This window comes from Pseudomonas artemisiae, assembly GCF_057128685.1.
In genome coordinates this window covers 1-56434 of record NZ_JBSKHS010000015.1, presented here as the reverse complement: position 1 = coordinate 56434, position 56434 = coordinate 1, and the positions used below count along the sequence as shown (strand labels likewise).

General features: G+C 59.9%; 55 protein-coding genes and 1 pseudogene (1 of these 56 cut by a window edge). 23 read left to right on the top strand and 33 right to left on the bottom strand.

Annotated elements, in window-relative coordinates; genetic code table 11:
- The 4 genes in view from ACWKV4_RS16710 to ACWKV4_RS16695 are tightly spaced (at most 10 nt apart) and all read right to left on the bottom strand, a layout consistent with a single transcriptional unit that may run on beyond the window.
- On the bottom strand, positions 1-48 hold the beginning of the coding sequence (locus ACWKV4_RS16710) for a hotdog fold thioesterase (RefSeq protein ID WP_483833203.1). It extends 399 nt beyond the left edge of the window; the window shows 48 of its 447 coding nt (coding positions 1-48); its start codon is at positions 46-48; its stop codon lies off the left edge, out of view.
- A 10-nt stretch (positions 49-58) separates the two neighbouring features.
- Positions 59-529 (bottom strand): phosphohistidine phosphatase SixA, encoded by a 471-nt coding sequence (gene sixA / locus ACWKV4_RS16705; protein ID WP_483833204.1) that lies wholly within the window; start codon positions 527-529, stop codon positions 59-61.
- Complete coding sequence (locus ACWKV4_RS16700) at positions 529-903, bottom strand: DUF4389 domain-containing protein (protein ID WP_483833205.1); 375 nt, start codon at positions 901-903, stop codon at positions 529-531. Before ACWKV4_RS16700 ends, sixA begins: the two co-directional genes overlap by 1 nt.
- Before the next feature lie 9 nt (positions 904-912).
- Positions 913-1938: an NAD(P)H-dependent glycerol-3-phosphate dehydrogenase gene (locus ACWKV4_RS16695; protein ID WP_483833206.1), complete on the bottom strand. Its 1026-nt coding sequence runs from the start codon at positions 1936-1938 to the stop codon at positions 913-915.
- A gap of 210 nt (positions 1939-2148) precedes the next feature.
- Between ACWKV4_RS16695 and ACWKV4_RS16690 the strand changes: the two genes are divergently transcribed.
- From ACWKV4_RS16690 to ACWKV4_RS16675, 4 genes are all read left to right on the top strand, one after another.
- Entirely contained in the window at positions 2149-4056 is a 1908-nt protein-coding gene (locus ACWKV4_RS16690; protein ID WP_483833207.1) for an ATP-binding protein, read from the top strand.
- A gap of 243 nt (positions 4057-4299) precedes the next feature.
- Positions 4300-4815, top strand: coding sequence for a 3-hydroxyacyl-[acyl-carrier-protein] dehydratase FabA (gene fabA / locus ACWKV4_RS16685; protein WP_483833208.1), 516 nt, complete (start codon positions 4300-4302; stop codon positions 4813-4815).
- An 11-nt stretch (positions 4816-4826) separates the two neighbouring features.
- Positions 4827-6047: a beta-ketoacyl-ACP synthase I gene (gene fabB, locus ACWKV4_RS16680; RefSeq protein ID WP_483833209.1), complete on the top strand. Its 1221-nt coding sequence runs from the start codon at positions 4827-4829 to the stop codon at positions 6045-6047.
- A 183-nt stretch (positions 6048-6230) separates the two neighbouring features.
- On the top strand, positions 6231-7112 hold the full coding sequence (locus ACWKV4_RS16675; protein ID WP_483833210.1) for a pirin family protein: 882 nt from the start codon (positions 6231-6233) through the stop codon (positions 7110-7112).
- Here ACWKV4_RS16675 and ACWKV4_RS16670 read toward each other — a convergent pair.
- Together ACWKV4_RS16670 and htpG are read right to left on the bottom strand one after the other, a co-directional pair.
- Positions 7109-7843 (bottom strand): dienelactone hydrolase family protein, encoded by a 735-nt coding sequence (locus ACWKV4_RS16670; protein ID WP_483833211.1) that lies wholly within the window; start codon positions 7841-7843, stop codon positions 7109-7111. The genes ACWKV4_RS16675 and ACWKV4_RS16670 overlap by 4 nt on opposite strands.
- Positions 7844-7909: 66 nt before the next feature.
- A complete protein-coding gene (gene htpG / locus ACWKV4_RS16665; protein ID WP_483833212.1) occupies positions 7910-9814 on the bottom strand; it encodes a molecular chaperone HtpG in 1905 nt (634 codons plus the stop codon).
- A gap of 204 nt (positions 9815-10018) precedes the next feature.
- Between htpG and ACWKV4_RS16660 the strand changes: the two genes are divergently transcribed.
- Positions 10019-10285 carry a hypothetical protein gene (locus tag ACWKV4_RS16660; protein WP_483833213.1) on the top strand — a complete coding sequence of 89 codons (267 nt, stop codon included), beginning with the start codon at positions 10019-10021 and terminating at the stop codon, positions 10283-10285.
- 139 nt (positions 10286-10424) lie between these two features.
- On the opposite strand, the gene ACWKV4_RS16655 is transcribed toward ACWKV4_RS16660, so the two are convergent.
- Positions 10425-11324, bottom strand: coding sequence for a LysR family transcriptional regulator (locus tag ACWKV4_RS16655; protein WP_483833260.1), 900 nt, complete (start codon positions 11322-11324; stop codon positions 10425-10427).
- Positions 11325-11495: 171 nt separating this feature from the next.
- Here ACWKV4_RS16655 and ACWKV4_RS16650 point away from each other — a divergent pair, with 171 nt between their 5' ends.
- Positions 11496-12506 (top strand): zinc-dependent alcohol dehydrogenase family protein, encoded by a 1011-nt coding sequence (locus ACWKV4_RS16650; protein WP_483833214.1) that lies wholly within the window; start codon positions 11496-11498, stop codon positions 12504-12506.
- Between the two features lie 64 nt (positions 12507-12570).
- Here ACWKV4_RS16650 and brnQ read toward each other — a convergent pair whose 3' ends face one another.
- Complete coding sequence (brnQ, locus tag ACWKV4_RS16645) at positions 12571-13887, bottom strand: branched-chain amino acid transport system II carrier protein (RefSeq protein ID WP_483833215.1); 1317 nt, start codon at positions 13885-13887, stop codon at positions 12571-12573.
- Between the two features lie 291 nt (positions 13888-14178).
- On the opposite strand from brnQ, the gene ACWKV4_RS16640 reads away from it, so the two are divergent.
- Complete coding sequence (locus ACWKV4_RS16640; RefSeq protein WP_483833216.1) at positions 14179-14433, top strand: hypothetical protein; 255 nt, start codon at positions 14179-14181, stop codon at positions 14431-14433.
- Positions 14434-14598: 165 nt separating this feature from the next.
- On the opposite strand, the gene dnaQ is transcribed toward ACWKV4_RS16640, so the two are convergent.
- The 3 genes from dnaQ to ACWKV4_RS16625 form a co-directional block, all read right to left on the bottom strand.
- On the bottom strand, positions 14599-15336 hold the full coding sequence (gene dnaQ, locus ACWKV4_RS16635) for a DNA polymerase III subunit epsilon (RefSeq protein ID WP_483833217.1): 738 nt from the start codon (positions 15334-15336) through the stop codon (positions 14599-14601).
- On the bottom strand, positions 15333-15794 hold the full coding sequence (gene rnhA / locus ACWKV4_RS16630; RefSeq protein WP_483833218.1) for a ribonuclease HI: 462 nt from the start codon (positions 15792-15794) through the stop codon (positions 15333-15335). The genes dnaQ and rnhA overlap by 4 nt, the downstream gene beginning before the upstream one ends.
- 81 nt (positions 15795-15875) lie before the next feature.
- Complete coding sequence (locus tag ACWKV4_RS16625) at positions 15876-16634, bottom strand: methyltransferase domain-containing protein (RefSeq protein ID WP_483833219.1); 759 nt, start codon at positions 16632-16634, stop codon at positions 15876-15878.
- Between the two features lie 76 nt (positions 16635-16710).
- Here ACWKV4_RS16625 and gloB point away from each other — a divergent pair, with 76 nt between their 5' ends.
- From gloB to ACWKV4_RS16555, 14 genes are all read left to right on the top strand, one after another.
- Positions 16711-17490: a hydroxyacylglutathione hydrolase gene (gloB, locus tag ACWKV4_RS16620; RefSeq protein WP_483833220.1), complete on the top strand. Its 780-nt coding sequence runs from the start codon at positions 16711-16713 to the stop codon at positions 17488-17490.
- Between the two features lie 98 nt (positions 17491-17588).
- Positions 17589-19013 carry a transglycosylase SLT domain-containing protein gene (locus ACWKV4_RS16615; protein ID WP_483833221.1) on the top strand — a complete coding sequence of 475 codons (1425 nt, stop codon included), beginning with the start codon at positions 17589-17591 and terminating at the stop codon, positions 19011-19013.
- 86 nt (positions 19014-19099) lie between these two features.
- Positions 19100-20929, top strand: coding sequence for an extracellular solute-binding protein (locus ACWKV4_RS16610; RefSeq protein WP_483833222.1), 1830 nt, complete (start codon positions 19100-19102; stop codon positions 20927-20929).
- Entirely contained in the window at positions 20926-22731 is a 1806-nt protein-coding gene (locus ACWKV4_RS16605; RefSeq protein ID WP_483833223.1) for an extracellular solute-binding protein, read from the top strand. Before ACWKV4_RS16610 ends, ACWKV4_RS16605 begins: the two co-directional genes overlap by 4 nt.
- Positions 22731-23804, top strand: coding sequence for a microcin C ABC transporter permease YejB (locus tag ACWKV4_RS16600; RefSeq protein ID WP_483833224.1), 1074 nt, complete (start codon positions 22731-22733; stop codon positions 23802-23804). The genes ACWKV4_RS16605 and ACWKV4_RS16600 overlap by 1 nt, the downstream gene beginning before the upstream one ends.
- A complete protein-coding gene (locus ACWKV4_RS16595; RefSeq protein ID WP_483833225.1) occupies positions 23804-24823 on the top strand; it encodes an ABC transporter permease in 1020 nt (339 codons plus the stop codon). Before ACWKV4_RS16600 ends, ACWKV4_RS16595 begins: the two co-directional genes overlap by 1 nt.
- Position 24824: 1 nt before the next feature.
- Entirely contained in the window at positions 24825-26435 is a 1611-nt protein-coding gene (locus ACWKV4_RS16590; protein ID WP_483833226.1) for an ABC transporter ATP-binding protein, read from the top strand.
- Between the two features lie 19 nt (positions 26436-26454).
- The gene (gene fabI, locus ACWKV4_RS16585; RefSeq protein WP_483833227.1) at positions 26455-27249 is read left to right on the top strand and encodes an enoyl-ACP reductase FabI; all 795 of its coding nucleotides are present in this window, start codon (positions 26455-26457) and stop codon (positions 27247-27249) included.
- A gap of 237 nt (positions 27250-27486) precedes the next feature.
- Positions 27487-28491 carry a substrate-binding domain-containing protein gene (locus ACWKV4_RS16580; RefSeq protein WP_483833228.1) on the top strand — a complete coding sequence of 335 codons (1005 nt, stop codon included), beginning with the start codon at positions 27487-27489 and terminating at the stop codon, positions 28489-28491.
- Positions 28491-29495, top strand: coding sequence for an ABC transporter substrate-binding protein (locus ACWKV4_RS16575; RefSeq protein WP_483833229.1), 1005 nt, complete (start codon positions 28491-28493; stop codon positions 29493-29495). Before ACWKV4_RS16580 ends, ACWKV4_RS16575 begins: the two co-directional genes overlap by 1 nt.
- A complete protein-coding gene (locus ACWKV4_RS16570) occupies positions 29495-30355 on the top strand; it encodes an ABC transporter permease (RefSeq protein ID WP_483833230.1) in 861 nt (286 codons plus the stop codon). The genes ACWKV4_RS16575 and ACWKV4_RS16570 overlap by 1 nt, the downstream gene beginning before the upstream one ends.
- Positions 30352-31149, top strand: coding sequence for an ABC transporter permease (locus tag ACWKV4_RS16565; RefSeq protein WP_483833231.1), 798 nt, complete (start codon positions 30352-30354; stop codon positions 31147-31149). Before ACWKV4_RS16570 ends, ACWKV4_RS16565 begins: the two co-directional genes overlap by 4 nt.
- Positions 31146-32204 carry an ABC transporter ATP-binding protein gene (locus ACWKV4_RS16560; RefSeq protein WP_483833232.1) on the top strand — a complete coding sequence of 353 codons (1059 nt, stop codon included), beginning with the start codon at positions 31146-31148 and terminating at the stop codon, positions 32202-32204. Before ACWKV4_RS16565 ends, ACWKV4_RS16560 begins: the two co-directional genes overlap by 4 nt.
- Positions 32201-33037, top strand: coding sequence for a phosphodiesterase (locus ACWKV4_RS16555; protein WP_483833233.1), 837 nt, complete (start codon positions 32201-32203; stop codon positions 33035-33037). The genes ACWKV4_RS16560 and ACWKV4_RS16555 overlap by 4 nt, the downstream gene beginning before the upstream one ends.
- Before the next feature lie 81 nt (positions 33038-33118).
- On the opposite strand, the gene ACWKV4_RS16550 is transcribed toward ACWKV4_RS16555, so the two are convergent.
- From ACWKV4_RS16550 to tig, 6 genes are all read right to left on the bottom strand, one after another.
- On the bottom strand, positions 33119-34993 hold the full coding sequence (locus ACWKV4_RS16550; RefSeq protein WP_483833234.1) for a SurA N-terminal domain-containing protein: 1875 nt from the start codon (positions 34991-34993) through the stop codon (positions 33119-33121).
- Positions 34994-35143: 150 nt separating this feature from the next.
- Positions 35144-35416, bottom strand: coding sequence for an HU family DNA-binding protein (locus tag ACWKV4_RS16545; protein ID WP_483833235.1), 273 nt, complete (start codon positions 35414-35416; stop codon positions 35144-35146).
- Positions 35417-35560: 144 nt separating this feature from the next.
- The gene (gene lon / locus ACWKV4_RS16540; RefSeq protein ID WP_483833236.1) at positions 35561-37957 is read right to left on the bottom strand and encodes an endopeptidase La; all 2397 of its coding nucleotides are present in this window, start codon (positions 37955-37957) and stop codon (positions 35561-35563) included.
- A 161-nt stretch (positions 37958-38118) separates the two neighbouring features.
- On the bottom strand, positions 38119-39402 hold the full coding sequence (gene clpX / locus ACWKV4_RS16535; RefSeq protein ID WP_483833237.1) for an ATP-dependent Clp protease ATP-binding subunit ClpX: 1284 nt from the start codon (positions 39400-39402) through the stop codon (positions 38119-38121).
- 97 nt (positions 39403-39499) lie between these two features.
- The gene (gene clpP, locus ACWKV4_RS16530; RefSeq protein ID WP_483833238.1) at positions 39500-40147 is read right to left on the bottom strand and encodes an ATP-dependent Clp endopeptidase proteolytic subunit ClpP; all 648 of its coding nucleotides are present in this window, start codon (positions 40145-40147) and stop codon (positions 39500-39502) included.
- Between the two features lie 90 nt (positions 40148-40237).
- The gene (gene tig, locus ACWKV4_RS16525) at positions 40238-41551 is read right to left on the bottom strand and encodes a trigger factor (RefSeq protein WP_483833239.1); all 1314 of its coding nucleotides are present in this window, start codon (positions 41549-41551) and stop codon (positions 40238-40240) included.
- Positions 41552-41770: 219 nt separating this feature from the next.
- On the opposite strand from tig, the gene ACWKV4_RS16520 reads away from it, so the two are divergent.
- Complete coding sequence (locus ACWKV4_RS16520; protein WP_483833240.1) at positions 41771-42376, top strand: biliverdin-producing heme oxygenase; 606 nt, start codon at positions 41771-41773, stop codon at positions 42374-42376.
- A gap of 4 nt (positions 42377-42380) precedes the next feature.
- Here the strand turns inward: ACWKV4_RS16520 and hepT are convergent, their stop codons facing one another.
- The 5 genes and pseudogenes from hepT to ACWKV4_RS16495 form a co-directional block, all read right to left on the bottom strand.
- Complete coding sequence (gene hepT / locus ACWKV4_RS16515) at positions 42381-42836, bottom strand: type VII toxin-antitoxin system HepT family RNase toxin (protein ID WP_483833241.1); 456 nt, start codon at positions 42834-42836, stop codon at positions 42381-42383.
- Complete coding sequence (gene mntA, locus ACWKV4_RS16510; protein ID WP_483833242.1) at positions 42826-43221, bottom strand: type VII toxin-antitoxin system MntA family adenylyltransferase antitoxin; 396 nt, start codon at positions 43219-43221, stop codon at positions 42826-42828. Before mntA ends, hepT begins: the two co-directional genes overlap by 11 nt.
- 507 nt (positions 43222-43728) lie before the next feature.
- Complete coding sequence (locus tag ACWKV4_RS16505) at positions 43729-44676, bottom strand: DMT family transporter (RefSeq protein WP_483833243.1); 948 nt, start codon at positions 44674-44676, stop codon at positions 43729-43731.
- Positions 44673-45257 carry a TetR/AcrR family transcriptional regulator gene (locus ACWKV4_RS16500; RefSeq protein ID WP_483833244.1) on the bottom strand — a complete coding sequence of 195 codons (585 nt, stop codon included), beginning with the start codon at positions 45255-45257 and terminating at the stop codon, positions 44673-44675. Before ACWKV4_RS16500 ends, ACWKV4_RS16505 begins: the two co-directional genes overlap by 4 nt.
- 397 nt (positions 45258-45654) lie before the next feature.
- Positions 45655-46421: pseudogene (locus tag ACWKV4_RS16495) on the bottom strand (DNA adenine methylase).
- 176 nt (positions 46422-46597) lie between these two features.
- Between ACWKV4_RS16495 and ACWKV4_RS16490 the strand changes: the two are divergent.
- Positions 46598-47020, top strand: coding sequence for a hypothetical protein (locus ACWKV4_RS16490; protein WP_483833245.1), 423 nt, complete (start codon positions 46598-46600; stop codon positions 47018-47020).
- Between the two features lie 277 nt (positions 47021-47297).
- Here the strand turns inward: ACWKV4_RS16490 and ACWKV4_RS16485 are convergent, their stop codons facing one another.
- The 11 genes from ACWKV4_RS16485 to ACWKV4_RS16435 form a co-directional block, all read right to left on the bottom strand.
- Positions 47298-47666 (bottom strand): response regulator, encoded by a 369-nt coding sequence (locus tag ACWKV4_RS16485; RefSeq protein ID WP_483833246.1) that lies wholly within the window; start codon positions 47664-47666, stop codon positions 47298-47300.
- A gap of 157 nt (positions 47667-47823) precedes the next feature.
- Positions 47824-49071, bottom strand: a complete 1248-nt coding sequence (locus tag ACWKV4_RS16480) for an SGNH/GDSL hydrolase family protein (protein WP_483833247.1) — start codon at positions 49069-49071, stop codon at positions 47824-47826.
- A complete protein-coding gene (locus tag ACWKV4_RS16475) occupies positions 49068-49283 on the bottom strand; it encodes a hypothetical protein (RefSeq protein ID WP_483833248.1) in 216 nt (71 codons plus the stop codon). Before ACWKV4_RS16475 ends, ACWKV4_RS16480 begins: the two co-directional genes overlap by 4 nt.
- A gap of 50 nt (positions 49284-49333) precedes the next feature.
- Entirely contained in the window at positions 49334-49924 is a 591-nt protein-coding gene (locus ACWKV4_RS16470) for a hypothetical protein (RefSeq protein ID WP_483833249.1), read from the bottom strand.
- Positions 49921-50439, bottom strand: coding sequence for a glycoside hydrolase family 108 protein (locus ACWKV4_RS16465; RefSeq protein ID WP_483833250.1), 519 nt, complete (start codon positions 50437-50439; stop codon positions 49921-49923). The genes ACWKV4_RS16470 and ACWKV4_RS16465 overlap by 4 nt, the downstream gene beginning before the upstream one ends.
- A 59-nt stretch (positions 50440-50498) precedes the next feature.
- A complete protein-coding gene (locus ACWKV4_RS16460; RefSeq protein WP_483833251.1) occupies positions 50499-50981 on the bottom strand; it encodes a DUF1353 domain-containing protein in 483 nt (160 codons plus the stop codon).
- A complete protein-coding gene (locus tag ACWKV4_RS16455) occupies positions 50972-51352 on the bottom strand; it encodes a DUF4376 domain-containing protein (RefSeq protein ID WP_483833252.1) in 381 nt (126 codons plus the stop codon). Before ACWKV4_RS16455 ends, ACWKV4_RS16460 begins: the two co-directional genes overlap by 10 nt.
- A gap of 336 nt (positions 51353-51688) precedes the next feature.
- Positions 51689-52795: a hypothetical protein gene (locus ACWKV4_RS16450; RefSeq protein ID WP_483833253.1), complete on the bottom strand. Its 1107-nt coding sequence runs from the start codon at positions 52793-52795 to the stop codon at positions 51689-51691.
- Between the two features lie 23 nt (positions 52796-52818).
- Complete coding sequence (locus ACWKV4_RS16445) at positions 52819-53445, bottom strand: hypothetical protein (protein WP_483833254.1); 627 nt, start codon at positions 53443-53445, stop codon at positions 52819-52821.
- A gap of 63 nt (positions 53446-53508) precedes the next feature.
- Positions 53509-53778, bottom strand: coding sequence for a hypothetical protein (locus ACWKV4_RS16440; protein ID WP_483833255.1), 270 nt, complete (start codon positions 53776-53778; stop codon positions 53509-53511).
- Between the two features lie 3 nt (positions 53779-53781).
- The coding region (locus ACWKV4_RS16435; protein ID WP_483833256.1) for a TipJ family phage tail tip protein at positions 53782-56434 on the bottom strand (2653 nt) is incomplete at its 5' end.

The window sequence follows — 56434 nt, the reverse complement described above, 5'->3', positions numbered from 1 at the left end:
TCGCGCATTAAGCGCGTCCAGGTCTGGAGGGGTTTGCCATAGGTTCATCGTGAGCCCTTCAACTGGGGGTATGGCACAAACTGCGTAAGGTCATCAAGCCCGCCAAGGGCGCCGGGCCTTCGAGCCGCGCCAGGCTGGCGGTACCCATGGCGTAGGGGCTGGACCGCTCGCCCCGGTCCAGCAAACCTACCAACGCGCCCACCAGCGGCTGGTGGCTTACCACCAGCAGGTGCTCGGCATCGAGGTTGTCCAGCTCTGCAAGGGCGGTATCCGGGTCGCTGTCGGGGGTCAGCCAAGGCACGGTACGCATCTCCACGGCCTGGCTCAACGTGGCTAGCACGATCTGCGCGGTTTGCTGTGCCCGTACGTAAGGGCTTACCAGCATCAGGCTAAGCGGCTGATCAAGCAGTTGGCCAGCGCTACGCCGCACTTGCTCACGTCCTTGGGGGGTAAGCGCGCGGCTGGCATCGGTAGACGCCATATTGACTGCCTCGCCATGGCGAAGCACCCACAGCGTTCGGGTGGCCATCACAGCTTCGGCTCCTGGGGCGGCAGGGGCGGCTCGAGAGGCGTTGGCGCAACCGGCGTCACAGGTGTAACTGGCGTGATGACTGCCTCACCCTCGGCTGGCCGGGGTTCGGGCCAAGGCGCGAACGGCCAGGGTTTTTCTTCGGTATGGAAGCTGCCGAAGCGGCCAATCTGCGCCAAGTAGCGGCTGAGGCTGTCGCCAAAACTCATCAGCCCGGTGTTGGGCGTGGCATAGGCCAGGCGGTGGATCAGTTGTAACAGCACCAGCGCACCCAGCACGAACTGGGCGACCTGCCATACCAGCAGGAAAAGCGCCATCCACAGGATGCGCAGGGCGAGGGATTCTTGTTCCGGGCGATAACGCGGTGAAGTCATGATCAATCCTCAATCGAAACCACTGGCAGGGATGAAGTCCACATCGGTTTTGGGGTCGCCTCGCATCAACAGCTCGATGACCTGCTCCAGGGTACGCCCCTCGAACAAAATGGCATGTAACCCGGCTACCAATGGCATGTATACCTGCAATTGGTCAGCCCGGGCCTTGAGTACTTTAAGGGTATTGACCCCCTCGGCCACCTCGCCCAGGCGCGCGACCGCGACATCCAGGGTCAGCCCCTCGCCGAGCGCAAAGCCTACCTGGTAGTTGCGGCTTTTGGGGGAGGAACAAGTCACGATCAAGTCCCCTACCCCCGCCAGGCCCAGAAAGGTCATAGGGTTTGCGCCTTGACTGACGGCGAAGCGGGTCATTTCCGCCAGGGCACGGGTAATCAGCATGCTGCGAGTGTTTTCGCCCATATTCAGGGCAGCGGCTAGCCCGGCAATAATGGCGTAGACGTTTTTCAACGCGCCACCGAGTTCTACGCCAAAGCGATCGCTGCTGGCGTACACCCGGAACCTGCGCCCGTGTAGCGCGGCCTGCACCGCCTGGCACAGGCCTTCATCGACGCTGGCCACCACCGTGGCGGTCAGCGCGTGCTCAGCGATCTCCCGCGCCAGGTTGGGGCCTGACAGCACGCCCAGGCGCGCCCGCGGTGCAATTTCTTCAAGGATTTCGCTCATCAGCTTGAAGGTGTCGGCTTCGATGCCTTTGGTCAGGCTGACTAGCATCTTGCCCGCCAACACGTTTGCGTAGGGGGCCAGCACTGAGCGTAGCGCGCTTGAAGGCAGCGCCACGAACAACAACTCGCTATGGGCCAGTACCTGAGCCAGGGCGGTGGTCGGTTCCACGGCCGGGTGCAGCGCGATGCCTTTAAGGTAACGCGGGTTCTCCCGGCGGGTGCGCATGGCTTCGGCCTGATCAGGGTCGCGCATCCATTGCCGAACCTGGTGGCCGTTCTCGCCAAGCAGGTTCGCCACCGCGGTGCCAAAGCTACCCCCGCCAAGTACCGCGATCGGTTGCTGTGCAGACATAGAAACTTCCCTTCAACCTTAATAGGCGGACCGTCATTATACGGAGCGATACTTGCAGAGCCAGCCCTGCCATGGCCCCAGAGGGCGACAAGAGGTGCGCCGAAGGTCTGGAATTGTTGGGCATCCCGAGTAAGATGCCCGCTTCCTTTATCAATGCCATTAAACAGCGATCAGTATGCCGTACCCTTCTCAGCGTCGAGCCTTCGCCTCTTGAACCTTAGATGGAGCGGAGATATCCATGCCCGCACTCAGATCATCAGCCTGGGCCCTGCCCTGCTGCTGACCCTGCTGCTGATTTGCTTCTTCACCTTCGTGAGGATTCAAGACCTACGCCAGGAAATGACCCACACCGGCCAACTGATCGCGAACCAACTGGCTCCAGCGGCTGAATATGGGGTATTGGCCAACAACACCGAGGTGCTTGATGGGCTGCTGCGCGCCACCCTTAGCATTCCCCATGTGCGCTTCCTCGAAGTGCAAAACCGGGACGACGATATCGTCATCTACCTGGAGCAGCCGGCGGGCGGGAGCGCCTCGGTCACGCCCGCGCAGGTATTCCAGGCCCCGATACGGCTGCAGCGCTTCAGTAATGGCGGCAAGCTCGAACCCAGCGCTCAGACCAAGACGCACCCAGACGATTACCTCGGGCGGGTGGTGGTGGGTATGTCCGATGATGCCTTTAACCAGCGTCAGCAGGAAATTCTGATCAAGGCCGGCGTATTGGCCTTGTTTACCCTGGCGGTTACCTTTCTGATGGCACGGCGCTTGTCACGAGGGCTGTCGCAGCCGATTCGCAACATGGGCGCGGCGGTCAAGGCCATTCGCCGTGGGGATTTCAAAGCCACGTTGCCGGTTGAGAACGACAGCGAACTCGGCGCCCTGGCTCAGCACATCAACGACCTGGCCCAAGGGCTGGAGCAGGCCAGCCGGGAGCAACGGGACGCAATGCAGCAGTTGATCCAGACCCGTGAAGAGGCCGAGCGCGCCAACAGCGCCAAGACCGAGTTCCTGGCGATGATGAGCCACGAGCTGCGTACCCCCATGAACGGCGTGCTAGGCATGCTGCAGTTGCTCGAAACCACCCCTCTCACTGAAGAACAGCACGAATATGCGGTGCTGGCGACACAGTCCACCGAGCATCTGCTCAAAGTGATCAACGACATTCTGGACTTCTCTCGCATCGAGCGCACCGGGCTTGAGCTCGAGCATATTCCCTTCAGCCTGGGGGACCTGTTCGCCGAGTGCGCGCACTCCTTCCAGCACAGCGCCCAGCAGCGTGGGCTGGGCCTGGCACTTGAGCAACCGGAAGGTTTCCAGCGCTGGGAGGTGCTTGGCGACCCTACCCGCATCCGCCAGATTTTAGTGAACCTGATCGGCAATGCGCTTAAATTCACGGAACGAGGCGGGGTGCGTATCGAGCCTGCCTGCCAGGTGCTGGACGACCGGCTGATCTGGTTGACCTGCACCGTGGCCGACACCGGCATTGGCATTGCCCCCGACGAACTCGAACGCATGTTCGTAGCCTTCCAGCAAGCGGATAGCTCCATCTCCAGGCGCTATGGTGGCACCGGCCTGGGCCTGCCGATCGCCCGCAACCTGGCTGAGCGCATGGGCGGCACCTTGCGTGCACATAGCCAGGAAGGGAAAGGCTCTGTGTTCACCCTGGAAATGCCCTTGGCGCTGAGCCAAAGCCCAGTAGCGATCAAGGTAAAAGGCACTCCGGCACCGCGAACCAACGTGCCGACCGATGGTCAGAATCACCACGTATTATTGGTCGAAGACAATCCCGTCAACCAGACGGTCATTGAGGCCATGCTACGCAGCTTGGGCTATGAGGTGAGCGTGGTCGGTGATGGTGCGCAGGCAGTGGACCGGGTGCGCGAACAGGGTTTCGCCGCGGTGCTGATGGACTGCCGCTTGCCCATCGTCGATGGCTATGAAAGTACCCGGCGGATTCGCCGACTGGGCGGTTGCGACAGCCTGCCCATTATTGCGTTGACGGCCAATGCACTGCTCGGTGATCGTGAGGCCTGCCTGGAAGCGGGCATGAACGACTACTTGGCCAAGCCGTTCAAGCGTGCCGACCTTCAACAGTTGCTACAGCACTGGCTGGCGTAAGCACGCATGCATCGCCCTGCAAACCCGCACGTATCGGTGGTACAGTGCTGCGGCTTCGCGGGGGCTGAGGCCCGGCGCGGGCGCATATTCGAACAGGACAGGTACCGAAGGGGGCCATTCCTGTGACTTTAACCACGACACCATAGTCTATGACTAGGCTGCCGGCCTGGGGAAAGTTGCCCCTATTTTTGCCGGCCGGGATGATTTGCCCCCTGCCCTGCAGGGACCCATTGAGGAGCTCGCATGACCAAACAACACGCCTTTACTCGGGAAGACCTGCTGCGCTGCGGTCGCGGCGAGCTGTTCGGCCCAGGTAACGCGCAATTGCCCGCCCCGAATATGCTGATGGTAGATCGCATTACTCATATCAGCGAGGAAGGCGGCAAATTCGGCAAGGGTGAGTTGGTCGCCGAGCTGGACATCAACCCAGACCTCTGGTTCTTCGCCTGCCATTTCGAAGGGGACCCTGTCATGCCCGGCTGCCTGGGCCTTGATGCCATGTGGCAGCTGGTCGGCTTCTTCCTCGGTTGGCAAGGCCTGCCAGGGCGCGGGCGCGCACTGGGTTCAGGCGAGGTCAAATTCTTCGGCCAGGTATTGCCTACCGCGAAGAAGGTGACCTACAACATTCATATCAAGCGCGTCCTCAAAGGCAAGCTGAACATGGCCATCGCCGACGGTTCGGTCAGCGTCGACGGACGCGAGATCTATACCGCCGAAGGCCTCCGGGTCGGCGTTTTCACGTCCACTGACAACTTCTAAGGGTTATTCGCATGCGCCGCGTCGTTATCACGGGTCTAGGCATCGTTTCATGCCTGGGCAATGACAAAGACACCGTTTCCGCCAACCTGCGCGCAAACCGCCCCGGCATCCGCTTCAACCCGGAATACGCCGAAATGGGCCTACGCAGCCAGGTATCCGGCTCTGTCGACCTCAAGCTCGAAGAGCTGATCGACCGCAAGGTGTACCGCTTCGTGGGTCATGCCGCCGCCTATGCCTATCTGGCGATGCAGCAGGCTATCACCGACTCTGGCCTGAGCGAAGATCAGGTGTCCAACCCGCGTACGGGACTTATCGCCGGCTCTGGCGGAGCCTCGACCCTGAACCAGATGGAAGCCCTGGACATCCTTCGCGAGAAGGGCGTAAAGCGCGTTGGCCCCTATCGGGTCACGCGCACCATGAGCAGCACGGTCTCTGCGTGCCTGGCCACCCCTTTCAAGATCAAGGGGCTGAACTACTCGATCGCCTCGGCGTGCGCTACCAGCGCCCATTGCATCGGCGCGGCCATGGAGCAGATCCAGCTGGGCAAGCAGGATGTCGTGTTCGCCGGCGGCGGTGAGGAAGAGCACTGGACTCAGTCCTTCCTTTTCGACGCCATGGGCGCGCTCTCCTCCCAGTACAACGAAACGCCTGAAAAAGCCTCCCGGGCCTATGACGCCAAACGCGATGGTTTCGTGATCGCTGGCGGCGGCGGCATGGTGGTGGTCGAAGAGCTCGAACACGCCCTGGCCCGTGGCGCCAAGATCTACGCCGAAATCGTAGGCTACGGTGCCACCTCCGACGGCTACGACATGGTGGCGCCAAGCGGCGAGGGCGCTATCCGCTGCATGGAGCAGGCGCTGGCTACCGTTGATACGCCTATCGATTACCTAAACACCCACGGCACGTCCACGCCGGTGGGCGACGTTGCGGAAATCCGTGGCATACGCGAAGTATTCAAAGACAAGGCACCCGCCATCAGCTCTACCAAGAGCCTGTCTGGCCACTCCCTGGGCGCCGCGGGCGTGCACGAAGCCATTTACTGCATGCTGATGATGGAAGGCAACTTCATGGCCGGTTCGGCCAACATCGACGAGCTGGACCCAGCAGTGGCTGATATGCCGATCCTGCTAGAAACCCGCGAGAACGTGCAGCTCAACACAGTGATGAGCAACAGCTTCGGCTTTGGCGGCACTAACGCCACGCTGGTGCTCAAGCGCTGGGAAGGTAAGTAAGCTTCACGCTTCAAGTAACAGCGTATCAAGGCGGCGCTCTGCATAAGGCGCCGTTTTTTTTTGCGCTGGAATATCCGTCGGCTACAGGGTATATCTTGCCCTTGTAGCAGCCTGGCCGTGCCACCGTATTGAACCTGGTCGCGAGCAAGCTCGGCTGCTACTCCCCTATACTATGGAGCCCAAATGGCAATCGTACGTGTGATTACTCCGCGAGAGGAACAGGTCGGTGGCCAATCCATTCTGCGCGCCTTGCCTTCTACCCGGTGCCGTAGTGTTGGGCCCTTTGTATTCTTCGATTACCTTCTGCCCCACGACTACCCGCCAGGGCAAGGTCTGGACCTTCCCCCACACCCCCACATTGGGTTATCGACCCTGACCTACCTGTTCGAAGGTCAACTGCTGCACAAAGACAGCTTGGGCTCAGAGGCACGGGTACGGCCTGGGGGCCTGAGCTGGATGACCGCAGGCAGCGCCATTGCCCATATAGAGCGTACGCCAGAGGCGCTGATACAAACCGGTAGCCGATTGCATGGCTTACAGGCCTGGCTGGCCATGCCTAAAGACGAAGAGCAAGGCGAGCCGGACTACCAGTATTTTGAGCCGGATGAGTTGCCTTCCCATAACGCCGAGGGTGTAAGCATCAGGCTGCTGGCCGGGCACGGCTTTCGCTTGATAGCGCCTGCGCCCGTGCTCTCCCCTACCCTTTACGCCCTCGTGGATATGCTGCCCAACAGCACGCTGTTGATGCCTGACGAGCATGCAGAGAGGGCTGTTTTCTTGATCTCAGGCGAGGCCCGGCTGGGCGCGGAGCCATTGCAAACGCATAGGTTGGCAGTACTTGAGCCCGGAGCAGCGATGGCCTTAAACAGCGGCGAAGGCGCAAGGCTGGTGCTGCTGGGCGGTGCGCCACTGGACGGCGGCACGCGGCGGATGAGCTGGAACTTTGTCAGCACCGATCAACAGTTGATCGAGAAAGCGCGAGCGAGCTGGGCCAACGGGGACTGGCCACAGGTACCGGGCGAGGCCGGGCGCATAGCGCTACCCGGCACTGCCTCAGAGGATTAGATCACTGGCTTGAATACTTCGCTGAGCAGGTTGTGCATGGCCTGGAAGGCGCGATCCGAGACGGTTTTGTTGTACATCTGCTTGCCGGGGTTGTTGGCTTGCGGGTCGGTGAAGGAGTGGTAGGCACCGCCGTAGCTGATCAACTGCCAATCTACCTTGGCTGCGTTCATTTCTTCGACAAAGGCCGGTAGCTGCTCTTTAGGCACCAGCGGATCGGCATCGCCATGCATGACCAGCACCGCGCCCTTGATGTTATTGGCATCGGCTGGGTTAGGGGTATCCAAGGTGCCGTGGAAAGAGACCGCAGCCTTGAGGGGGGCGCCGTCACGGGCCAGCTCCAAGGCACAACAGCCGCCGAAGCAGAAGCCGAAGCTTGCCAGGTTGGCGCTGTCTACGGTGGCGAAGGATTGCTCGGTCAATTGCTTGAGCGCGCCTTGCATACGGGTACGCAGCAGTGCGCGATCATTCTTCAAGGGCATCATGGCCGCCAGCGCACTGTCAGCGTCGGTGGGGCGTACGGTTTTACCGTACAGGTCCACTACCAGTACCACATAGCCCTGGGACGCGACTGCCTGGGCGATACGTTCGGCGCCTTCGGACACGCCCATCCAATTAGGCGCCATGACCAAGCCAGGGCGCGGGGATTTGATATCGGCATCGAAAACCAAGCGGCTTTCGAATTCGGTGCCGTTCACGCTGTAGCCCAGCGATTCAACCGTGATAGTGCCCATTACGTGCTCCTGATGGTCCGAACTCAATAAAAAAGCCCGCCGAAGCGGGCCTTTCGCCTACAAACGTTAGACTGACAACTCTATCAGCAGCTTGTTCAGGCGTCGTACGTAAGCGGCAGGGTCCTTGAGCGTATCCCCCGCAGACAACGCTGCCTGGTCGAACAGGATGTGCGCGAAGTCGCCGAAGCGGTCTTCATCCGGTTCATAATCGAGCTTGTCGATCAGCGGGTGCGCAGGGTTGAACTCGAAGATAGGCTTGGTATCCGGCACCTTTTGCCCGCTGGCTTCGAGAATCTGGCGCATCTGCAAGCCCATGTCGTGTTCGCCGATGGCCAAGATCGCTGGCGAGTCGGTCAAGCGGTGGGACACACGGACTTCGCTGACGCTGTCGCCCAAGGCGGCTTTCAGGCGCTCTACCAAGCCTTCTTTATCCTTGGCAATCGCTTCCTGGGCCTGCTTGTCTTCTTCGCTGTCCAGCTTGCCCAGGTCCAGGTCGCCACGGGCAACGTCGACGAAGGCCTTGCCATCGAACTCGCTCAAGTAGCTCATCAGCCATTCATCGATGCGGTCGGTCAGCAGCAGTACCTCGATGCCTTTCTTACGGAAGACTTCCAAGTGCGGGCTGTTCTTGACCTGGGCATAGCTGTCGCCAGTGAGGTAGTACAGCTTGTCCTGCCCTTCCTTGGCACGCGCCAAGTAGTCAGCCAGTGATACACTTTGCTCGCCACTGTCGTCATGGGTGGAAGAGAAGCGCAGCAGGCCGGCAATTTTCTCTTTGTTGGCAAAGTCCTCGGCAGGGCCTTCCTTAAGAACCTGGCCGAAGTTCTTCCAGAACGCTTTGTACTGTTCAGGCTCGTTCTTGGCGAGTTTTTCCAGCATGTCCAGCACACGCTTGGTCAGGGCCGATTTCATCGAATCGATGATCGGGTCCTTCTGCAGGATCTCCCGGGACACGTTCAAGGACAGGTCGTTGGAATCCACCACGCCTTTGATGAAGCGCAAATACAGCGGCAGGAAGGACTCGGCCTGATCCATGATGAACACGCGCTGCACGTACAGCTTCAGGCCGCGAGGCGCTTCGCGATGGTACAGGTCGAACGGTGCGCGGGCAGGCACGTACAGCAGCGAATTGTACTCCAGCTTGCCTTCGACCTTATTATGGCTCCAGCTCAGTGGGTTCTCGAAGTCGTGGGAGATATGCTTGTAGAACTCCTGATATTCCTCGTCCTTGATGTCGGTACGAGGGCGGGTCCACAGGGCGCTGGCACGGTTAACCGTTTCCCAGCCCGGCTCAGGCGCTTCTTCGCCTTCAGCGGCGGCCTGCTCCTTGGGTAGCTCGATCGGCAACGCGATGTGGTCGGAGTACTTCTTGATCACATTGCGCAGGCGCCAGCCATCGGCGAACTCGTTTTCCTCGGCCTTGAGGTGCAATACGATGCGGGTACCCCGCTCGGCCTTCTCTACGGTGGCGACTTCGAACTCGCCTTCGCCACGGGAAGACCACCGCACGCCTTCGCTGGCGGGCGCGCCAGCACGGCGGCTGAACACTTCTACCTGATCGGCGACGATAAAGGCTGAGTAGAAGCCCACGCCGAACTGGCCAATCAAGTGCGAGTCTTTTTTCTGGTCGCCGGTAAGGTTCTTCATGAAGTCCGCGGTACCGGACTTGGCAATGGTGCCCAAGTGCGCGATCACCTCTTCGCGGCTCATGCCGATGCCGTTGTCTTCGATGGTCACGGTATTGGCGTCTTTGTCGAAGCTCACGCGGATCTTGAGCTCGGCGCCCCCCTCCAGCAGCTCCGGGCGTGCCAGGGCTTCGAAGCGAAGCTTGTCGACGGCGTCCGATGCGTTGGAGATCAACTCCCGCAGGAAGATTTCCTTGTTGGAATACAGGGAATGAATCATGAGGTGCAACAGCTGTTTCACCTCGGTCTGGAAGCCCAGGGTTTCCTTTTGAGTTTCCACACTCATCGTCTTCAAACTCCAATGTTGATGGCACAAGCCGCGTGGCGGCGCGTCTGCCCGGCTAAGGGCGGGATGTGCAGCAGATGGGGGCGGGAGAAGGGATTTCAAGTCTAGGGAGGCTGTTGCAGGTCCGCGTAGTGATAGGAGGAACTTAACAGAGTCCGCTGCGCTCGAAGCCACGTGATCACAATCCATAAGGAGAAACACCCCATGCAAAAGACTTTCGCTTATGCCTTGATGTTGGCCGCCACCCTTGGCCTGGCTGCCTGCGACAACGCTTCTGACAAGGCTCAAGACGCCAAGGACCATAAAGAAAACGCTCAAGAGCACATGGACAAAGCTCAAGACCAGATGAACGACGCTGCCAAGGAAAACGCCAAGGCTAACCAGGACGCTGCTGATGCTCAGCAAAAAGCGGCCCAGGAAAGCACCCCGGCCAATGGCACTGCTCCTGCTACCGCTACGCCCAAGCAGTAAGGCGCCTCTGCGCGCGGCTCAGCCCCTTGCGGCTTAACCCCATCGCGCTACGCCCTGTAACCCGGCTTGTCACGCTCACGCGACGGCCGGGCTTTACTTAGAAGTACTTCCTCTTTCAATTCCCCCTCACTGAACGTACTCAACGCTTGTTGAACCAAGTTGGGTGCAGTATCGGAAAGTGCATCTTCAGCCAATCCACGAAGGCCTCTACCTGGGGCGCGAGATGACTGCGGCTGGGATACAGCACTGACACTAAACCAGGCTTTGGGCGAAACGCCTCAAGCACTTCAACCAAGTCGCCATTGGCTAATAATCTTTCGACGGTGATACCGGGCGCCTGAACGATGCCAAAGCCCGCGACCCCGCATTGAACGTAGGCGTTGGATTCATTCACGGCGATGCCGCCGCAGGGTATATGAGGGCACTCTTCCCCTTGTACCGTGAAGTGCCATGGCAACGGCCGGTTGGTTTGTCCAGACAAGAAACTCACGCATCGATGCTCTGCCAACGCCTCTAGCGTGTTCGGCACGCCGTATGCTTGAAGGTAGCTTTCAGACGCGCAGGTTACCATGGTTGCAGTGCCGATTTCCCTGACCACCATACTCGAATCCGGTAGCTGGCCTATTCGTAATACACAGTCCACACCCTCGCCTACCAGGTCCACTCTGCGGTCAGTCACCCCAAGGGATAACTCGATATCTGGAAAGGCCTCGGTAAATTTTTTGAGGCTCGCGATAAAACCAGGCTGGGAAAACGCAGTGGGTATATCAACACGCAGCCGACCCCGTAAACGGGCGCCGCTTGGGTCGAACATGGAAGTGGCTGCCGCTACGGTGGCTAGAATTTCCTTGACCCGTTCATAGAACCTTTCCCCCTCCGCGGTGAGTTTGACGTTGCGGGTGGTGCGCTGAAACAGGCGAACGCCAAGCGAGGCTTCCAATTCCTGGATAGTGCGGGTCACGTGCGGGCGGCCAATCTGTAGCGCCTGCGCAACCTTTGTAAAACTGCCAAGCTCGGCCAGCCTGGCGAACACCTGCATCGCTTGAAGCAGTTCCACAGGTATCGCCTTTTGCATCGCCTGGTTGATTGTTGCCTTGCAGCATAACAATGCTGTGGGTTTGAGCGCATTTATCTTCTACCGAAAATCCTCAACAATGGCCGCCACTTGAAGCGGGTTATGGCCCGCATTGCCTATGTGCGGAGAGTAATGATGAAAGCATGGCTACTGAACGATTTTGGTTTGAACAACCTGATACAAGGCGAAGCCGAAACACCGGTGCCCAAGGCAGGGGAACTGCTGGTCAAGGTAGGCGCGGTATCGCTTAATTTCCGTGACAAGGCAATCGTTGACGGTATCTACGAGCCCCATACCGTGCCCAAGCCGCTGATCCCGGTCAGCGATGCGGCAGGTACCGTGGTAGCCGTGGGCGAAGGCGTTAGCCGCTTCACGGTGGGCGACCGCGTTAACTCGCACCTGTACTCACGCTGGCTCGATGGCATGCCTGGGCCGGACGAACCCGACTATTGCTTTGGCTCGCCGCTGCCCGGTGGCCTTGCCGAGTACATGATCATCCACGAAGACAGCGCAGTGGCTGCGCCTGACACCATGTCCGACGAACAGGCCTCCACACTGCCTATCGCCGCGCTGACCGCCTGGTATGCGCTGGTGGATTTTGGCCAGGTCAGCGCTGGCCAGACCGTACTGGTACAGGGCTCAGGGGGCGTTTCTGTTTTCGCGGCACAAATTGCGACCGCGATGGGCGCCAAAGTGATCGCGACCTCCAGCCAGGACGCTAACCTGGAGGCGTTGAAAAAGCTGGGGGCCGTTGCCGGCGTGAACTATCGCACTACGCCAGCCTGGGCCGAGGCAGTACTCAAGCTTACTGAAGGCAAAGGCGTGGATCTTCTACTGGATGTGGCAGGTGGGGATGGCATCAACCAATCTATCGCGGCTACGAAGGTCGGCGGCCGGATCGCCCAGATCGGCTTTTTGACCGGGCAAACGTCTGCGGTCAACCTGATGCCAATGATTTTCCGGCAAACCACGATCCGCGGCATCGCCGTTGCCCCACGTTCTTCATTCGACCGTATGAACGCCTTTTTGAATGAGCACAAGATTCGCCCGGTGATCGACCATGTGTACCCTTTCGAGCAAGCACGCCAAGCGTATGAACACCTGGCCAGGGGCCCCTTTGGCAAGGTAGTGATCAAAGTGTCTTAAAACGCTGCCTCAGGCATTAAAAAAGGCCCTGTAATGAGACAGGGCCTTTTATTGTTACCAAGCGCTAGACCTGAGAATGCGACACCCGGCGCATTAGCAGGCGGTCACAGGCCATGGCAACCACCAAGGTGGCTACCGCTGGGATCAGCCAGGCCAGGTTCTGACGACTGAGCGGCAAGTCAGCCAGGGCGGCAGGCAGGTGCGCGGCCCAGGGTGTGGCCTTGAAAGCATCGATGCAGCCGAACAACAGCGCCACTAAGGCCACAGGCGCGACCACCCTGACCGGCGAGCGCCAGAGGTTCTGTACGAAACTCAGCGCCACCAGAACGATGCAGGGTGGGTAGATCGCGGTAAGAATAGGGATCGACACCTGGATCAACCGCGTCAGGCCCAGGTTGGATACCAGCAGGGAAAAGCCTGCCAGCACCAGCACCAGCGTTCGGTAGGACACTGGCAACAGGCTGCTAAAGTACTCCGCGCAGGCACAGGTAAGCCCCACCGCGGTCACCAGGCAGGCCAGGGAAATCAGCACGGCAAGGAACATGCTGCCCAGGTCGCCGAAGGTGTGTTGCACATAAGCATGCAGTACCTGCGCACCGTTATTGGCGCCCGCGGCGATGGCGTGGCTACCCGCGCCAAGGCGAAACAGGCTGATGTACACCAGCACCAGGCCAACGCCTGCGATCAAGCCTGCAATCACCGCGTAACGGGTAACCAGCTGCGGGGATTCAATGCCCCGCGAGCGTATGGCATTGACGATCACGATCCCGAACACCAGCGCGCCCAGGGTATCCATGGTCAGGTAGCCATTGATGAACCCCAGCGAAAAGGGCGCCGCGTGGTACTCGGCAGTGGCTTGCCCGACAGGGCCGGCAGGCAGCATGAATGCCGCCACACCCAGCGCTGCCAAGGCGAGTATCTTCAGCGGTGCCAGGAAACGCCCTACGGTATCAAGGAGCTTGCCAGGGTACAGCGACACTATGGCCACCACGATGAAATACACCAGGCTGTAGATAAACAGCGGCAACGGCCCGTCGCCGGTCAGTGGCGCAACCCCTACGGTGAAGGACACCGTGGCGGTGCGTGGGGTCGCGAACAGCGGGCCCACCGCCAGGTAGCACACCACCGCCAGCAATACACCCGCCACACGCCCTAGCGGGCTGCTAAGGGCATCAATACTACCGCCCACCTTGGCCAGGGCAACTACTGTTAACACAGGCAGGCCAACGGCGGTTACCAAAAAGCCCAGCGCGGCCAGCCATACGTCCGGGCCGGCCTGCAAACCGACGATTGGTGGGAAGATGATGTTGCCAGCGCCCACGAAGAGGGCGAATGTCATAAAACCAAGCGCCAGGATATCCTGGCCTTTAAGCACTTTCATGTAAGAGACCATACTGCTGCAAACGAGAGAAGGGGAGTTTCCCGTAGGGTCTGGGGAAGGGGTGCCGCCGGGTAAGGCAGCCAGCTTTCACAAGCCTTCGTGGGGCTCCGAAAGGGGGCGAAGGATAGCGAAAATACCCGGTCATTGCACCTTCAAGGTGCAATGACGCGACCAGCGCACCCCCTCTACCCCAGGCTTGGCTGGTAAATTTTTACCCTGTGTAAAACTCCTTCTGCAAAGCTGGGTCTATGCTTGCAGATACTTGCGCCGCACCGCTCGGAGGATTCAACCATGGCAGTTCAAATGGTGGCCCAGTTTCATGCTCGGGACGCCGAAGGGCGCGTGTACCCAGTTCACGCGTTTCAAGAAACAGGCCTGTCACCCGACGGCACCTTGGCAGAAGGCTCACCGCTGACCTACAAGCTGGCGATCGGTGACCGGGTAAGCTACTTGGGTGATGATCGTTTCATGCTGGTGCAAAGCGGTATCGAGATCATTCGCGAGCCTCGCACCGTTCCCGCCCCTACCGCCGCTCCCGCTGCCTAATGGCGGGCAACGCATCTTCGCGAGCTGCGCTCGCTCCTACAGGCGATTAGCGCTCCTTCAGACCAGTCGGCGTCGCGTGTCCGCTCGCAAACACGTGGTGATGTTTCATATGTCGTAGGAGCCAGCAAGGCTGGCGAACAGGGCATTCGCGAGCTGTGCTCGCCCCTACAGGTCTACCCACAAAGCCGCCGCGCCACTGGCCTTGGCAATTCGTTCAAGGTGCGCGGCATGAGCGGCCCGCTCGACTTCGGTCGCTACCACGACCCGCCCACGCCGGGTACTTGGCAACCGACGGACCTGGCTGACTTCTTCGCTGCCACCATTATCGTTTTCATTATGACCGGCCAAGGACAGGCTGGTCTGCCCTCCCGTCATGGCCAGGTATACATCTGCCAGCAACTCGGCATCGAGCAGTGCCCCGTGGAGGGTACGCTCGCTCAGGTCGATACCGTAGCGCTTGCACAAGGCATCGAGGCTGTTGCGCTGGCCGGGGTGACGCGCTCGCGCCAGGCCCAGGGAGTCGACGATGGTGCAGTATTGGCTCAGGTCGGCCCGGTCGGCCTGGCCGAGTAGAGAAAATTCGTTGTTGAGAAAGCCCACGTCAAACGCAGCGTTATGAATCACCAGGGTGGCGCCTTGGATGTAGTCATAAAACTCGTCGGCGACGTCGGCAAAGCGAGGCTTGTCCCGAAGAAATTCGGAGGTGATGCCGTGAACGCCAATGGCGCCCTCGTCGCTTTCTCGATCAGGCTGGAGGTAGAGATGGAAGTTACGGCCAGTGAAACGGCGGCCTATTACTTCCACACAGCCGATTTCCAGAACGCGGTGACCATCGGTGACCGGCATACCCGTGGTTTCGGTATCCAGCATGATGATCCGCGTGGCGGTGGTAGGCTGGCTCATGGCGCCACCTTCTGGCGCAGGCCGCGCACGTCGTCCACGCCCCGATTGGCCAGTGCATCGGCGCGCTCGTTACCTGGGTGGCCGTTGTGCCCACGTACCCACTGCCAGCTCACGGTATGACGACCGACCTGGGCGTCCAACGCCTGCCATAGGTCCGCGTTCTTCACAGGCTCGCGGGCGGCAGTCTTCCAACCACGCTTCTTCCAGTTGGGCATCCATTGCTGGACCCCTTTCATAACGTATTCGGAGTCAGTGACCAGGTTGACCTGACAGGGGCGTTTGAGCTCCTCCAATGCCCGAATGGCCGCGGTAAGCTCCATGCGGTTATTGGTGGTAGTGGTTTCGCCCCCCCACAGTTCTTTCTCCACGCCTTTGTATACCAGCAGCGCACCCCAGCCGCCGGGCCCAGGGTTGCCCTTGCAGGCACCGTCGGTGTAAACGTCTATGACTTCGCTCATTGATTGACCTGTATCGGAAACACAACCTTGCTCAGGCTTGCCTACTAAAAGCGGTGCTTTGTGCCTAGGGTACGCGCCTGCCTACTGGCCGCCGTCTCGCCGGTTGAGCTTGGCCAAGGGCAAAGGCAGCAACTTGCCCATGGGCTCGCGGCGTGGTTGACGCAGCGGTCGCAGGCCTACCACCAGCTTGCGTGCCACTAACACATAGAAGCCGCCGCCAGCACTTTGCCACTGGCCGGCAACGCGCTCCCACCCGGCCATGCGGGCCTGCCAGGCCGGCGAGGCAAGCGGCGGACAATAGCACCCGAAGCGCTTTTTCTCCAGCGCGAAGCCCAGCAGGTTCAGCCAGTCCCCTACCCTGGAGGCGGAGATGCAACGGGCCTTGCCCAGGGCCCCGCTGGCGAAGGCGTGCCGGGCGCCCCAGGGGCTCCAAGGGTTGATACCCACGATAACCAAATGCCCACCAGGCCGTACGGCATGTGCGGCTTCGCGTAGCAACCCATGGGGCGAGAGGGAGAAATCCAGCCCATGCTGCAGCACAACCAGGTCCGCGGCATGTTCGCCCAAAGGCCAGGCTTGCTCCTCGCAGGCGATTTGCACCCCTGGAAAGGGCGCGCCTATGCGCACATGATGCTGAATGCGTGCCGCCATGGGCGGGGCATCGGCATGGGGGCCATAGTGCACCAGGTAGCCGCCGAAGAATTTTTCCAGTTCGGCGCAGAGTACACGGTGCTCCTCGCGCAACAACAGCTGGCCCAATGGCCCGTCGAACCATTCCCTGGCCTGGCCAATAAGCTCGACCCAGCGCGGGTCGGCCTGTGCGAATGGCGTATCTGTCATTGCCGCTCCTTCCGGGTTCTCCCCAGGATCATCCGCGCCTAAGATAGCGTATATCCCAAGCCTATCGGAAACCAGCATGATACAGATCAGCGCCCTGCCAGCATTCTCGGATAACTACATCTGGATGCTAAGCGACGAAACAACTCGCCGTTGCGCGGTGGTCGACCCAGGCGATGCTGCCCCGGTGGAGCGCTGGCTGGATGAACGGCCCGGTTGGGTGCTAGAGCACATTCTGGTAACCCATCACCATCACGACCATACCGGCGGTGTACTGGCCTTGAAGCAACGCACAGGGGCCACGGTGGTGGGGCCTGCCGACGAAGCCATTCCTGGCCTGGACCAGCCGCTGGTCGACGGGGGCTACCTGGTCGTGCTGGGGCTGGGCCTGAAGGTGCTGCGCGTCCCTGGCCATACCGCCGGGCACATAGCCTTTGCCCATCAAGGCGCTGATCAACCGCTGGTGTTCAGCGGAGATACCCTCTTCGCGGGCGGTTGCGGGCGGCTGTTCGAAGGCACGCCCGAGCAGATGCACGCCTCGCTCTGCAAGCTTGCCTCCCTGACCGACGAAACGCAGGTGTACTGTGCCCACGAATACACCCTGAGCAACCTGCGCTTCGCCCAGGCGGTAGAGCCCGGCAATACGGCCCTGGCCGAGCGCCTGGCCGAGGTGAACGCGAAGCGGGAACGCAATGAGATCACCCTGCCCAGTACCCTGGCCCTGGAAAAGGCTACTAACCCCTTTTTACGGGTTGCTGAAACATCCATTAAAGAAAAATTGCAGCAGCGTGAAGGCCTGCAACTGACCGGCGAGGCCGCTGTATTCAAGGCGTTGCGCGCCTGGAAAGACCATTTTTAAAAAGGGCTGGAAAGGCACGGCGGATTTTCAAAGGTTGACCCACCTACCCCCCGTTCCTAGAATCCCCGCACCTTTTTGCTCGGACAAGCCCTTCACCAATGTCATCTTCCACTTCCCGCATGCCCTCCTCCCGCGCCCTCACCCGGCTTGGTCAGGCAATCGCCCTGGCCATGTCCGCCGCGCTGGTGGGGTGCCAAAGCGCGGCCCACGTGGAAGACAGCCCCGCCCCGGCGCGCGCTTCCGCAGTGATCAAACGGGTCAAGCCCAAGCCGATCTTCCAGGTGGCGCACAACAAAGAACAGCCCCAGGACTTGTGGACTCGCATGCGCGATGGCTTCCAACTGCAAGACGGCATAGACGTCAACCCGCGGGTGGAGCAGCAGCGGCTGTGGTTCGTCAGCAACCCTCAATTCCTGCTCAGCTCGGCCGACCGTGGCAGCCTCTACTTGCACTACATCGTCGAGCGCCTGGAAGAGCGCAACATGCCGCTGGAACTGGCCTTGCTGCCGGTCATCGAAAGCGCCTACAACCCCATGGCGCTGTCCCGCGCCAACGCAGTGGGGCTGTGGCAGTTTATCCCGTCCACCGGGCGTTACTTCAACCTGCGTCAGACCAACCTGTACGACGGTCGCCAGGACGTAACCGCTTCCACCACTGCTGCCCTGGACTACCTCACCAAGCTTCATGACATGTTCAATGGCGACTGGCTACTTGCGCTAGCGGCCTACAATGCTGGCGAAGGTACGGTTAGCCGAGCCATCGAACGCAATGAAAAACTTGGCCTGCCCACCGACTATTGGAACCTGCCACTGCCCCAGGAAACCCGCGACTACGTGCCCAAGTTGCTGGCCCTTACAGAGGTGGTGTCCTCGCCCCAGGCTTATGGCCTGGATCTGGAGCCCATCGCCAACGAGCCCTATTTCAAGGTGGTGGAGATCAACCAGCGGCTGGACCTGGCCCGCGTGGCCGCACTGGCCGATATCGACGAGGACGAGCTGTACCAGCTCAACCCTGCCTTCAAGAAGCGCGTAACCCTGGATCGTCCACAGCACTTGCTGGTGCCCACTGCCAAGGCGCAGCTGCTGGCCGATAGCCTGTCGTCCATGAACCCCGAGCAACTGCTGACCTTGCGCCCGCGCCAGCAGGTGTTCGAGCAGGTAGCAAGCGTGGCCCCCGCGCCGCGGCGAGCCTACCGTGTACGTTCGGGCGACAACCTTACCTCCATCGCCAAGGCCAACAAGGTCAGTGTGAGCGACCTGCAGCGCTGGAACCGGCTCACCGGTAAGCGCCTGAAGACCGGCCAGATGCTGGTAATGCAAGGTGGAGCCCAAGCGAACAAGGCCAGCCCCACCGAGACTGCCAGCGCCAAGCGCAGCACTCAGTACCGCGTTCGCAAGGGGGATTCGTATTACTTGGTGGCCAAGCGTTTCAACGTGCCGCCTCAGCACCTCAAGCGCTGGAACCCCCGCTTGGGCAAGGCGCTGCGCCCTGGCCAAACCCTGACGGTGTACACCGACCGCTGATTCTCACCGGGCCTGGCGCCAGCAGGCTGCCAAGGCCCGGCGACTCTGATACTGTACCGCCTGGCCACTTCTGAAGCCGTGACCTGATGCGTGCGCTATCTCTTTTTTTACTTGGTTTGATGCTGTCCGGCCCTGCCCAGGCCACGCGAATAGAAAGCCACGGCTACGCTCAGTTCGGCACCCTTAAATACCCCCCGCGCTTTACCCATTTCGACTGGGCCAACCCCAACGCGCCCAAGGGCGGCACCCTGCGCATCATGGCCGCTGGGACCTTCGATACCCTCAACCCCTATACCTTCAAAGGCACCAGCCCGGCCGCCACCGGCAACTTCCTGCAATATGGCGTGAGCGAACTGAACGAGCCGCTGATGGTAGGAACGGGCCAATACGACCCCGCCGGGGATGAGCCTACGTCCAGCTACGGTCTGATCGCCCGCTCCGTGGAGTACGCCGATGACCGTAGCTGGGTAGTGTTCAACCTGCGGCCCGAGGCGCGCTTCAATGACGGGCACCCCATTACGGCAGCAGACGTGGCCTTCTCTTACCGTACCTTGCTCGAGCAAGCCCACCCTCAATACCGCACCAGCCTGCAAGAAGTGCAACGGGTAGATCAGCTTGGGCCGCACCGGGTGCGCTTTGTGTTCAAGCGCAGTGGCAACCCGTTATTGATCCTGCGGCTTGGGGAAATGCCTGTACTACCCCGCCACTATTGGCAAGGCCGAGATTTCCAAGCCACTACCTTCGACCCGCCCGTGACCAGTGGCCCTTACCGTATTACCCAGGTAATGCCAGGGCGGCGCCTGGTGTTCGAGCGCGTCAAGGATTGGTGGGGCCGCAACCTGGCGGTCAACAAAGGCAAATACAACTTCGACCGGGTGGAGGTGGAGTTTTACCGGGACAGCAACGTGGCCTTCGAAGCCTTCAAGGCTGGGGAGTTCGACATTTATATCGAACACCAAGCCAAGAACTGGGCCAATGGCTATGACTTCCCCGCAGTAGCCCAGGGCACGGTGGTCAAACGGGAGATCACCCACCGCATCCCCACGCAAACCCAGGGGCTGTTTATCAATACCCGTCACGCTCGCTTCAGCGATATCCGGGTACGCCAGGCGCTGGGGTTGCTATTTGATTTTGAATGGACGAACCGGGCGTTGTTCAGTGGCGCGTACAAACGCGCCGCCAGTTACTACCCCAACAGCGAGTTCGCCGCCACCGGTGTGCCTACCGGCGCGCAATGGCTTTTACTGGCGCCCTGGCGCGACCGGTTGCCAGCGCAGCTGTTGACCGAGCCCTTCCAGGTGCCCCATACCGAAGGCAACGGCATTGGCCGCGACAACCTGCGCGCGGCCATAGCGCTGCTCAGCGACGCGGGCTGGGCCTACCAGGACGGCCAACTGCGCGACCGCGCAGGCCAGCCCCTGCGCCTGGAACTGCTGTTGGTGAACCCAACCTTGGAGCGCATCCTGGAGCCCTATATGGAAAACCTGCAGCGTGTGGGCATCGAAGCTAACGTTCGCACCGTCGACCGCGCTCAGTACAAGCAACGCCTGGATCAGTTCGACTTCGACATGATCCTGATGACCCTTGGCCAAACCCTCAGCCCTGGGCTGGAGCAGTGGCAGTACTTTCATTCCAGCCAAGTGGGTATCAAGGGCAGCAAGAATTACGCCGGTATCGCCAACCCGGTAGTGGACCGTTTGCTGGAGCAACTGTTGGCGGCCGGCACCCGCGAGGAGCAGGTGGCCGCGGCCCGTGCCTTGGACCGTGTACTGCTCTGGCAGCACTATATGGTCCCGAACTGGTACCTTGACTATCACCGCCTGGCCTACCGCAACCGTTTCGATTTCAGGGCCACCCCGCCGTACGCGCTGGCGTTGAACACCTGGTGGCTCAAGAAACTGGAGAAGACCCAATGACGTTTCACCCAGCCATGGCCCGCCTGGGGTGTGGCCTGCTGCTGATGGCCACCGTTAGCCTGGCCCAAGGTGCCGACCAGCACGCCATCACCTTATACGATGAGCCACCCCGCTACCCAGCCGGCTTTACCCATTTTGACTATGTAAACCCGGATGCCCCCAAAGGCGGCACCTTCCGTCAGGCGGCCATTGGCGGTTTCGATACCCTTAACCCCTTTATCAGCAAGGGTGTACCCGCCGAGGGCCTAAGCCAGATCTACGACACCCTTGCGGTTCAGGGGCTGGACGAACCCATGACCGAATATGGCCTGGTCGCGTCCCGGATCGAGCGGGCGCCGGACCACACCTGGGTCAGGTTCTACCTGCGGCCCGAAGCCCGCTTCCATGACGGCCACCCAATGCGAGCGGAGGACGTTGCCTTTACCTTCAACACACTTACAGCCCATGGCTCGCCTTTTTACCGCAGCTATTACGCGGACGTCGCTGAAGTGGCAGTGGAAAACCCGTTGCAGGTACTGTTCAAATTCAAGGGCAACGCCAACCGTGAGCTACCGCTGATTCTCGGGCAGTTACCCGTGCTCCCCAAGCACGCTTGGGAAGGACGGGACTTCGAACGCGGCGACTTGGAGATTCCAATGGGCAGCGGGCCCTACCGCGTAGGCCAGGTGCAGGCAGGCCGTTCGGTTCGATTGGAGCGGGTGAAGGACTACTGGGCCAAGGACCTCCCCGTCAATCGCGGCCAATACAACTTCGATACGCTGGTGTATGACTATTACCGGGACACCACCGTGGCCCTGGAAGCGCTCAAGGCCGGGCAGTTCGACTACTGGCAGGAGATGATCGCCAAGAACTGGGCCACGGCCTATGACATACCGGCGGTTCGCGAAGGCCGACTGGTACGGGAGGAAATCCCCAACGGCAGCCCCACCGGCATGCAAGGCTTCGTGTTCAACCAGCGACGCGCGCTGTTCACCGATGTGCGGGTACGCCAGGCCCTGGCCTTGTTACTGGACTTCGAGTGGACCAACAAACAGCTATTCAATGGCGCTTACAAACGCAATAGCAGTTTTTTCGAAAACTCCGAAATGGCCGCGCGTGGGCTGCCGGGGCCGGATGAGCTCAAGCTGCTGGAACCCTTCAAGGAGGAGGTTGCGCCGCACGTGTTTACCAAGGCCTGGAGCAACCCGGTTACCGACGGCAGCGGGATGATCCGGGAACAGCAACGGGAAGCCTATCGCTTGCTTCAGGAAGCCGGCTGGCACATTGAAGGCGACCGCATGCTCGATGCCAGTGGTAAGCCTGCGGTGATCGAGTTTTTGATGGTGCAACCGGACTTCGAGCGGGTGTTGCTGCCCTATAAACGCAACCTCAAGGACCTGGGCATCGAGCTGGTGCTGCGCCGGGTGGACATGTCCCAGTACGTTAACCGGTTGCGTTCGCGAGACTTCGACATGATCGTGGCCAGCTTCCCGCAGTCCGCGTCACCCGGTAACGAGCAGCGTGGTTATTGGTCCAGTAGCGCGGCAGACAACCCGGGTAGCCGTAACTTCATGGGCCTGAAGGACCCAGTAGTAGACCAACTGGTCGAAGGGCTGATCAACGCCGACTCCCGCGCCAGCCTGATCACCCACGCCAAGGCCTTGGACCGGGTACTGTCCTGGAACGCGATCCTGATTCCCAACTGGCATATCGATGCCTGGCGCGTGGCGTACTGGAACAACTTCGCCCACCCGCCCAAGCCGCCGCGTTATGACATCGGCCTGAGCACCTGGTGGGCCAAACCGGCCAAGGAGGCCAACTGATGCTGGCCTATCTGATACGCCGCCTGTTGCTGATCATACCCACGCTGCTGGGCATTCTGGTGATCAACTTTGTGATCATCCAGGCCGCCCCTGGGGGGCCAGTGGAGCAGACCATCGCCAAGCTTGAAGGCTTCGAGGGCGCCACCAGCCGTATCGGCGGCGGTGGCGCGGAGGTCGCCGTGGCGGGTTCCACTTACCGCGGCGCCCAAGGCCTGGACCCTGCGCTGATCGCGGAAATCGAGCGCCAATACGGCTTCGATAAGCCTGCCCCCGAGCGGCTGTGGATCATGATCAAGCACTACGCCCGGCTGGACTTCGGTGAAAGCTTCTTCCGCGATGCCAAGGTCACGGACCTGATTCTGGAAAAAATGCCCGTGTCCATTTCTTTGGGGCTGTGGAGTACGCTGATCATGTACCTGGTGTCCATCCCCTTGGGCATCGCCAAGGCCACGCGGCACGGTTCGGCCTTCGATGTGTGGACCAGCTCGGCCATCGTGGTGGGCTACGCGGTACCGGCGTTCCTGTTCGCCATTTTGTTGATCGTGTTGTTCGCAGGCGGTAGCTACCTGCACTGGTTCCCATTGCGCGGCTTGACCTCCAACGATTTCGACCAGTTGAGCCTGCTGGGCAAGGTGCGCGATTACTTCTGGCACCTGGCGCTGCCGGTAACGGCCTTGGTGATCGGCAACTTCGCCACCATGACCCTGCTCACCAAGAACAGCTTTCTCGACGAAATCGGCAAGCAGTACGTGATCACCGCGCGGGCCAAGGGCCTGAGCAGGCGCCGGGTGCTGTATGGCCATGTGTTCCGCAACGCCATGCTGCTGGTGGTCGCAGGCTTCCCCTCGGCGTTCATCGGCATCTTCTTTACCGGCTCGCTGTTGATCGAGGTGATTTTCTCCTTGGATGGTCTGGGCCTGATGAGCTTCGAGGCGGCCATCAACCGGGATTACCCGGTGGTGTTCGGCACGCTGTTTATCTTCACCCTGGTGGGCCTGCTGGTGAAACTCATTGGTGACCTCACCTACACCTTTGTAGACCCGCGTATCGATTTTGAAGGCAGGAAGCACTAATGGCCCTCTCCCCTCTCAATCGGCGAAGGCTGCAACTTTTCAAGGCCCACAAGCGCGGCTGGTGGTCCCTGTGGTTGTTCGCCTCGCTGTTCGTGCTTAGCCTGGGCGCCGAGCTGATCGCCAATGACAAGCCCTTGGCGATTCATATGAACGACAGCTGGTATTTTCCCGCCTTCAAGCGCTATCCGGAAACCGCCTTCGGCGGTGAATTCCCCCTGGAGGCCAATTACAAAAGCCCTTATGTACGCAATTTGCTGGAACGCCAAGGTGCCTGGACGCTGTGGCCCCCCATCCCTTTCAGCTACCAAAGCATCAACTACGAGCTGAAGGTACCCACCCCAGCGCCGCCGTCCCGGCAAAACTGGTTGGGCACCGATGACCAGGGGCGTGACGTGCTTGCCCGTGTGATCTATGGCTTTCGTATCTCGGTCGTGTTCGCCCTTACCCTGACCGCGCTCAGTTCAGTAGTCGGGGTGCTGGCCGGCGCGCTCCAAGGCTTTTATGGCGGCTGGGTGGACCTGGCCGGGCAGCGCTTTATCGAGGTGTGGTCCGGGTTGCCAGTGTTGTACCTCCTGATCATCCTGGCGAGCTTCGTGCAGCCCAACGTGTGGTGGCTGCTGGGGATCATGCTGTTGTTTTCCTGGATGAGCCTGGTGGATGTGGTGCGCGCGGAGTTTTTGCGCGGTCGCAACCTGGAATACGTGCGCGCGGCCCGAGCCCTAGGCATGAAGGATGGCCCGATCATGTTCCACCATATTTTGCCCAACGCCATGGTCTCCACCATGACCTACCTGCCCTTCATTCTTACCGGGGCCATCGGTACCCTCACCGCGCTGGATTTTCTGGGCTTCGGCTTGCCAGCAGGCTCGCCCTCCCTGGGAGAGCTGGTAGGCCAGGCCAAGGCAAACCTGCAGGCGCCCTGGCTGGGCTTGAGTGCCTTCTGCGTGCTGGCACTGATGCTCAGCCTGTTGGTGTTTATCGGCGAAGCGGCTCGCGATGCTTTCGATCCAAGGAAATGACATGACCACTGACACCTTGATCGAAATCCGCAACCTGGCGGTGGAATTCACCGGCGGCGAGCACCCCCAGCGCGCGGTCAACAACGTGAGCTTTGACATCCGCCGTGGCGAAACCCTGGCTCTGGTAGGCGAAAGCGGGTCGGGCAAATCGGTTACGGCGCATTCGATCCTGCGCCTGCTGCCCTACCCGCTGGCCCGTCACCCCAGTGGGGAAATCCACTACGCCGGGCATGACCTGCTGCAGGCGCCGGAGCGTACCCTTCAGGGCATTCGTGGCAACCGCATCGCCATGATCTTCCAAGAGCCGATGACCTCGCTAAACCCGCTGCACAGCATCGAAAAGCAACTGGCCGAGGTCCTGGCGCTGCACAAAGGGCTGGTGGGCGAGGCCGCACGGGCGCGCATCCTGGAGCTGCTCACACTCGTGGGCATTCCCGACCCTGCTCGGCGGCTGCGCGCCCTGCCCCACGAACTCTCTGGCGGGCAGCGGCAACGGGTGATGATCGCCATGGCCTTGGCCAACGAGCCTGAGCTGTTGATTGCCGACGAGCCCACCACGGCCTTGGACGTTACCGTGCAGCTGCGCATTCTTGAGCTGCTCAAAGGTTTGCAGGCCCAGTTGGGCATGGCCATGTTGCTGATCAGCCATGATTTGAACCTGGTGCGCAGAATCGCTCACCGGGTATGTGTCATGCAGCGCGGTTCCATCGTCGAACAGGCTACGAGCGAGGTGTTGTTCCGCCAACCCACGCACCCGTACACCCAGGAGTTGCTGGCGGCCGAGCCTGATGGCCGCCCGGTAGACGCTCCGCTGGCCGAACCGCTGTTGGCCGTGCGTGACCTGAAAGTGTGGTTCCCGGTGCGCAAAGGCTTGCTGCGGCGGGTCAGCGACCAGATCAAGGCCGTGGATGGCGTAGGCTTTTCCCTGCGCCGTGGGCAAACCCTTGGGGTGGTAGGCGAAAGCGGTTCGGGTAAGTCCACCCTTGGCCTGGCGATCCTTCGGCTTATCCAGAGCCAGGGCGACATTCATTTTCACGGGACAGACTTGCAAGGGTTGGGTAGGGCCCAGGTACGGCCCTTGAGGCGAGAGCTGCAAGTGGTCTTCCAAGACCCCTTCGGCAGCCTGAGCCCGCGCATGAGCGTCGGCCAGATCGTGGGGGAAGGCTTGCGCATTCACGGCATCGGTACACCCCAGGAGCAAGAAGCGGCGATTATCGCGGTATTGCGGGAGGTGGGCCTGGACCCAGCCACCCGGCACCGTTACCCTCACGAGTTTTCGGGCGGGCAACGCCAGCGAGTGGCCATTGCCCGGGCGCTGGTATTGCAGCCAGCGCTGATTGTGCTGGATGAGCCTACCTCGGCGCTGGACCGTACCGTGCAGCGCCAAGTGGTGGAATTGCTACGCTCGTTGCAGGCCAGGCACGGCTTGACGTATGTATTCATCAGCCATGACCTGGCTGTGGTCAAAGCCTTGAGCCATCAGTTGATGGTCATGAAACAAGGCCAGGTCGTAGAACAAGGGGAGGCAGCGGCGATTTTCGCCGCGCCGCGACACCCCTACACCCAACAACTGCTGGAAGCAGCCTTTATGGCCCCGGCCGTTGTCGATTAATTAGAAGAGGAACGAACACATGGGTTTTCTCGCCGGTAAGCGCGTACTGATCGTCGGTGTTGCAAGCAAATTGTCCATCGCGTCGGGCATTGCCGCGGCCATGCACCGTGAAGGCGCCGAACTTGCCTTTACCTATCAGAACGAAAAGCTCAAAGGTCGCGTTGAAGAGTTCGCCAGCGGTTGGGGGTCGAACCCTGAGCTGTGCTTCCCGTGCGATGTGGCCAACGACGAAGAGATCGCCAAGGTCTTCGAAGCCCTGGCACAGAAGTGGGATGGCCTGGACTGCATCGTTCACTCCGTGGGTTTCGCCCCAGGCGACCAACTCGACGGCGACTTCACTAGCGCCACCACCCGTGAAGGCTTCCGTATCGCCCACGACATCAGCGCCTACAGCTTCGTGGCCTTGGCCAAGGCTGGCCGCGAACTGATGCAAGGCCGCAATGGCAGCCTGCTGACCCTGTCGTACCTGGGCGCCGAGCGCACCATGCCCAATTACAATGTGATGGGCATGGCCAAGGCCAGCCTGGAAGCCGGCGTGCGTTACCTGGCCCGCAGCCTGGGGGCCGAGGGCACCCGCGTCAACGCCATTTCCGCTGGGCCGATTCGCACCCTGGCTGCCTCGGGCATCAAGAATTTCCGCAAGATGCTGGATGCCAACGAAGCCCAAACCCCATTGCGCCGCAACGTCACCATCGACGAAGTGGGCAATGCTGGCGCCTTCCTTTGCTCGGACCTGGCCTCGGGCATCAGCGGCGAGATCATGTACGTGGACGGCGGCTTCAACACCACTGCCATGGGCGACCTGACCGAGTAATCGATCTAAACGTTCGCAAGGCCGTTCGCCTGAACGGCGGCCTTGCGTGAATGCGCCGGACAGTGGTTGTTCGATACCGCCCCAGGCCTCACTGGCCTGGGGCGTTTTGTTATCGGCGTTCTGAACGCCCCTAGCACAACCCGCCGCAGTCATCGAACTGCAATATAACCATCCTTTTTCTGCCATCAGCGCCCGGCACAATCGCCGCTAAATGAGATCGATCTCAAGCAGGCGGAAATGACGGATTTGAAGGCGGTGGCACACCTGGCAGGCGTATCGCGGGCAACCGCGGCCCGCGCTTTCGCCTCGCCGGACCTGGTGCGCGAGGCCACCCGCGAGCAGGTGTTTGCCGCCGCGCGCGCATTGAGCTTCCGGCCTAACCATATTGGCCGCCAGTTGCGCCAACAGGCCACACGGCTACTGGGCGTGGTTGTGCCTAACCTGCTCAATCCAGTGTTCGCCGAACAATTCCAGGCCATGGAGCGTGCGGCGCGGGCCCAAGGTTACAACCTGCTATTGGCGACTACCGACTACAACGGCGAGCGCGAGGCCGAGGTAGTGGAAGAGCTGCTGCGCCAGCGGGTCGACGGGTTGGCCCTGACCGTGACCGATGCCCATAACAACCCGCTGCTTGACGCCTTAAGCACTGAAGCCACGCCATTCGTGCTCGCCTATCACCAGCCGCAACGCGCCGACTTTAGCGCTGTATCGGTCGACAACCGCGCTGGCATGGCCCTGGCTACCCAATACCTTGTGCAGCATGGCCATCGCCGTATCGGCATGGTAGCAGGCCCTGCCTTGCAATCGGACCGCTCGCGCCTGCGTTACCTGGGGTATTGCGACGCCCTGGGCGCTCACGCTTTGCCTAGCCTGCCGGTCATTGAAATGCCCGCCCATACCCAGGCCGAACTGGCTGCCCTGTTGCCCCACCTCCAGGGCCCTGATCCGCTCACGGCATTGGTGTGTTCCAACGACCTGCTGGCCATCAGCGTGATCGCAGCGCTGCGCCGTAGCGGGCGCCAGGTGCCGCAACACCTGTCGGTGATGGGGTTCGATGGCATTGCCCTGGGTACCCAGATCCACCCGTCACTGTGCTCGGTGGTGCAACCCATCGAAGCGCTTGCCCAGGCACTGATCCGGCAACTGCTGGCACAAATCGGCGGTGCCGCCCCCTGCTCTGTTTGCTTGCCCTGCCACATCCGCCCCGGCGAAAGCATCGCCACCACCTGGAGCACTCTCTGATGAAAAGGTCTGCTAGTACCTTGGCTGCTGTCCTACTGCTGGGCATCGCCCGCCTTGCACCGGCCGCGGAAACAGCCATCTGTTACAACTGCCCACCCGAGTGGGCCGACTGGGGTACACAATTGCAGGCCATTGCCGCCGATACCGGGGTACAGGTGCCGCTGGACAACAAAAACTCCGGGCAAGCGTTAGCCCAATTGGTCGCTGAGCAAGCAGCCCCCATGGACGACGTGGTGTATTACGGCGTGACCTTCGGCCTGCAGGCGCAGAAAGCCGGTGTGCTCGACACCTATAAACCCAAGGGCTGGGACGATATCCCTGCTGGGCTCAAAGACCCTGAAGGGCATTGGTTCGCCATTCACTCCGGCACCCTCGGCCTGATGATCAATGTGGATGCCCTAGGCGGAAAACCGGTGCCCCAGAGTTGGGCGGATTTGCTTAAGCCTGAATACGAAGGCATGGTCGGCTACCTTGACCCTTCCAGTGCGTTTGTGGGTTACGTCACCGCCGTTGCGATCAACCGCGCCATGGGCGGCAGCCTGGACAACTTCGAGCCAGCGCTGGAGTTCTTTCGCAAGCTGGCCAAGAACTCGCCCATCGTGCCTAAGCAAACCGCTTATGCGCGGGTGTTGTCCGGTGAGTTACCGATCCTGGTGGATTACGACTTCAATGCCTATCGGGCACGTTACAAGGACAACGCCAACGTAGCCTTTGTGATCCCGAGCGAGGGCACGGTTTCAGTGCCTTATGTCATGAGCCTGGCTAAAAACGCCCCCCACCGCGCCAATGGCGAAAAAGTGCTCGATTACGTGCTGTCCGATAAGGGCCAGGCGCTTTGGGCCAATGCGTACCTGCGTCCTGTGCGGCCAGTGAAGATGCCCGATGAAGTGGCCAAGCGCTTCCTGCCTGAGGCGGATTACGCCCGGGCCGGCACGGTGGATTACGCTCAAATGGCCGCTGCCCAGGAGGCGTTCAGCGCTCAATACGCACGCGAGGTCAAGTGATGCATACGCGAGCCCGGCCGAACCTTGCCTGGGCCCGCCGCCGCTGGCGGTTGCCACCTTCGGTAGCCCTGGCGCTGGCCCCCGCCCTGGCTGTACTGGCGGCGTTCTGGATATTGCCCCTGGTGCGATTGATCGGGCTTGGCGCCCAGCACCGCGACAACCAGGGCAGCGCTTACTGGCAGGTGTTAAGCAGCGCACACTACATGGGAAGCCTTGCGCAAACCTGCGCGCTGGCCCTGGCCGTCACAGCGGCGGCGTTGCTGATCGGCGCGGTGGTAGGGTGCTTTTTGGCGCGTCAGCGTTTCTGGGGGCGTTCGGCCTTGGTGGCCCTGCTAACCTTCCCTCTGGCCTTCCCAGGTGTAGTGGTAGGGTTTCTTATCATCCTGTTGGGCGGTCGCCAGGGCTTGGCGGCCAGCCTGGGCATGAGCCTGTTCGGCCAGCGCTGGGTCTTTGCCTACTCGCTGATCGGGTTATTTATCGGTTACCTGTATTTCTCCATTCCCCGGGTCATCCTTACCGTGATGGCTGCCTGCGAAACCCTGGACCGCAGCCTTGAGGAAGCGGCGCGCTCACTAGGTGCTCGCCCCTGGCGCGTGGTTCTGGACGTCATCGTGCCGGGGCTGGCGCCGGCGCTGGTGTCCTGCGGGGCCATCTGCTTCGCTACCTCCATGGGCGCGTTTGGCACGGCCTTTACCTTGGGTACCCAGTTGAACGTAACGCCTGTGGCGATCTACAACACGTTTACCAATTACGCTAATTTCGCCATGGCGGCGGCGCTATCGGTGCTGCTAGGCGCGATCACGTGGGCCGCGCTGTTATTGGCCAGACGGCTGATCCGGCAGACGGGGGCTACCTTATGAGGCGCGGCCTAGGTTTTTATGCGCAGTTAGCGTTCGTGTGCTTGATATGCGCCTTTATGCTGGTGCCCGTCGCAATGTCACTACTGGCGGGCCTGACCCGTAATTATTTTCAGGGGGCGCTGGCCAGTGGCTTGACCCTGGATTGGCTTAAGCACGTGTGGGGAGCCTACTCACCTACCATTTGGCTTTCCCTTGAGCTGGCGGTGGCCTGCGGGGCCTGTGTGGTGGTGATAGGCGTGCCTGCGGCCTATGCGCTTGTGCGCATGGATAACCGTTTTAGCCGCGCGTTCGAGGAGCTGATGGTATTGCCTGTGGCCATGCCTGGGCTGGCCAGCGCACTGGCGCTGTTGCTCACCTATGGGCAATTCGGTGCGTTTCGAGGTAGTTGGCTGTTCATCCTGGTGGGGCATGTGATCTTCACCCTGCCCTTTCTGGTTCGCCCAGTGATGGCCGTGATGCAGCGTCAGCAACTGCCACTGCTCGAAGAGGCAGCCGCCAGCCTGGGCGCAGGCCCGGTGCAACGCTTCTTTACCGTGGTACTGCCTAATAGCCGCGCTGGCATCCTGGCCGGCATGCTTATGGTCCTCACCCTGTCCCTAGGGGAATTCAACCTGACCTGGATGCTCCACACCCCCATGACCAAAACCTTGCCCGTGGGCCTGGCAGACAGTTATGCCTCGGCCCGGCTTGAGGTCGCCAGCGCCTATACGCTGATCTTTCTGCTGTTGATCGTTCCACTGCTGATCGTGCTTCAAACCCTCAGCCATCACCTCGCCCGTGGAGACCGCCCATGACCGGCATCGCTATTCGCCTGGAAGGCTGTCGCAAGGCCTTCAACCACGGCACCGTGGCCCTGCATGCCTTAGACCTGCACATTCACCCAGGGGAAACCTTGGCCATTCTGGGCCCCTCTGGCTGCGGCAAAACCACCACCTTGCGCCTGATTGCCGGCCTCGAACACCCCGACTCAGGCCGCGTACTGTTCGACGATCAGGACGTCACTGCCCTGCCCATCGAGCGCCGTGACGTAGGCATGGTATTCCAGAACTATGCGCTGTTCCCCAACCTGGATGTGGCTGGCAATGTTGCTTACGGACTAAAGATCCGCGGCCTGTCAAAGGCCGAGCAGGCCACACGCTGCACCGAGCTTCTGGAGTTGGTCGGTTTGCAGGACCACGGTCGCCGAGCGGTCCATGAACTGTCCGGGGGGCAGCGTCAGCGTGTGGCCCTGGCCCGCGCGCTGGCGCCACGGCCTCGGGTGCTGTTGCTGGATGAACCACTGGCAGCCTTGGACGCCCAACTGCGCGAACGGCTGCGCAGCGAGCTGGATCAATTGCTGCGTCATTTGGGCATCACCGCAGTGTTCGTGACCCACGATCAGGGTGAGGCCATGGCACTGGGTCATCGTATTCTGGTAATGGAGCAAGGCCGCGCTACTCAACTGGCCAGCCCACAGACGATCTACCAACAGCCGGCCAATGCTTTCGTTGCGGGTTTCGTTGGCAACCTTAACGTCTTTCCCGTCGTTGCCCTAGGTGCGAATGGCGCCAAGGTGCAAGGCGGCGAGCTACCCTGGTTAGCGGCCACAGTGCCCGCTACGCTGTACTGTCGCCCCGAGCATTTAAAGGTTGCGCAGGATAATGGCCACCTGCATGGGCACCTGGTTGCGCAGTTTTTCCAGGGTGCCCATAGCCGCCTTATGGTGGATATCGGAGGGGTGCAGCCGTTGCTGGTCGATTGCGAAACGTTCGGTACCCACAGCGTGGGGGACAGGATTGCCCTGAACATCGCGCCCCATCACCTGTTCTGTTTGCAAGGCACGGCCAGCCACGGCGAGGTCAAGCGATGAGCAGCCCCTTCCTGATTGCACAGATCAGCGACCCTCACTTGAAGGCTGGCGGTAAGCTCAGCTACGGCGTGGTCGATACACTGGGGGCGCTGCAACGCCTAGTGGCTCACCTTAATGCCTGTGTGCCCCGACCAGACATAGTGGTCATCAGCGGCGACCTGGTAGATTTCGGTCAAGCTAACGAATACGCCGTGCTAGCCCCTGTGCTGGGCCAACTGGCCATGCCGTTTTACCTGGTACCGGGTAATCATGACGACCGTCAGGCTTTACTGGCAGCATTCGGTTCGCGAGCCTGCTTGCCGGTGAACAACCCCAGCGACACGCTGGATTGGGTAGAAGACGCATTGCCAGTACGGTTGATCGGGCTGGACTCAACAATACCCGGCGCCCATGGCGGGGGCCTGACCGAGCGCCAACTGGCCTGGTTGGATCAACGCTTGACCGAACAGCCTCATACCCCCACGTTACTGGTGCTTCATCACCCGCCGTTTATCACCGGTATCGGCCATATGGACCACGCACCCTTTGCCAACGCAGCTGGCTTCGAAGCCGTGGTCCACCGCCATGCCCACGTAGAGCGGCTTTTGTGCGGGCACCTGCATCGCCCTATCCAGAAGCGCTTTGGCGGCACGGTGGTCAACGTGTGCCCAGGAACGTCCCATCAGATCGTATTGGACCTGCGCCCGGAGGCACCCGCGCATTTCACCCTGGAACCGCCAGGCTACCTGCTGCACCGTTGGCATCCAGAGGAAGGCTTAGTGACCCACCAGGCAATACTTGGCGCCTATCCAGGCCCATACCCGTTCTATGACGCTGGCGGTCTGATCGACTGAGAAACGGCCAGACAAGCCCACGCTTACCGCCATAAAAAAAGGCCGCCGAAGCGACCTTTTATCAGGCACCAAGACGCGCTATCAGTAGCGCTTCACCTCGGCCTTGTCTTGCAACAATTTACGGTACGCCGCGAAGTCCAACTGCCCTTGCCTAGAGGCCAGGGCCTGGCGGTAGGTAGCCTTCTCGGCATCCGTGGGCGTAGCGCCGTCATTCACGCCGTTCAGACGCAGCACCACGAAGCTGCCATCGCGCAGGGCAACGCTGCCATAGGTGGGTTGGCCTTTATCTGCTGGCCGCGCCATGCGGAACACGGCATCCAATACAGCGGCATCATAGCCTTCCTGATTGCGGCTGGAGGCCTCCACGGTCTTCCATGGCTGCCCTTCTTGGGTAGCGGCAGGCTTTACCTTACCCTCACGCAAGCCAGCCACCAGGGCCTCACCCTTGGCCTTTACAGCCTCGGCGGCACGCTCGCGGGCCAGTTCCTTGCGGATCGGTTCGGCCACAGCTTCCAACGCCAGCTGCGCAGGCTTGCGATGCTCTTTGGCGCGGACCACTACAGTGGTGTCCGGGTCCAGTTCGATAGCACTGCTGTTGGCACCCTCTTCCAATACTTCCTGGCTGAAGGCGGCCTGAACCACCGCGCGGTTGGCGGTAATGCCTTGCGCGCCGCCGTCACGACCGAAAGGCTGGGACGTCTGCACCGTCAAGCCAAGGTCCTGAGCCGGTTGTGCCAGGTCTGACGCTTCGAAGGCCGCGTCTTCAAGCTTTTTGGTGGCCTCGACGTAGCGCTGCTCGACTTGCTGGGTTTTCAGTTCACGGGTGAGTTTTTCTTTTACGCTGGCGAAGGCAGGCACCTCGGGCGCCTGCACTCCAAGAAGCTTGATCAGGTGGTAGCCGAACTGAGTGCGAACCGGTTCAGATACCTCATTGGGCTTAAGGGCGTAGAGCGCGCCTTCGAAAGCCTCGTCATACACACCCTTGCCCGCGTAGCCCAAGTCACCACCACTGGCCGCCGACCCTGGGTCCTGGGAGGTTTCCTTGGCTACCTTGGCAAACGCCTCACCCTTGGCCAGACGCTGCTGGATTTCCACGATCCGGGCCTTGGCCTGGGCATCGGTAGTCTTGTCGTTCACTTCCACCAGGATGTGCGCGGCGCGACGCTGCTCAGCCAGGAGGGAGATTTCTTTCTGGTACTGAGCCTGGAGCTCGTCGTCACTCACGTTGACCTGGTCGAAGAAGGCGGACTTTTTCAGTTCCACATAGTCGATGACCACCTGGTCAGGGCTCATGAATTCTTTGGCATGGGCATCGTAATAGGCTTTGACGTCTTCATCGCCGACCTTTATAGCGCCAGGGTCGGCCTTGAGGGTCAGGCTGGCGAAATCACGGGTCTGCTTGTTCAAGCGCGCATAGGCCATCAGGGCGTCTTCAGTGACGAAGCTACTGGCTGCGAGGCCTGCGCGAACCTGGGAAATGAGCATTTCCTCGGCCAGCATCTGGCGGAACTGCAGGCGCGAGAAGCCCAACTGGCGGATGAACTGATCGAAACGCTCGGCGCTGAACTGGCCATCCTGCTGGAACTGCGGGGTTTGCAGAATCTGTTGGTCCACCGCGGTTTCGGTGAACACAAAGCCTTCGTCATGGGCGCCCTGCAACAGCAGCTTACGGTCGATCAGGCCCTTGAGGGCGGCCTCGCGAAGCATTTTGTCATCCAGCAGTGAGGGGTCGAACTCACGCCCCAGTTGCTGCATCAGCTGACGACGCTGCATCTCGACCGCTTGACCTAGCTCGGCCTGGCTGATGGTGTCGCCGTTGACCTTGGCCGCATCCTGGTTGTGGCTGGTGGCGCGGAAGATCGCGTCAAAGCCTGTCAGCGCCATCAAAACTACGATAACGCCGATGATAGTCTTGGCAATCCAGCCTTGTGAATTGTCCCTGATGTTTTGAAGCATGCTTCCCCCAGCAACGACCGGTTACAACCCCGACCGCCCAGAACCCATATGAAAAAAGCGCACCCGAGGATGCGCCTTCTCGTCACTTGTACACCCAGGGCCATCGACATCACACCACCAACGGCCCCAGACCGGCCACGCGTTGGGCCGTCAGTTTACGGCGTCTTTCAGACCCTTGCCCGGTTTGAAGCCAGGCACCTTGGCGGCGGAGATTTCCAAGGCCTTGCCGGTTTGCGGGTTGCGACCCGTACGGGCGGCACGCTCCTTGACCACGAAGGTGCCAAAGCCAACCAGAACGACCGAGTCACCGGACTTCAAGGCGCCAGTCACGGTGTCGATCACAGCGTCCAGCGCTCTGCCTGCAACGGCTTTCGGGATATCAGCGGATGCAGCGATGGCATCGATCAGTTCCGACTTGTTCACTCTAAGTCCCCTTATATCTCTAGTAAGTTATTTCTGAGTTGTTTTTACGCTGAAACGAGTGCCGGACACGCCGCCGACAAAAAAGAGCCGTTTGTTATCACGGCTCAGGAATTCTGTCTGGGAAGCCTCCCGGTGCAAGGGCGCTTAGTGGGTGCTGATTCTTTCTTTGGATTCAGCGTCGCGCTTGTCGTCCTTTGCAACTATCTCGGGAACCACGTCGGGCAAGGGCTCCGGCGCGTATTGCAGCGCAATTTGGAGGACCTCGTCAATCCATTTGACAGGCTTGATCTGCAGATCCTGCTTGATGTTGTCAGGAATTTCCTTGAGGTCACGCACGTTTTCCTCGGGAATGATCACCGTCTTGATTCCACCCCGGTGGGCGGCGAGCAGTTTTTCCTTCAAGCCACCGATGGCCAGTACCTGACCGCGCAAGGTGATCTCACCCGTCATGGCCACATCGGCCCGTACCGGAATCTGGGTAAGCGCCGATACTACCGCGGTGCACATACCCACGCCCGCGCTAGGGCCGTCCTTGGGGGTCGCCCCTTCTGGCATATGGATATGGGTATCACGTTTCTCATGGAAGTCCAGCGGGATGCCCAGGCTCTTGGCACGGCTGCGAACCACTGTCATGGCAGCGGTGATGGACTCGCCCATCACATCGCCCAACGAGCCGGTCTTGATTAGCTGCCCCTTGCCCGGCACCACGGCCGCCTCAATGGTTAGCAACTCTCCGCCCACTTGAGTCCACGCAAGGCCGGTGACCTGCCCAATCTGATCCTGCTGCTCAGCCAGCCCGTAGCGGAACTTGCGCACGCCTAGCAAGTGCTCCAGGGCTTCTGGAGTGACCTTCACCGATACGTTCTTGGCCTGCGCATGTTCCTTGACGACCTTACGGCAGATTTTCGCGATTTGCCGCTCCAGGCTGCGTACACCGGCCTCACGGGTGTAGTAGCGGATGATATCGCGCAGTGCCTGGGTGTCGATTTCCAGCTCAGCCGGCTTTAACCCGTTGGCGGTAATCTGCTTGGGCGTCAGGTAGCGGGTGGCGATGTTGATTTTCTCGTCTTCGGTATAACCGGGTAGACGAATCACTTCCATCCGGTCCAGCAGCGCTGGCGGGATATTCATGGAGTTGGACGTGCACAGGAACATCACGTCCGAGAGGTCGTAGTCCACTTCCAGGTAGTGGTCGTTGAAGCTGTGGTTCTGTTCCGGGTCCAGTACTTCGAGCAAGGCCGAGGCAGGGTCGCCGCGCATGTCGCTGCCCATCTTGTCGATTTCGTCCAGCAGGAACAGCGGGTTGCGCACGCCCACTTTGGTCATCTTTTGGATCAGGCGGCCGGGCATCGACCCGATGTAAGTGCGCCGGTGACCGCGAATCTCAGCTTCGTCCCGCACACCACCCAAGGCCATGCGCACGAACTTGCGATTGGTAGCGTTGGCGATGGATTCGGCTAGCGAAGTCTTGCCCACCCCAGGCGGGCCCACCAGGCACAGCACCGGGCCACGGATTTTCTTTACGCGCTTTTGTACGGCGAGGTACTCGAGGATGCGATCCTTGACTTCTTCAAGACCGTAGTGGTCTGCATCAAGAATCTGTTCGGCACGGGCCAGGTCCAGGCGTACCTTGCTTTGCGCCTTCCACGGCACCTGGGCAAGCCAGTCGATATAGGAGCGCACCACGGTCGCCTCAGCGGACATGGGGGACATCTGCTTGAGCTTGTTCAGCTCAGCGGTGGCCTTGGTCATGGCATCCTTGGGTAGACCGGCGGCATCGATACGCTTTTTCAGCTCTTCGACTTCATTATGGCCTTCGTCGCCGTCACCCAGTTCTTTCTGGATGGCCTTCATTTGCTCGTTGAGGTAGTACTCGCGCTGGCTGCGCTCCATCTGCTTCTTGACTCGGCCACGAATGCGCTTCTCGACCTGCAGCAGGTCGATTTCCGCATCCAGTAAGGCCAGCACCCGCTCCACACGGGTGGAGAGTTCGATGATTTCGAGTATTTCCTGCTTTTGCTCGATCTTCAGCGCCATGTGCGCCGCCATGGTGTCCACCAGGCGGCCAGGCTCGTCGATGCTGTTAAGGGAGGACAGCACTTCAGCGGGGACTTTTTTGCCCAACTGCACATACTGCTCGAACTGAGAAAGCAGGCTGCGCACGAAGACTTCGGCTTCGCGATCAGGGGCCGCGCTTTCTTCGATCAGGCTGACTTGCGCACGCACATGGCCTTCGACGTCGATGAACTTTTCTACCGCGCCGCGCTGTTCACCTTCGACCAGCACTTTAACGGTACCGTCAGGCAACTTGAGCAGTTGCAGTACCGTGGCCACGGTGCCAACACGATACAACGCATCTTCACCTGGGTCGTCGTCCCCAGGATTTCGTTGGGCCAGCAGCAAAATCTGCTTTTCGCCCGCCATCGCAGCTTCTAGCGCCTCGATGGATTTCTCGCGTCCCACAAACAATGGGATCACCATATGCGGATAGACCACCACATCACGCAATGGCAGGAGAGGCAATTCGATGGTCGTCTTCATGGTTTCGCCTCTTCAGCGGCGCCGGGCCGCTCACAGATGAAATAAGCCAAGGGCTAATCTGGGGGTAGCCTTTGGAAAAAACAAGCGCAAGCCCATAACAAAGAAAGGGCCCTAAGGCCCTTTCTGCTATCGCTCAGCCTAAAAAGCCGGCAACACGTGCGTTAAGCATCAGGCGCTGCCTTGGCTGGCGGCTCACTGTTCTCGTAAATCAACAGCGGCTTGGACGTACCTTCGATCACGCTTTCGTCGATGACTACCTTGCTGACATCCTTCTGAGAGGGGATTTCATACATGGTGTCAAGCAAGATACCTTCGAGGATGGAACGCAAGCCGCGGGCACCGGTTTTGCGCTCCAATGCCTTGCGCGCTACCGACTCGAGGGCCTCGCTACGGAACTCCAGGGCCACGCCTTCCATTTCGAACAGCTTGCCGTACTGCTTGGACAGCGCGTTCTTGGGCTCGGTCAGGATTTGTACCAAGGCAGCTTCATCCAACTCGTCCAAGGTAGCCAATACCGGAAGGCGGCCCACGAACTCAGGAATCAGGCCAAACTTGACCAGGTCGTCTGGCTCTACTTCGCGCAGGGATTCGCCAACCTTTTTGCCCTCTTCACGGCTACGAACCTCGGCGTTGAAGCCGATACCGCCCTTTGTAGAACGGTTCTGAATGACCTTTTCCAAGCCAGAGAACGCGCCGCCGCAGATGAACAGAATGTTGCGGGTATCGACCTGCAGGAATTCCTGCTGAGGATGCTTACGGCCACCTTGCGGCGGAACCGAGGCGACGGTGCCCTCGATCAACTTGAGCAAGGCCTGCTGCACGCCCTCACCGGACACATCCCGGGTGATGGACGGGTTATCGGACTTGCGGGAAATCTTGTCGATTTCATCGATGTAGACAATGCCCATCTGGGCCTTTTCTACGTCGTAATCGCATTTCTGCAGAAGCTTCTGAATGATGTTCTCTACATCCTCGCCTACATAACCCGCTTCGGTAAGCGTGGTAGCGTCGGCAATGGTGAAAGGCACATTAAGCAGGCGAGCAAGGGTTTCAGCGAGTAGGGTTTTGCCCGAACCTGTGGGCCCGATCAGCAAGATGTTGCTCTTGCCCAACTCTACATCGTCGTTTTTCTTGTCGCGCTGATTCAGCCGCTTGTAGTGGTTGTACACCGCGACCGCAAGGACCTTCTTAGCACGCTGCTGACCAATGACGTACTGGTCGAGGATGCCGCTGATTTCCTTGGGCGATGGCAACTTGTGAGCGCTGCTTTCTGCCTGTGCCTCTTGCACCTCCTCGCGGATGATGTCGTTGCACAGGTCGACGCACTCGTCACAGATGAAGACAGAGGGGCCGGCAATCAATTTGCGTACTTCATGCTGGCTTTTGCCGCAGAAGGAGCAATAAAGCAGTTTGCCGTTGTCCTCGCCGTTGCGGGTGTCAGTCATTCGATCTATCCAATCCTGTAGGCTTGAAACACAAGATGAAGGCAATCGCGGGCTTTTTCAAGCCCGCCAATGGCAGGGAAACCCCACTACGCCGGATTCACGCCTTTTGAGCAGGCATTTGCCGCTTGTCCAGAACGGAGTCCACCAGGCCATACTCAGCCGCGCGGGGTGCGCTCATGAAGTTATCGCGGTTCGTATCCTGCTCGATGGTTTCGATGCTCTGGCCGGTGTGGTACGCCAGCAGTTCGTTGAGGCGAGCGCGGATGGACAGAATTTCACGGGCATGGATGTCGATGTCCGACGCCTGGCCCTGGAACCCGCCCAACGGCTGGTGAATCATCATGCGGGAGTTAGGCAGGCAATGACGCTTGCCCTTGGCCCCACCGGCCAGCAGGAACGCGCCCATGCTGCAGGCTTGGCCAATGCAGATGGTGGACACGTCTGGCTTGATGAACTGCATGGTGTCGTAGATGGACATCCCCGCGGTCACCGAACCACCTGGCGAGTTAATGTACAGGTGGATGTCCTTGTCGGGGTTTTCAGCCTCGAGGAACAGCAACTGCGCCGCGACCAGGTTGGCCATGTAGTCTTCTACCGGCCCGATCAGGAAAATCACCCGCTCCTTGAGGAGGCGTGAGTAGATGTCGTAGGCGCGCTCACCACGCGCCGACTGCTCGACGACCATCGGGACCAGGCCGCCAGCGGCCTGGATATCAGAGTTTTGAATAAACGAATTGCGGGACATGCCAGCACTCACTCCCAATTAGTCATGACTTAGATACGCATAAGCCAGCGCGAAGGCTGGCTTATGGTTATTCCGAAGCTGGGCCGGTTTTTACGCAGCTTCAGGCGCCGCCTGGGCCGGTTTTACCGCTTCTTCGTAAGAGACCGCTTTGTCAGTCACACTAGCTTTCTGCAGGACAGTATCCACAACTTGTTCTTCCAGCACAACTGAACGCACTTCGTCCATCTGCTGCTCGTTCTTGTAGTACCAGCTTACGACCTGCTCTGGCTCCTGGTAGGCCGAGGCCATTTCCTGGATCAGCTCGCGTACGCGGGCGTCGTCCGGCTTGAGCTCGAACTGCTTGACCACTTCAGCCACGATCAGGCCCAGGGCCACGCGACGACGGGCCTGTTCTTCGAACAGCTCCGCTGGCAGCTGGTCTGGCTTGATGTTGCCACCGAACTGCTGCACCGCTTGCACGCGCAGGCGGTCAACTTCGTTGGCCAGCAGGGCCTTGGGCGCTTCGATCGGGTTGCTGGCGAGCAAGCCGTCCATCACCTGGTTCTTTACCTTGGCCTTGATGGCCTGGCGCAGTTCGCGCTCCATGTTCTTGCGCACTTCAGCGCGGAAGCCTTCCAAGCCACCTTCCTTGATACCGAACTGGGCGAAGAACTCGTCGTTCAGCTCAGGCAAGGTAGGCGCGGCAATGCTGTGGACCTTAACGGTGAACTCGGCGGCCTTGCCGGCCAGGTCCAGGTTCTGGTAATCCTCCGGGAAGGTCACGTTCAGCACGCGCTCTTCACCGGCGCTGGCACCAACCAGGCCGTCTTCGAAGCCAGGGATCATGCGGCCGGAGCCCAGTACCAGTTGGGTACCGGTAGCGGAACCACCACTGAAGGCTTCGCCGTCGATCTTGCCGAGGAAGTCGATCGTCAGCTGATCTTCGTTCTGCGCGGCGCGCTCGGCGGTTTCATAACGCACGTTCTGCTTGCGCAGCACGTCCAGCATGTTGTCTACATCGGCATCGCCAACTTCAGCGCTCTGACGCTCGACGCTGATGTTTTCGAAACTGGCGATGGTGAATTCTGGGAATACTTCGAAGGTTGCGATGTATTCCAGGTCTTTGCCTTTCTCGAACACTTTAGGCTCGACGGACGGCTGGCCGGCGGGGTTGAGCTTCTGCTCGCGCACGGCTTCGAAGAACGTGGCCTGGATCAGAGTGCCCAGGGCCTCTTCACGGGCCGCGGGTTCATAACGCTGACGAATGACGCTCATCGGCACCTTGCCAGGGCGGAAACCTGCCACCTTGGCGTTGCGGGCGGTCTGTTGCAGACGCTTGTTGACTTCGGTCTCGATGCGCTCGGCAGGCACGCCGATGGTCATGCGGCGCTCGAGCGCGGAAGTGTTTTCAACAGAAACTTGCATGGATATTCCTCGTTGCACAGACGATAGCCGGCGATTCCCGACTCCAGATCAAGGGCAAGCATTCTAGTGGCTCGAATGCCAGAAGTCACGCCACCCGACATGTGGTGCAATACGTAGGCAATGGCCCGGCAGCCGGGCCCCGGAGTAAAGCCCTCGGCGCCCTACCGCCGGGCTTACCGAAGCGGCGCGCGGTAGGCTACCTCTAATGGGGCTGGTATTGTGCGCACTATTCTGTCACCACCGGAGAGCACGATCATCGCCGCGGAAATTTCCCCAGCCCTCGCCGCCCTGCGCGAGGCCACCCGTGAGCTTCACGAAACCCTGGATGCCGCCTCGCCACTCACCACGCCCGGGTTCACCAGTGCCGATTATCTGGCCTATGCCGCCAGGGTCAGCGGCTGGATGCGCCCAGTGGAGCGCCATCTATATAGCACTGCCCTGCCCTGGCCCGCGGAGCTTGAAGTAGACGCCCGTGGACAGAAAAGCCAGTGGCTGGCGCAGGACTTCGGCGACGCTATCCCTATCGCACCTGAGTGCCCTTATGCGCCGGCGCCCGGCAGCCTGGCCGAGGCTTATGGCCTGGCATACGTTTGCGAAGGCGCAACACTGGGCGGGGCTTACCTGTACAAGCGATTGCTGCCCCAGCTTGCGCCGCTGCAATTGCATTGGCTCAAAGGTTACGGGGCTGACACAGGCACGCGCTGGAAGGCATTTACCGCCAGCCTGGCCCATGAAGTAACCACGCCCGCGCAAATCGAGGCGGCCGCTGCGATGGCACGCGAGGGCTTTATGACCTTCGAGCGATGGATGCGGGAAGGGCGGTAGATGCTCAGGATCGAATGCTTTGCGGAGGGCGAGGCTCATTGCTCACTTGCCCGTCCCGCCGAACAATGGCCGAGCTGAAAGCGGTAAAATCGCCGAGGTGCTTGGTAATGATCGCTACCGTGATGGGCAACTGAAGCATTTGATATTCGTGAACAGCGATATTTCTATACCCGACCATGCTTTTCATAGAGGGCAATAAGTCAGGCGCCAGCCAGCCACCGCGGGCCAGTAAGTCAAAGACATCGCGCGCACTCTGTGGCAGCCCCAGGCGCTCTCGCCTTATCAGGTGTTGCCCTATATCCAAGGCCGCCTCGCAAGCGCGCTGTATGTTCAAAATCGCCGCGTCCTGCCGGGTGAAGTCTGTCGCAAAGGTATCTGGGCCTTTTTCGTACTCCTCACGTACCCTGGCGACGCAACGCTCGATGGTTGCAGCCTTATTGATCAGAACATCATCGACCATGCACCAGGCCCTCCTTGTAAATGTCGCCAAGTAGCCCGGCCCTGGCGGTGTCGAGTTCGGTCTTTTCGCTGAGGATAAACGCCTCGTAAATACCCGCGTCTACGCCGAATGACCACAGGCGCTGGCCTTTCATGATGATTTGATACTGCATGACCGTGCTGGCCGCTCGCAGATCTATCAGATCTACAGGGAGACTGGCGATATCCGCCAACTCGCCTGCCATCGCCCAGAGTTCGAGGGGGTCTACGCGACCCGCAGCCAGCACGGCCAAATCGACGTCACTGGCCGCCGTTGCCTCTCCCGTGGCCTGACTGCCAAAAAGGTAGAGGGCCATCAGGTTAGGCAAACGGTGTTTGAGGTGTGACTGGAGGGCATCGAGGTCCATTGCAATGCTCTGTTGTGTGGTGGAGCGCTTTCAGGGCGGCGGCGCCTAAGTGACAAAGCTCGCGGAAAGTTACCATGAATAATGCGCCCCCTTGAAAGCATAAACCCCAGACACGAAAAAGCCGCCCCTATAGGGCGGCTTTTTCGTTACATGGTGCGGACGAAGAGACTCGAACTCTTACAGCTTGCGCCGCTGGAACCTAAATCATGATGGTTTGAATTAGGCCCTTCCATATCAATGACTTATGCCGCCCGCACTCGGGTAAGTCGTCTCAGAATAGCACGTGGAGTTCACGCTGTGCTTTTGCCGTGTACACGTTCAGTTCACGCGCCCTCCTCGGCACCTCCCGCCGAAACCCCGCCGTCCTGACGTGGCCGCTCATCCTCTTTTCAAATTAACAGCACCGTCCTGGCACTGCATCAGCTTTGGGTCAGTTGCTGCTGGTGACGACAGGCAGCTACCGACCTATAGCTGCCCTCCGTCTCAGATAGCAACCCTTATGAAGCGTTACACCCGCTGCGCTTGAGTACCTTCGGGCTGTACCTCTGATTGAGCTACCAAAACATACAAACACCCCACAATCAGAGCTGCACCAACCCAACCAAGGAAAGGGAGGCGCTCGCCTACGATAACGACTGCCAATACAGCAGCTACCACGGGCTCGATCAGCGATAGCGTGGTCGCAGTGCTTGCTGCAACTTTCGAAAGCCCAAGCCCGAACAGGATGTATCCCAGAAACATTGGTACGAGGATCATGTAGAGCCCTACTGCCGCATTGTTCCAGCTCTCCACCAAGCGGGCTCCCGTCAATAACAAAACCGGAAGAAGCATGAGGCCGCCCAGTCCGAACGTAGCACCCATGGCGGCGCTGGAAGACACACCTTTTCTCATGAGCCGATGGGCCGTCCAGGAATATAGGGCATACGTTGCGCCTGCAAGCAGGCCAAGCACAACGCCGAAGACGCTTGCTGACAGTGACACGTGAACAGCTGAGCTAGTATGTCCTTGAGCCTTGGCAATGCACAGCAGCACAGTTCCAAGTAACCCAAGGCATGCGCCGATAAGCCACCTTGCGGTGAGCTGCTTGCCATCGAACACTCTTTCGATGACCGCACTCAGAAGTGGAGCTGAGCCGATAGTAACTATCGTACCGATGGTGACTCCAGCTAGGTGCATTGAGGTGTAGAACGCCAAAGGGTAAATGGCGACTGCGATAGCCCCGATCAGCACGAACGCCCAGTGGCTGTGCAGAAGGCTTCCCTCCCCTTTGATCTGCCGAAACGCCAAAAGCATCTGCAACAGTCCGCCAATCCCCATAGCAGCGGCACCAATGGCCAATGGACTTACGTCAGGAGCGAAGGTCGCAGCGGTGCCTGTGGTTCCCCACAGTACAGAGGCAGCCAAAACGCAGGACACGCCAAATCCGCGGCTAACGGGTAAGGCCTGTGTGCTCATGCTACTGCCTCCAATAGCGAGGCCGCGATAAGCCGAGCTTGCTGTACCCGTGCATCGTTGCCCTCCAGGCCTGCGCGGGACATTGAGCCCTCCAAAAGAAAGGATAGATGCGTTGCTGTTTGATTAGTGGCTTCAGGACTAAGCGGCGATAACTCGGCCAAGTGTTGCGCCAGGAGCTGCTCAACATGCTCTTTATGGCGTCGAACTGCCTCACGTCCTACGTCGCCTGCGGGCAATTCAGCAGCTGCATTTAGCAAACCACAACCTCTGAACCCGCGTTCATAGGCAGAGTTTGCATGGTCGGCGTAGGCATCAAAAATGGCCAGAACGCGTTCCTGAGGCGTGCCGGCTTCAGCCAAGCGGGTTTCATACAGTGCGAGCCATTCGGCATGCCGTGCTTCTATAAAGGCCGCCACCAGGTCAGCCTTCGATTTGAAATTGTTGTACAGACTCATCTTCGCCACACCAGCTTTGGCGGTAATGGCGTCAATGCCCGTCGCGGTAATGCCGTCGTTGTAAAAAAGCGTTGCTGCGGCCTCAAGCAAGCGCGCTTTGGCGGCTTTCGTTTTTAAAGATGGCAAGTGGCGATCTCCGTAATGGGTAGACTAGTCTACCTATTTCTACGGAGCGGTAAACCAGATTTGCTTTCAAGGGCCGCTATGGGTCGGTAGCGGCCTGTCGCCACTGGCAGCAGCCTCATAGCAGCCGTGCGCTACTGGCTGAAATTCGCTTAGCGGCCCTTTCGTTTGGTTCCGCTACCGAGCCTGGTAAAGAATTTCCAGAATCAACTCTAGGTACTGCTGCCAGTAAAACGGATTTCGAATCCGTTTTCGCTCTAAATAAACATTGGCTATAAATCCCGAAACCCTTTAAATACGGGGCTTTCAGCTAAGCATAACGCAACACAGTTCCACACGGTTAGGGGGAGTCATTCCCCCAAAATTCCCCCAGCCGGGCTTGCCCGCGTTTTACTGTCTTCTACCAGTTCATTACTACCAGCTCTCCGGTTACCTTGGCCTGGCTCTGGCGGCGGTTCGTATTGCTGTATCGGATGCTCAACTCTTCCATACGCAATCCAGCGAACACTTCGCGAATATCGGGATGGTCGTTAATGCTGACCATGACCTTGCCTTGGGCGCGCCTCATGAAGTCCGCCATCAGCTCATATTGGTCTATCCCAAATTCACTTCCATAGCCCCGCGTCTTCCAATACGGGGGATCCATGTAATGGAAGGTGTGCGGTCGGTCATAGCGTTCAGCGCATTGCAGCCATGGGAGGTTTTCCACATAGGTACCAGCCAGGCGCTGCCAGGCAGCAGACAGACTTTCTTCTATACGCATCAAGTTGATAGACCGGGTAGTCGTAGCAGTCCCAAAGTTTTGTCCAGTCGTGCGCCCACCGAAGGCGTGGTGCTGGAGGTAGTAGAACCGGGCCGCACGCTGAATGTCAGTGAGCGTTTCTGGGCGGGTCATCTTTTGCCACTCAAAGAGCTGACGTGAGGTGAGAGCCCATTTGAATTGCCTGATGAATTCTTCGAGGTGGTGCTGAACAACACGATATAGGCACACAAGGTCGCCGTTTATGTCGTTCAGGACTTCCACCTTTGCGGGCTCTAGGCGCTTGAAATAGAGCGCGGCGCCGCCGGCGAAAACCTCCACGTAGCAATCATGGGCGGGAAAAGATCAAAAAGAGATTTTGCTAGACGGCGTTTGCCGCCCATCCAGGGGACGATTGGGTTGGTCATTGCAAGCCTTTACCTGTATGTATAGACAGTATAGCCTTGCCTCGCTTCGTGCACGGAGCGGGGGCTTCGGCCGGACTTGCAGGAGTGCTCTGCGGGTTTGGCGGCTCAAGAGGATGCGTCAACATCCAATTGAGTCGCCCCTTTCTACTCATTTATTTCTGTTGCGGCGGTGCAGCATGATTGACGACGAACTAGACCCGGCCGAGTGGCTTGGGCTACCTACCCCGCTAGAGATGTGGAAGCAGCAAGCCCATCTTTGCCTCGAGGAATGCAACCTACTCCAGCAGTCCTTGGCGGAGCAGCGCACCAGGTTAGCCACGCTTATTACGATGTTCACCGATGCCGACCGCGAGCGAACTCAGCTCAAGAAGGATCTGGATGCAAGTCGCTTGGCCGAATCCAGGGCAAACCTGAACGCTTCTGATAGCTGGAAGAAGTGGCATGCCGAGGCCATGGCCAGGCAGGCCGACCGCCATTTCTACTGTGATGCGATTGAGCGCCTAGGCGGCGACTCGCATGCAATCATGGTCGCCGGGCATCGGGCTGAGGCCGTCGACAGGGATAATCTTCAGGGGCGCGACGTGGGCAGCGGATCATAGTCTTCCTCCTACGACCTTGGCTAAAGCAGTGTTTATACTTGAGCCAGGGTTGCGATGGAGCGGGTCGATGCTGGAGAACTGGAAGGCTAACTGGGATATTGAGCAAGAGCAGGTCATATGCAGGGAATGTGGTTCCCAGCAAAACGTGCGAGAAGCGCGGCGCCCTTTCAAGCATCGGGAGGGATGCGCCGCAGCAATCCAAGCGGATCAAATGCCCTGGCGAGATCTAGCGGCGCTGATGCGGGCAGAATTCAAACCCAGCGGTTAGTCAGCAAATTCACGAGCCTCTTTTTAAACGTGTCTTCACCATGCTGCATAGCGCATCCAAGGCCCAGGGCTTGGGCAGCAATGATGCGCTTGGTGGAAGCTGTGAGTTGTGCTGGTAGCCATAGCCAGTGCTGATGATGACGGGTAAATCAGGACGTTGTTCATGGATTGCCTTGGCAAGATCCCATCCGCTGATGCAGCCGGGGGTATTTACGTCCGTAAGCACAAGATCAAGGTCTTGACGATGTTCGAACACCCGCAGTCCAGCTTCTGCTGTCGCTACAGCGTCCACGATCGCACCAGTGTCGGACACTACTTCAGTCAAAAGTTGGCGAAGCAACTCGTCATCCTCAACAACCAGAACAATAGGTCTACTCATAACCCCAACGCCGCTAAGCTAATTCATGGGATTTATGACTTGCAGCTTTACAGAGTACTCACCGAGCCCGACGATCTGTCAATTTTGTACAAATTTTATTTAGTTATTTATAGAATATTTTGTCTCTGTACGATTTCTGTTCACCTCCTGAAAGCGCTTATACCTTCCGCTGGCCGAACTGGCTGACCTTGACCGTTGAGTCCTGGGCGATGCCGGTGGCCAGGTAGAGCCCCATACGGCAGGTGACCGTGGTCTCGGTTAGGTCGGCGGTGTGGCGCTGGGTTTCGAGCGTTCCCTTCCAGCTCGCCGGCAGCGTGAAGGGTTCCTGGTACTTGTCCATCGAGCGGTAATAAAGAGTGGTCGCCGTGCCGTTCACCGGCTTGTTGATGATCATCTCCGCTTCCCAGCCCAGGATGCCGCGGCTACTGCCCACGATCTCCGCCATCGATACCATTTCCAGCACGTCGGCCACGGCCAGGTTGGTGGTCGGCACGTTTGTAGCTGGCTGCACGTAGATGTAGCCACCGGTACCGGTCATGGCGCCCGACAGCTCGATGCACTGGGCCTCGCCGGCAGCGGCCTGTTCCTTGTACCACCTGGTAGTGATGCCAGCCAGGCCAGAGCCCTGGGCCTTGTACCCATCCGCCAGCACCGAGCCAGCGACCGCGTTGACCGAGGCGGCAATGCTGCCGGCCGTGCCCAGCATCAGCGGGTTGGCGTTCAGGCAGCCGAACGGGCGAATAGCCGAGTACAGGTCAGCAGCATCGGTGGGCAGCGGTACGCCGAAGAATTCGAAGTTGGCAAGGATCACGGGCACCACGCGCGACTGAATGAAGTCAGCGCCCAAAAGATTCGGATGCAGGCCCTCCACCGTCATTTCTTCGGTGAAGCCATCCCAGATATTGGCAACCGGTACGAACTGGCTGACGTAGCTCAGCACCCAATCCTTATAGGCGACGGCTTCTTCCAGCGCGGTACCGGTCAGGGCCTTCGTACCAAAGCGCGGCGTACCCGTCCCGACAATCAAGTACTTGCCCGGGATATTCTCAAAGGTGGTGATGGCTTTCATCACGTTGGCCTTTGAGTCAGCCAGGGTCATGCCCGGGGTAGTGCTGTCGTTAGTGCGAGAAAGCATCAGCCACAGATCCGCCGTAGCCGAGGCAATCGAGGCCGGCAGTCGCGCCATCATCTGCCCAGTGTGGTCGCCCACCTTGCCCTGGTTGTCCCGCCAGTCTGGGAATAAGCCCGTCTTCGCCGCAACGGCCCCTGCATAGCCGTAGGCCTCAGTGCCCCATGCTGTAGCGGCGATGGTATGGCAGTTGGCGCTGAAGCTGTCGCCCAGTAGGCCAAGCCCGCGGCGAATCCTGATTTTCTGTTTCGGCGCTCCGCCGATGATTAGGCTCACTTGACCACCTCATAAGCAGCGCCGCCTGTGGGAGTAAAGCGGGTGGGCGAATTGCCCAGGTCGAGGCGCCAGGCGCCGTCTACCGAAAAGGTATCGGACACGACCCAATCGGCGCCCACCTGTTTCTCTACGGTGATGCTGCCCCCATTAGCCTTCACTGCCAGCGTGTGGGAGCCGTAGCTGTACTTCATGACGAATTGATCGGTACGCATTATGCGGCCCTTGTATGCGATTTATGGTCGGGTTGCAGCCGGCGCGCAGCCTACTTATCCGTTCTTGTGACGGTCCCGGGCGCCACCGCAAACTCGGTGATCGCCGCGTTTTGCTTCTGCGATTCTTTGGTCATGCCGAACCAGAAGCCCATGACCTGCTTGAGCTCACCGAACCACAGGCCAATGACCGTGCCCACCGTGAGGCTGGCCGTGGGATCGGTCAGGATCTCTTTGTTCCAGCCCATGAATACCGCGGCGATGATCAGCAGCGTGCCCAGCAGGATCAGGCCGGTGACCACCGGGCGCACAATGTCGCGAGGTTGCGCAGCGGCCAGTTTGCGGGCGCTGTCCCTGTCGGCGGCCTCGGCGGCGTACTGCAAGGCCTCGGCCTGGAGGCGATTGTTCTCGGCGGTGACGGCGAGCTGCTGGAGCTGGACCTTGGCATTCGCCTGCAGCTCCTGGACCTTCACCATTGCGTCGGGATTGGTGGCCAAGATCGCGCTGACCGCATCGGGGTCGTTGGAAACATTGAGGGCACTCGACACCAGCGCACCCACCGCCGCGCCCGCAGGCCCGCCGAGCAACGTCCCGAGGGTGGGGGCTGCAGCGCCGATGATTTGGCCTACGTCTGACCAGTTCATGAGTCCACTGCCCCGTATTGAAGGTTACCGGCCACCCGGTTGGTCCAGCCCCTGCCATAGGTAGGCCAGGTCGAAAGCTTGGTAATGAACAGCAAGCGCTCGGCGTTCAAGAGCATGACCGCATCGGTGACGCTCATGGCCTTTACAGCGGCGATAGTGATCTTGCCCACCTGGCCGTCATCAGCCACGCCCGCGGCGCGCTGGAGCATGCGGATGGCGTTACCGTTGCCATTGTTCACGGCGATATCGAACAGTTGGTAGGCCAGCGCCGGTTGATACTGATCAGCCTGGGCGCGGTCCCAGAAATCACGCTTGTAGATGACCTTAGCCTGGTCAAGGGTCAGGTTCAGAATGTCCTGATCTGGGTAGCTCATGGCTGAGATACCGTACTTAGTGCCGTTCAACTGGCCCTGCCCCGTGACGCCGGAGGTCCAGTTGCCGCGGTCCTTCGGGTCAGCAGTGAACAAGCCCTCGTGGCCAATCACCCTTTCAAATGCCAGATCGAATCCGGTCATGTTTATCTCCAGGCATAAAAAAACCCGCTCGATGGCGGGTGGTCGTGATAACGCAGGGGTTAGGCGGCGCCGTAGCGTCTGGCGCCGCAGAGGCGGATGCCAGCCCAGAACAGGAAGGTGCGCCAGCGGGCCGTACCGTCGCCGCTGTGCATGGCACGGCTGAATACCTTATCGCACTTGTTGCGAGGCAGTAGAGCCGTTTGGTAGAGGTAGTCATGCAGGATTGCGGCGCGCATACCGTAGCCGACGACAAGGCCGTACAGGGCCAGAGCGACCACAGCGACGGCCCAAGAGGCGGTGGCTATCCAGGTGGCCGAGGGCATGAACAGGCCTAGGACTATGGCCGCCAGGGCGCACCACCGACAGATCTCCCGCAGCACCCGGACCGACGCCAAGTCGCTAATGAAAGTCTCTGGCACAGTGATCTGGCCATGTTGGGGGTCATTAAATATTAGGGGCTCCAGTAACTGGAATTGCCAGCGGCTGAGCTGGCGGGTGGCCGCGCCGGCGGCGAACTTGCCAGGAGCTAGAGTCACGGCCATCCCCTCTCCAATTTGGCGTTGCTGAACGTACCCTCGGCCACCGCTTGCTGCAGCACGGCCTCCCGGTCAAAGCACGCCTGCACGTGAGCCCTCACGGCCGAGGCGACGGCCTTCACCGTCCCGGCGTCCAACTTCACGAACCCCTCGGGCGTTTTCCAGTTGCAGACGTAGGTCGGGTCGTCCATCCCCGCCAGCCTGGCGCCGGCGATCAGCGCCTGGCTGTCACGGCCGGTGTCGATGGCCATCTCGTTGACAGTGATGCCCCCGGTCTCGGCCTGCCACCGGCGTGCGGCGATGCGCGCGAGCAACTCGGCCTTCGAGGCCTGGGCCTTATCCTCCGCCGTGACGAGGCGGGACAGGTCAATGTTCATATTCAGGATTCCCGAGTTCGGGCAACCCAAGAGGCTCTAGCTCTAGGTTACGAGGGAGGCTAAGGTCTCCATCAGCAGGATCAACTAGGGGCTTAGGAAACGTCTGCTCCTGCGTGGGATGCGCACCGTAAGGCAGCAGCAAAGTCAGTAAGAGTTGGCCGCCCTCGCGGTGAACGTCACCCACAAAGTAGTCAGAGTCTATCGCGCCTGCCGGGAGGGAGGCTCCCTCGGGTATGCCCGAGAGATCGAACTCCTCTCCGTTAATAGTTAGGACGTCACCGTTCTTGAACACCGTGAGCTCGTCATCTCGACGTTGAGGAGACAAGTTTATGATCATTAGTACCATCTTCCTTTAGCATGTAGAGCTATATAAACAGACTGTGCAGGCGTCCACGCCCCCTGTATTACCCCGTAGGTATTCGAAGCTGCGTAGCCTGATAGTCTAACTAGATCCAGGTTATCGTTACCCGTCGGGAACCCCGCTGTAACCTGAACAATTATGTTCGGAATACCAGTATTGGAAAACCCGCTAAAGCTGGCAGGGAACGTCCAGTTTAAAATAGTGGAGGGAGTTGGAGGCGTACCACCGTAGGTGGCCATGTAAAATACCCAGCACTCCAAGGTACCGTCGGCAAACTTCGTATAGTTACCGTTAGCGTTGATGCCACGCTCTATAACGGCTCCCGTGGGTAGGCCAGAGGACTGAGACACGGTCCCTACTATGTTGTTACCTGTAAACAGACGAACCCACGCGTCTTGCTTGTTAGTCTCAAGATTGAGCCTACGGTAAAAGACCTGGCCGTCTATTCCGTAGTAGGTCTGGTGGACCACCCCCTGATTCCAAACTTTTATGTCTACTAGGTCGCCGTTACGGGCATTCCCGCCGTTTAGGCTCGGCGGCGCCGCCGTGTAGGTGTTGTCCAGGCGATACATCCCTACGACGCCTAGTGAATTTAGGTTGGTGCCTGTAGGGGGGACCGGCGAGAACAGCCCGCCGAAGCCGAAATCTCCGACCTTGAGAAGACGCCCCTCAGTTGAGTCTGTAGGTGAGGCCGTCATCCTCACTGTTGCCATGCTGTCAGGCGCGTTGAAGTAAGGCACCATGCCGGCGGCACCAACTAGGCTAGAGAGCGCGTTTATAGAAGGAGACGAGGCCAAAGCACCGAACTTATTTACCAGTGTCCGCAGCGCGTCAGCCGAATCCTTGACGTAGCCCTGCATGGGCGCCAGCGCATATACGCCAGCAGCAACGGTTGGGCCCACGTAGGCGGGCAGGATTGATAGCACGGTATCGCTGGCAATGTTGGCTACTTCGTACCAGCGCCCATCCGGGCCTAGGAAGGCATCGCCTACCCTGGCGTTCGCGGCAAAGCCAGTATTTGCGCCCGTGACGGTGGTTGAATTTTGGGTGCACGAAACCGTGCCTGATCGAAGCCAAGGCATTGAGGATTCCCTAATTGCGGATGCTAGAAGTTGGTTATGTCTATGGCCAGGGCGAGCCCGTCCTGGATTACGCGGCTGTACGTGCGCCCGTCGGTGCGAGTGCCCCCCTCCGTGGTGATGGTCTTCTCCAACAGCGAGGCGCCCGACCGGTAGAAGGTCGAGATGCCACCGAAATAGATCACGGTCTCACGGTCCGCAGGGTCGCGCAGCAGCGCGGTCGCCTGGAAAGGCACCATGCACTGCGCCAGCCCATAAATCCTATTGGGGTCCAGGTCGGTGGCCACGGTGCCCTTGCGCGCTGGCCCGGTCCCATAGAAGCTCTTTACTCGCAGGTACTTCATGTTGCTATCGAAGACGAGCTGCCCTGAGGCATTGAATAGCTGGAGTATGCCCCCAGCGTTACCTATCGCAGATGGCACAGTGAAAATGCTGTAGTTCACCGTACGCCCGTAGAAGGTCTGGGCGAAGATCACTCCGAAGGAGAAGGTGTTGCCCGAGCGTGACGTCGCCGAGTGGACGACCCAGGCGTCGGTCAGGTCCAGCGCGAAGATCGGTACATCGCCGTTGGATGTGTAGGTGACCGTCAGGAAGTCCGACTGCTGGCTGGGGCGGTTTCGCGCAAGCGTGATGGTCCCGCGTGCGGCAAGCACGGCGTTGCTGTAGCTGTCGTCTATCAGGACGGAACCCGACGTGTTGATGACCTCAATGGGCATTCAGTAGACCCCATAAATGAGGGTGCATGGGTACTCCGGCGCCGTCCACGACAGCGTACTCCCCGACAGCGTGATCTTGGGGTAGTCCTCCCAATCTCTGTAGGGGTCGGACTCGGGGATAATCATGTAGAACATGGTTCCTCTCGAGAAACCGTCGTTGTACACGGAGCCGGCCGCCGATATGCTCAGCGTCCCGAGGATCTTGGTGATCCTGGACGACAGGTCCAGTTGCAGGGACCCGTCGGCGTTGTACAACTCGAACTCTGGCATGGTTCAGACCTTGATCTTAATTCGTAGTACGTTGTTAGCATCGTAATAAAGGTCTCCTGTATTGTCAGAAACTCTGCGACCAGTACCACCTACGCCATTATTTTCGAAGGTCCCAGCGGCCATATTTATACGCAACCCTTTTTGACCTGCGACATAGTTCGGCGATTGCAAAATACCTATCTTGGCCGTAGTTATTGACGCGTCTTCGATAAATGTCGGGCCTAAGAAGTTTTGTCCATTCTTAATAATGAACGGATAGTCCACGGAGCCTGGCGTTGTTGGGTTGGCGAATGCAATCTGGTTAGCTGTGAACAGCAGCGTTGACTGCAGTCCGCCTGGGCCGTTCTCAATGCCTGCACCGATGCCCGCGTACACATATTGCCCGGCGGCATTGACCTGAAACTTCATTGCCCACATAAGCGATAGTTTGCCGTCCGTACTAGCTTGGGCCTTGCTCACTGTTTGGATTGATGCGGTGTTTTCGCCTGCCGAAGCTTGAAGCTGCGAGATTTGCTGAGCCGTTGCACTCTGGTTGGTGGCCACCACCGTCTGTACGTTAGTGATCTTGGCGTCGTTGGATGCGACCCCGGCCTGCAATACCTCGGTGGTTTGCACCAACGCCCCATCCTTGTTGGCTCGGGCAACCACCTCCTTCGCATAGCTGGCCTGTGTAGCCCACGCATCCAGAGCTGCCTGGAGGTCACCCTCTCCGCTATCAGCCCGGTACGCGGCGCGGAGCGTTTGCGTGCTCTTGGTTTCAGCTTGTACATCCGTGATGGCCGCGCTGTTCTGCGCCACCTGCTGCGCTAGCCCTGCGGCGGTTTGCAGCGACTGACCTACATCCCTCCAATAGGTGGCATCGGGTGGCGGGCTGTTGGCTGGCACATCCTTGTCAGCCTGATAGATGCGATCATCCGCCACCACCATGGTGCCTTTGAGATAGGTTTGGTTTGCTTGATAGGCCTTTAACCCATCCAGGGCGCCTATCTGCTCCTTCAGGTCGTCGATTTCACCGATCTTCTTGTTCAGCTCCTTGCTGAGTTCAGTTTCGCCAATCTGGCCGGCCAGGTAACCCAGGATGTCGTGGGCATTACTGGAGGATTGCCCCATCACCCACTTGGTCCATGGCCCGTTATTGCCGCTACGGTCCCCCAGGCGCGCCCGGAAGAATCGGGTGACACCCGCGGCCATGCCGGACTTCAGGTAAGTTTGTGCGGGGTAGGAGATCAGTCCGAGCTGGGTGGCATTAGCGCCATCAGACGCCGTGGATTCTTGCACCTCGGTATAGAGCGTGTCTTCCGCCCCTGGCGGAAATGCCCAGTTCAGGCGAATGCCAAACACTTCTGATGCTGCGGTAAAAGCCGCCAGGGCAGGAGGATCGCCGGTCTTGCCGTACAGCACGGTCGGTTCCGAGTAAGCCCACAGAGATGTGCTGTTGCCCACGCCTACGGCCGACACACGGGCGGTGTAGGTACCGGTGTAGATGCCGGTCACCTCAATCGACGCCGTGTAAGTTACCCCGGCATAGATCCAGTCGCCCGAATTGCGTTTCCACCACACGTTGTAGCTGTTGGCGCCCTTGGCCGCGTCCCAAGTCACGCGCATCGTGGCCACCGTCAGGCCCTGCTTTACCGCATCGAAGGTGCTGAGCGCCACGTTAGTGGGCTTTGCCTGCATTGCGCTCGGGAGCGTGGTGGTGGGCAGCGTGACGATCTGCGCGCCGCTATCGATGGCCGCGAACTTGCTGGCGTTGTGTTGCACCGCTACCAGGTCGTATTGGAGCTTGTCGTCGCCGAAGTTCTCGACCACGGTAAGAATGCGGTAAGTCTCCGCCACCACCTCTGCCGTTTCCACTGCATAGATGGATTCGGCCAGCGGTACTTGGTCGAAGGCCTTGGTGACTGTCAGGGTCCGGCCCTTCACCGTCCGGATGATGCGGGTCTGGGCCTTGCCGTTGGGCTGGATCACTACCAGCGTATCGCCTGCGGCAACGGTGAGATCATCGTCGACCACCACGCTGCTGGCGGTCGCGCTCTTTATGCGCCCGCCGATAGGCCGGCCGGCATGGTTCTGGTCCGCTATCCGTACGATCTGCCCAGGGCGAGCGATGACGCCATCCAAGCCCACGCTAAAGCTGATAGTGTCCGTCTCCAGCTGGTTGGTCAGCAGCGTGTAGTGCCCCAGGCGCTGGGCCTGGCCCTGAGACACGCAGCCAAAGGCGGTGAGTTCGGTTTCTCGAATGCCGTACCGGGCGACGGACTTCTGGTTCTGGACGTACTCGGGCTTCTGCTCGCCGAAGTTATCCCTGTTGGTCCAGGCAACCTTGGCCACGCTGTACCGGGTCGAGCCGGACGAGCCGGCGCGGGAGAATTTGCCGTCGATCACGTTGGCATTGGTGTAGGTGTACACCGGGTCGCTGGGCATGTCCGCTGAGACGGTGACCGCGCTGCCGGCGTAATAGGCCATGCCTCGGAAGATGCTGGCGATATCCTGGAGTACGGTTAGCGCGTCGTTGCGCGATTGCAGGTACAGGTTGCAGGTGAACCGCGGCTCGGTACCGCCCTTACCATCGTCCACAAGCTCATCGCAGTACCGGGCGATCTGGTACAGCGCCCATTTATCGACCTGCCCATCGCTGATAAAGCGGCCCAGCCCG

Excerpts from the sequence above, each read along its gene's own strand:
- ACWKV4_RS16625 (WP_483833219.1), bottom strand. The coding sequence starts at position 16,634 with ATGACAGATACGCCATTCGCACAGGCCGACCCGCGCTGGGTCGAGCTT.
- lon (WP_483833236.1), bottom strand. The coding sequence starts at position 37,957 with ATGAAGACGACCATCGAATTGCCTCTCCTGCCATTGCGTGATGTGGTG.
- ACWKV4_RS16555 (WP_483833233.1), top strand. The coding sequence starts at position 32,201 with ATGAGCAGCCCCTTCCTGATTGCACAGATCAGCGACCCTCACTTGAAG.
- ACWKV4_RS16660 (WP_483833213.1), top strand. The coding sequence starts at position 10,019 with ATGCAAAAGACTTTCGCTTATGCCTTGATGTTGGCCGCCACCCTTGGC.
- dnaQ (WP_483833217.1), bottom strand. The coding sequence starts at position 15,336 with ATGAGCCAGCCTACCACCGCCACGCGGATCATCATGCTGGATACCGAA.
- ACWKV4_RS16450 (WP_483833253.1), bottom strand. The coding sequence starts at position 52,795 with ATGCCTTGGCTTCGATCAGGCACGGTTTCGTGCACCCAAAATTCAACC.
- hepT (WP_483833241.1), bottom strand. The coding sequence starts at position 42,836 with ATGGTCGATGATGTTCTGATCAATAAGGCTGCAACCATCGAGCGTTGC.
- rnhA (WP_483833218.1), bottom strand. The coding sequence starts at position 15,794 with ATGAGCGAAGTCATAGACGTTTACACCGACGGTGCCTGCAAGGGCAAC.
- ACWKV4_RS16455 (WP_483833252.1), bottom strand. The coding sequence starts at position 51,352 with ATGAACATTGACCTGTCCCGCCTCGTCACGGCGGAGGATAAGGCCCAG.
- clpP (WP_483833238.1), bottom strand. The coding sequence starts at position 40,147 with ATGTCCCGCAATTCGTTTATTCAAAACTCTGATATCCAGGCCGCTGGC.
- ACWKV4_RS16675 (WP_483833210.1), top strand. The coding sequence starts at position 6,231 with ATGGCAATCGTACGTGTGATTACTCCGCGAGAGGAACAGGTCGGTGGC.
- ACWKV4_RS16460 (WP_483833251.1), bottom strand. The coding sequence starts at position 50,981 with ATGGCCGTGACTCTAGCTCCTGGCAAGTTCGCCGCCGGCGCGGCCACC.
- ACWKV4_RS16650 (WP_483833214.1), top strand. The coding sequence starts at position 11,496 with ATGAAAGCATGGCTACTGAACGATTTTGGTTTGAACAACCTGATACAA.
- sixA (WP_483833204.1), bottom strand. The coding sequence starts at position 529 with ATGGCCACCCGAACGCTGTGGGTGCTTCGCCATGGCGAGGCAGTCAAT.
- ACWKV4_RS16600 (WP_483833224.1), top strand. The coding sequence starts at position 22,731 with ATGCTGGCCTATCTGATACGCCGCCTGTTGCTGATCATACCCACGCTG.
- ACWKV4_RS16610 (WP_483833222.1), top strand. The coding sequence starts at position 19,100 with ATGCGTGCGCTATCTCTTTTTTTACTTGGTTTGATGCTGTCCGGCCCT.
- ACWKV4_RS16605 (WP_483833223.1), top strand. The coding sequence starts at position 20,926 with ATGACGTTTCACCCAGCCATGGCCCGCCTGGGGTGTGGCCTGCTGCTG.
- ACWKV4_RS16505 (WP_483833243.1), bottom strand. The coding sequence starts at position 44,676 with ATGAGCACACAGGCCTTACCCGTTAGCCGCGGATTTGGCGTGTCCTGC.
- tig (WP_483833239.1), bottom strand. The coding sequence starts at position 41,551 with ATGCAAGTTTCTGTTGAAAACACTTCCGCGCTCGAGCGCCGCATGACC.
- ACWKV4_RS16595 (WP_483833225.1), top strand. The coding sequence starts at position 23,804 with ATGGCCCTCTCCCCTCTCAATCGGCGAAGGCTGCAACTTTTCAAGGCC.
- ACWKV4_RS16575 (WP_483833229.1), top strand. The coding sequence starts at position 28,491 with ATGAAAAGGTCTGCTAGTACCTTGGCTGCTGTCCTACTGCTGGGCATC.
- ACWKV4_RS16485 (WP_483833246.1), bottom strand. The coding sequence starts at position 47,666 with ATGAGTAGACCTATTGTTCTGGTTGTTGAGGATGACGAGTTGCTTCGC.
- ACWKV4_RS16700 (WP_483833205.1), bottom strand. The coding sequence starts at position 903 with ATGACTTCACCGCGTTATCGCCCGGAACAAGAATCCCTCGCCCTGCGC.
- fabI (WP_483833227.1), top strand. The coding sequence starts at position 26,455 with ATGGGTTTTCTCGCCGGTAAGCGCGTACTGATCGTCGGTGTTGCAAGC.
- ACWKV4_RS16670 (WP_483833211.1), bottom strand. The coding sequence starts at position 7,843 with ATGGGCACTATCACGGTTGAATCGCTGGGCTACAGCGTGAACGGCACC.
- htpG (WP_483833212.1), bottom strand. The coding sequence starts at position 9,814 with ATGAGTGTGGAAACTCAAAAGGAAACCCTGGGCTTCCAGACCGAGGTG.
- ACWKV4_RS16655 (WP_483833260.1), bottom strand. The coding sequence starts at position 11,324 with ATGCAGGTGTTCGCCAGGCTGGCCGAGCTTGGCAGTTTTACAAAGGTT.
- gloB (WP_483833220.1), top strand. The coding sequence starts at position 16,711 with ATGATACAGATCAGCGCCCTGCCAGCATTCTCGGATAACTACATCTGG.
- fabB (WP_483833209.1), top strand. The coding sequence starts at position 4,827 with ATGCGCCGCGTCGTTATCACGGGTCTAGGCATCGTTTCATGCCTGGGC.
- clpX (WP_483833237.1), bottom strand. The coding sequence starts at position 39,402 with ATGACTGACACCCGCAACGGCGAGGACAACGGCAAACTGCTTTATTGC.
- fabA (WP_483833208.1), top strand. The coding sequence starts at position 4,300 with ATGACCAAACAACACGCCTTTACTCGGGAAGACCTGCTGCGCTGCGGT.
- ACWKV4_RS16560 (WP_483833232.1), top strand. The coding sequence starts at position 31,146 with ATGACCGGCATCGCTATTCGCCTGGAAGGCTGTCGCAAGGCCTTCAAC.
- ACWKV4_RS16565 (WP_483833231.1), top strand. The coding sequence starts at position 30,352 with ATGAGGCGCGGCCTAGGTTTTTATGCGCAGTTAGCGTTCGTGTGCTTG.
- ACWKV4_RS16695 (WP_483833206.1), bottom strand. The coding sequence starts at position 1,938 with ATGTCTGCACAGCAACCGATCGCGGTACTTGGCGGGGGTAGCTTTGGC.
- ACWKV4_RS16490 (WP_483833245.1), top strand. The coding sequence starts at position 46,598 with ATGATTGACGACGAACTAGACCCGGCCGAGTGGCTTGGGCTACCTACC.
- mntA (WP_483833242.1), bottom strand. The coding sequence starts at position 43,221 with ATGGACCTCGATGCCCTCCAGTCACACCTCAAACACCGTTTGCCTAAC.
- ACWKV4_RS16475 (WP_483833248.1), bottom strand. The coding sequence starts at position 49,283 with ATGCGTACCGATCAATTCGTCATGAAGTACAGCTACGGCTCCCACACG.
- ACWKV4_RS16550 (WP_483833234.1), bottom strand. The coding sequence starts at position 34,993 with ATGCTTCAAAACATCAGGGACAATTCACAAGGCTGGATTGCCAAGACT.
- ACWKV4_RS16640 (WP_483833216.1), top strand. The coding sequence starts at position 14,179 with ATGGCAGTTCAAATGGTGGCCCAGTTTCATGCTCGGGACGCCGAAGGG.
- ACWKV4_RS16470 (WP_483833249.1), bottom strand. The coding sequence starts at position 49,924 with ATGAACTGGTCAGACGTAGGCCAAATCATCGGCGCTGCAGCCCCCACC.
- ACWKV4_RS16440 (WP_483833255.1), bottom strand. The coding sequence starts at position 53,778 with ATGCCAGAGTTCGAGTTGTACAACGCCGACGGGTCCCTGCAACTGGAC.
- ACWKV4_RS16615 (WP_483833221.1), top strand. The coding sequence starts at position 17,589 with ATGTCATCTTCCACTTCCCGCATGCCCTCCTCCCGCGCCCTCACCCGG.
- ACWKV4_RS16465 (WP_483833250.1), bottom strand. The coding sequence starts at position 50,439 with ATGACCGGATTCGATCTGGCATTTGAAAGGGTGATTGGCCACGAGGGC.
- brnQ (WP_483833215.1), bottom strand. The coding sequence starts at position 13,887 with ATGAAAGTGCTTAAAGGCCAGGATATCCTGGCGCTTGGTTTTATGACA.
- ACWKV4_RS16570 (WP_483833230.1), top strand. The coding sequence starts at position 29,495 with ATGCATACGCGAGCCCGGCCGAACCTTGCCTGGGCCCGCCGCCGCTGG.
- ACWKV4_RS16580 (WP_483833228.1), top strand. The coding sequence starts at position 27,487 with ATGACGGATTTGAAGGCGGTGGCACACCTGGCAGGCGTATCGCGGGCA.
- ACWKV4_RS16590 (WP_483833226.1), top strand. The coding sequence starts at position 24,825 with ATGACCACTGACACCTTGATCGAAATCCGCAACCTGGCGGTGGAATTC.